This window comes from Psychrobacter sp. W2-37-MNA-CIBAN-0211, assembly GCF_040309405.1.
GTDB lineage: Bacteria > Pseudomonadota > Gammaproteobacteria > Pseudomonadales > Moraxellaceae > Psychrobacter > Psychrobacter glaciei.
In genome coordinates, this window is record NZ_JBEOOU010000001.1 from 1 (window position 1) to 57,671 (window position 57,671).

Sequence of the window (57,671 nt, forward strand, 5' to 3'; positions counted from 1 at the left end):
GCTTTCATTTTGCTCATGTTGGTCATCATGGCTTTCATAGCAGGATCGTTCATATCCATTTTGCTATGATCCATTTTGCCCATCATATCCATGTGTTTTTCCATCTTTTCGCAGTTCATCTGATCTTTCTGCGCATGCATTTTTGGGTCATGCGCCAAAGCTGACGTTGAAACGACCAAGGCTATAGCAGTGGCTACGATTGATTTAGATAGTGATATTGATTTGAATAATGACATGGTAAATCCTTATTTGATTTGGTATAAAGTCAAAAAATATTTGGGATGTTAAGTTATTTTAAAGCATACTTCATTGATTCTGACAGAGAGATGACAGCAAGATTACAATATTGTCATCTTGCTGTTTTTAGTTTTTAATGTTGTCATCAATCCTTTAGTATAACATCAGAGCTAATGTTACTTATCGCTACCATATTTGTTGATGAAGTATTTTTCAGACTGTAGATGTTGATCTTTGTGTTCGATCTCACAAGCCACTCTCGCATCGATATAACTTTTCATTTGTGAATTTGAGAGCTGAGCATCGTTGTGATCCAAGTTTTTTGCAAATTCAGTAACCGCATCACAGTTATTGATGATTGAAGTACTTAGCTCGGTAGTGTGCGCATTAGCCGCAGTAATACCAATAAGTACAGAAGCCGATAGCAGTACTGCTTTTTTGAATGAACCATATGTTTTCATGTAAAACCTCTTTTGTAAGTTGTTAGATATTTAAGTTGTTAGATATTTGAATTGATTACCTGAGAAAATAATTCATAGTCGCTAGGTATGAACAACTATGTTTCATTCATACAGATTAGCAAAAGAAGACTGACAATCTGATTACGAGCAGATGACATCTTTGTCAGCTACCAGTCAATTTTGTCATCTGTGTGGGTTAAAACGTTAAATAATTATAATCGTACTGAGGAATTACCATGAAAGTACTGCTGGTAGAAGACGAGTTGAAGCTTGGCGAGTACATAAAAAAAGGCTTAACGGAAGCTGGGTTTATTGTGGATCATCACATAACAGGTTTAGATGGCTATCATGCATTGATGACGGAAGAATTTAGCGTGATACTGATGGATGTCATGCTACCTGATGTTAGTGGCTTTGAGCTGGTGCGCAATTACCGAGCGGCAGGTAAGCGTACCCCCGTGCTGTTTTTGACGGCAAAAGATGACTTAAGTGACAAGATAAAAGGGATTGAAATTGGGGGCGATGATTATTTAACCAAGCCTTTTGCGTTTGCAGAATTGATCGTCAGAATAAAGAGTCTATTACGACGCGCCAATCAATCCGATTATCAAAGTACGATTATGCAAATAGCGGATCTCAAGATGGACATTGCCAAGCGCACTGTGCATAGAAAAGACAGGGCTATTAAGCTCACGGCAAAAGAGTTTTCTTTATTACAGTTTCTATTAGAGCGCCGAGGCGAAGTGCTACCACGCTCAGTCATTGCCTCTCAAGTATGGGATATGAATTTTGAAAATGATACCAATGTGATTGATGTGGCGATAAGGCGTCTTCGCATAAAAATAGATGATGAGCATGAGGCAAAGCTGATTCATACTGTGCGTGGTATGGGGTACCGATTGGAGGCTGTCGATACAGTGCTTGATAATAATCCGTCTCACGAAGCTGGCAATATCTAATATGAAACACAGGTTGGACAATCGACGCTTGCCACTATTGTGGCGTACTGTGTTGCTGCTCACGATATTTGTCGTTATGTCACAGATTATTATTTATATTTGGGTACAGCACTCTGTTAAGGGCCATTTTGAACAAATGGATGCTGAGATTATGACTCATGCCGCGTTTAACTTACGTAAGCAAGTGGCAGAACCTAACAGCCATACAACCTCTCAAATGCTAACAAATTCTCAAGGTCTATTAAATAACCAGCCACCGTTAAGCTTGTCATCTGACACAACGTCATTTTCTGCAGAAGCATCAGAGGAGGCTGGTCATCTACATTCTTCTTGGCTAGATTACGATCTAAAAACCGTCATTGCTAACAAAGAGGGACAGATACTGTCTAGTACCCCCAACAACTTTACTCAAGAGCTAGGGGAAGCATTTAATCTGCTGTCACTGCGACAAGATAACGATAAGCAACAGTTTGTGATGAGTATTAACAGCAGATATTATCGAGCGATGGTCGTTGAAGACGACAAAATGCTCGCGCTTATCGCGTTACCTATAGATGTACATCATCAGTATTTATTACAGTTCAATCGTCAGCTTAGTATGATTTTATTCGCTATTACACTATTACTCGTCTCAATCGCCGCATTGAGCGTGTATTGGGGTTTTGCGCCTTTGGCCACTATCGTACAAAAAATGAAAAGAATCAATCCTGAAAGGTTGGATGAAAGAGTAACTGTCAGTGACATGCCATTAGAACTGCGACCGCTAGCAGAATCTTACAACTCAATGATGGTCAAGCTTGAAAGAAATTTTGAATCTTTGTCACGATTTTCAGACAATATCGCCCACGAGCTCCGCACCCCAATAGCGACGCTTAGTACACAAACGCAGGTCATGTTAACTAAGCCAAGAGAAGGCGACGAATACATTGAGCAACTGCATCATCAGCATGATACGTTAGAGCAGTTATCGGTGTTGATTAATAATATGTTGCTGTTGGCAAAAACTCAGAAAGGATTAAGTGACTCGCAAATTAGTCACGTAGATACTGAAAACTTAATCACCAAGCTCGTTGATTACTATGAAATGATTGCAGAGGATCGAGGGATAACTTTTGAAAAAATGGGCGAATTTAAGACAGTATTAGGTGATGAAGGTTTACTGCAACGGTTATTTGCCAACCTGATGTCAAATGCCATTTACTATGCCGCTAGTGACAGTATTATCACAATATCAGCTACCATTATTACCTCAGGCAGCACCCTTGATACGGCAAAGGAAGAGGCTCTATCCTCAAAACAGTCGTTATTAATAACAGTGACCAATCGCTTAGACAAGATGCTCAATCAGAGTGAAGCTGATAAATTGTTTGAGCGATTCTATCGTCATGATAAGACTAGCCATCAGCATTCAGGCACAGGATTGGGGTTATCTATCGTTCAGGCTATCGCTAATGCTCATAAAGGCAAGGTTGGCATTACGATTAAGGATGACTATTATTTTCAAGTCAGTGTAGAATTATTGACTGAGAATTGATCTCAGCCTTCAATATTTAAAGATGTAAATTTGATCTGAATAGATATAGCTTTATCAGCCAATGACTTGAAAAGAAATTTACTATGACCAAGTAAATGCATATCTACCATTTTTCTTATATCTCATCATATTTTTTAAAACACAACTATAAAAAACAATTAAGGAGCGATTATGCATATCACAGCGAATTTTGACGCAGGAAATATTGACGTTATCAATGTAGAAAACAAAAACGACATTCAATTAGCCATTCGTCCAGACGTTGGCGAAGCGTTTTTTCAATGGTTTAACTTTCGCCTATCTGGCGAGGTTGGAGAGCAGTATATTCTCAATATTATGAATGCAGGGGAAGCGTCTTATCTGGAAGGGTGGGAGGATTACCAAGCGGTTGCTTCTTATGATCGTCAGCATTGGTTTCGTCTGCCAACGGCTTATAAAGATGGAAAATTAACCATCGTGGCAGAGTTAGAATGCGAAACCATGCAAATTGCTTATTTTGCGCCTTATAGCTATGGGCGTCACCAAGATTTATTGGCGGCCGTGCAGATGCACTCGTTAGTAACTTTGGAGCATCTAGGCGAAACGCTTGATAAGCGCGATTTAACTTTGGTTAAGATTGGCGATGGTGCTGCCCACAAGCGCAATATATGGATTACTGCCCGTCAGCATCCAGGTGAAACGATGGCTGAATGGCTCATCGAGGGCTTATTGTATAGCTTGCTAGATAGCGATAACGCGACCGCAAAACAGTTATTAGACAAAGCCAACTTTTATATTGTGCCCAATATGAATCCCGATGGTAGTGTACGTGGTCACTTGCGTACTAATGCTGTCGGAACCAACCTAAATCGTGAATGGCAAAGTCCAAGCTTAGACAAAAGCCCTGAAGTATTTCATGTGATTAATAAAATGGAAGCGACAGGCGTGGATCTATTTTATGATGTGCATGGCGATGAAGCATTGCCATACGTATTCCTTGCTGGCTCTCAAGGGACGCCAAGTTATAGTGACCGTCTCGCCCAGCTACGCGATAGATTTTCAGACGTATTAAAATTAGCCAGTGCCGATTTTCAGTCCGAAGTTGGCTATGAGATTGATGCACCGAATGCTGCCAATATGACCGTTGCAACCAACTGGGTGGCAGAACGTTTTGATTGCCTTGCTAATACGTTAGAGATGCCATTTAAAGATAATAATAATTTGCCTGACGAAGAGATGGGTTGGTCACCAGAGCGTTCTATCAAATTAGGAGAAGCATCACTAATTGCAATGCTAGCTGTCGTCGATGATTTACGGTAGTTAGTGATTCAATAGGAGAGAGAAAATAATAGATAACCCAATTACAGTAAATAGTGCTCTTGAACATACGCAACACAGAGATCATAAAAAGCTTGGGCTGGGGGAGAGATAGATTTATTAGCAAGTTTAAAAATTCCGATCTGCCGGTTTAAAGAAGGGTCAACTAAATCTATCCAAACCAGCTCGGGTTCATTAGCAGGGAAGGCAAGCTTAGGTAACGTGGTGATACCCAGATCATTACGCAATAATGAGAATAGCGATGTAATGTTTTCTACCGTATATCTTGCTCTGCGATTGAGCGCCTCGGCTGGTGTGTTTTCGAGCAATCTGCAAGTACCGTTATAAATAAATGGCTGTGACATAAGTTGCTGCCATGTTAGCCCTTGCGCCTGATTTAACTCATCGTTCAGCTCATTGCTTTTAAGACAGACCACGCCAATCGGGTCTGATATGAGTAGGGTGAAATTTATATTCGTTTGATCAATACTGGTGCAATTGCCTAGTGCCAAATCTATCTCACCTGCCAACAATCGATTGGCCACACCAACAGAATTGTCATCTATCAATACAATCTCGATATCAGGATATTTTTTTGAGTATTCGACTAACACGCTAGGTAATAATTTAGTCACTAGCGACGGCACGCTTGCAATCCTGATTTTACCTTTATCACCAGATGCGGATGCTTTTAAGTCATCTTCTAGCGCTTGATAAACGGTAAGAAACTGCTCCATTTTTGGTAAGCAGGTTTCACCAAAGGGCGTCAATATGGCTTTGTTGCCCACTTCAAATAAACGCTGACCTAAGGTTTTTTCTAATTCCTTTATCGAGGCTGATAACGCGGCTTGCGAACGGTTAGCGCGATCAGCCGCCGCACGAAAGCCTCCTTCTTCTACCACAAATAAAAAATGACGCAGTTGCTGTAGCTTCATATCCATACCGTCCAAGGCTATTTTTCAATGATTTATTTAAACGATAGATTAAATCTATCATATTTCAAATTTAATTAGTTAGATTTATCGTTAGTACTTGAGTAGGATACGTCTATAGCAATCGCTGCCCAATCATTGATCAAAGGATATGACGACATGACGACTCATTCAACCAAACAAGCCATCAAAACCTCACTTTATGCGTCTAAAGCCCCTTTAGAGTGGGCAATCACCAGCAATGGTACGTTGTACACTGCGCAGATTCCTATCGATGGAAATGGTGATGTGGTTGCAGGTGGTATCGAAGCGCAAACCCGCCAAACGCTAGACAATCTCAAGCACACACTAGAATGTGCCAATGTCGGCATGGATTCGGTACTACAGGTCATGATCTATGTGACTGATCGCGACTATCTAAAAACCGTCAATCAAGTCTATGCTGAATACTTTGAAGCACCCTATCCAAATCGTGCGGCGCTGGTGATAGCAGGACTGGCTCGTGAAGAAATGCTGGTTGAGCTGGTCGTATATGCCGCTGTGCCTTAAAACTAATTTTAATACTCCATCTTTTAATACTTTATCAAGGAAGCTCTTATGTCAGCTCACACCGCCCAACAGATATTGCAGCAAGACCCAACCAAATCACTTTACATCAATGGTGAATGGCAGGCAGGCGTAAATACCGTTGCCAATATTAACCCATCTGATATCACTGAAACTATCGGTGAGTTCGCACAAGCGAGTAGCGATCAAGTCAAAGATGCCATCGCTGCAGCGCGCCAAGCTCAACCAAAGTGGGAAGCGACTCCTTTAGAAAAAAAGCAGTCTATCCTACAAGCGATTGGCGATGAAATGATTGCTCGCTGTGATGAGCTAGGTACGCTGTTGTCTCTTGAAGAAGGTAAGCCGTTTGCGGAAGGTCGCGGTGAGATTTACCGCGCAGGCCAGTTCTTCCATTACTATGCGGCGGAAGTGTTGCGTCAAATGGGTGATACGGCTGATTCAGTGCGCCCTGGGGTTAAAGTCGAAGTGACTCGCGAAGCAGTCGGAGTGGTCGCCATTATCTCACCTTGGAACTTTCCAACTGCCACCGCTGTGTGGAAGATCGCGCCAGCGCTAGCATTTGGTAACACAGTCATTTGGAAGCCTGCGAACTTAACACCTGCCAGCGCAGTGGCATTGGCCGAAATCATCCATCGTCAAGGCATGCCAGAAGGGACGTTTAACCTGCTACTGGGTGGCGGCTCGTCAGTCGGTGATGCACTCATCAATTCTACAGATATCGATGCCGTTAGTTTTACGGGCTCTGTACCAACAGGTCGCAAAGTTGCTGCTGCGACGGCACCAAACTTTATCCGTTGCCAGCTTGAGATGGGCAGCAAAAATGCCTTGGTCATCGCTGACGATGCTGATCTACAAGTCGCTATCGATGCGGCAGTGGCTGGTGCGTTTGGTGGTTCGGGACAGAAATGTACCGCTTCTTCACGACTCATCGTAATGGACAGTATTCATGATGCCTTCGTCGAAGGTGTGGTCGCAAAAATGAAAACCTTAAAAGTCGGCCATGCGCTTGATGACGGTATCTTTATGGGACCTGTCGCCGATGACAAGCAGCTGGCATCAAACATGGACTGGATCGAAAAAGCCAAACAATCTGGTGCCAATTTAGCCTTTGGTGGTGAGCGTTTAGAGATGCCGCATGACGGCTACTATATGTCGCCTACGTTATTTACCGAGACGGACAACAGCTGGGATATCAACCAAGAAGAGGTGTTTGCTCCGCTGGCTTGTGTCATGCGTGTCAAGGATTTGGACGAAGCGATCGCCATGACCAATGACACGCGCTTTGGTCTGACGGGCGGCATCATCACCCAAAGCTTGCGTAGCAGTGCGATGTTCAAAGAGCAAGTACAAGCAGGTTGCGTCATGGTCAATCTAGCGACGGCAGGTACGGACTATCATGTACCGTTTGGTGGCCGTAAACAGTCAAGCTTTGGCCCGCGTGAGCAAGGTCAATATGCCAAAGAGTTCTATACCATCGTCAAGACCGCTTATCAAAAAGCGTACTAGAAATGTCTTAATAAGAATACTCGCCGCTATCGAAGCGACACGGTGTGAAAAAGCACTTAATAGCCAATGATAGCGGCTACTGATAAAAGTATTAAAGGGAATTGATATGTACCAAGATCATATCGTCATTGACGGATTACAGTATAGCCATTGGGATCGTGACTACTTTAAGATGCTACAAGCCAGTGGTATCAATGCGGTACATGCCACCTTGGTCTATCACGAAGATGCTCGCCAAACCATGACCCGCTTTAGCGAGTGGCACACACGCTTTGAGCAAAACTCAGATCTTATCTTGCCCGTGTACTCAGTGGCTGATGTCAAGATGGCAAAAGAGCAAGGCAAAGTTGGCATCTTCTTTGGCGCGCAAAACTGCTCACCAATCGATGATGAGATTGGCCTAATTAGTGTGATGCGCCGTTTGGGTCTATTGATTATGCAGCTGACTTACAATAACCAGAGCTTACTAGCCACTGGTTGTTATGAGCAGAATGACAGCGGCATCACCCGATTTGGTCAGCAGGCCATCAAAGAGATGAACCGTGTCGGTATGATTATCGATATGTCACACAGCGCAGAACGTTCAACGCTTGAGGCGATAGAAGCATCATCGCGCCCGATATGTATCAGTCATGCCAATCCAACCACAGCACACGATGCCCTGCGTAATAAGTCAGACACGGTTATCAGTGCCTTGACCCAAGCAGGCGGGTTGTTAGGTTTCAGCTTATATCCGTTTCATTTGCCAAATGGCAGCGACTGTACGCTTGATGACTTCTGTACGATGATTGCCACTTGTGCTGACAAATATGGTGTCGAGCATTTATCCATTGGTAGTGACTTGTGTCTCAATCAACCCCAAGCCGTGCTTGAATGGATGCGTAATGGGCGCTGGTCAAAAGCAATGGATTATGGTGAAGGCAATGCCAATAACTCAGGTTGGCCAGATACCTTGCCATGGTTCGCTGGTAAAGACGGTATGGAAAACATCTATAACGGTTTGCTCAAGCATGGTTTTAATGAAAGCGATGCTGGGAAAGTCATCGGTCAAAACTGGTTTGATTTTTTAGAGCAGGGCATAAAGCCTTTGGCTTGAACAGTCAATTCTAAATATTTGTTAACCAGTTATTATGCGAAACCGCTATAAGACGACAGACGTTTTATAGCGCATCCCCATTTGAAATAGACCGCTTTAATATGGTGAGGTTATCTGGTTATATCCTCATTGCGATACCTCTGATTTAGAACGCAACATTAGCCTTAGCATATGGAGCCACATCATGGCCGATTTAAAGGGATTTAACCAAGATGAGCAAGGACGCTCAGCGCCTGTTAATCAAGGAGCAAATGACACCAAAGCCGCCGCTATCTCTACCGATACATTAGGTCTCAAAAATCCCGCGTTTTGGTACAGTGGCGGGTTTATTGTGGCCTTTGTTTTGATGGCGATTTTTGCAGAAGCGCGCTTAGCAAAAATTGTCGAAGTGGGCTTCTCGTGGTCCGTCAAAATATTTGGGCCTTTTTGGCAAATTTTGCTTCTTGCCACTTTTGTTATCGCGTTAGCCGTCGGTGCTGGTCGTACAGGACGTGTGATTTTAGGCAATTTACCCGTACCTGAGATAGACAGTTTCAAATGGATGGCCATTCTTTTCTGCACACTACTGGCCGGTGGTGGTGTTTTTTGGGCTGCCGCTGAACCCATCGCTCATTTTGTCTCAGCGCCTCCTTTATATGGTGAGTCAGCCGATTTACAACAACGCGCTTTTAATGCTTTGTCTCAATCATTTATGCATTGGGGGTTTTTGGCGTGGGCGATTGTCGGTAGTTTGACCGCGATTGTGATCATGCATTTGCATTATGACAAAGGGCTGCCATTGAAGCCGCGCACCTTACTCTATCCTATGTTTGGTGAGCGTGTACTCACAGGTCAAACGGGCGCAATCATCGATGCTTGTTGTATCGTGGCAGTTGCTGCCGGCACGATCGGTCCTATTGGTTTCTTGGGTTTGCAAACCAGCTATGCACTGAATGAACTGTTCGGTATTCCCGATACGTTTACCACTCAGCTAATCATCATTGTCTTTGCTATCGTACTCTATACGTTGTCTGCGATTAGTGGACTGACTCGCGGCATGCAGCTGCTCAGTCGCTTCAACGTCATTTTGGCTTTTGGATTGATGGTCTTTATCTTAGTATTTGGTCCGACCAACTTTATTGTCAACGGCTACATTCAGGGCGTCGGCACCATGATTGACAATTTTGTCCCGATGGCGACGTATCGCGGTGATGAAGGTTGGCTGAGTTGGTGGACGGTATTCTTTTGGGGTTGGTTCTTAGGTTACGGCCCTATGATGGCCATCTTTATCGCTCGTATTTCACGCGGTCGTACGATTCGCCAGTTGATTACCACCGTATGTATTATTGCACCGCTCGTGACGTGCTTTTGGTTCACCGTCGTCGGTGGTTCTGGCCTAGCGTTTGAGATTGCCAATCCAGGGAGTGTCAGTAGTGCCTTTGAGGGCTTTAACTTACCAGGCGCGCTATTGGCCGTCACGCAGCAACTACCATTTCCTTTGATTACCTCGATACTATTCTTGATTCTGACCACCGTCTTTATCGTTACGACGGGCGATTCGATGACCTATACCATTAGTGTGGTCATCAGTGGCGAGCGTGAGCCAAACGCCATGATTCGTACCTTTTGGGGCATTATGATGGGGGTGACAGCGATTGTTTTAATCTCGCTTGGCTCAGGTGGCGTGACCGCATTACAGTCCTTTATTGTGATTACCGCCGTGCCCGTCTCTTTTGTGCTGTTACCATCGTTATGGAATGGCCCGCAAATCGCGCAACAAATGGCGAGAGAGCAAGACTTGTATCGTCCTAATCAGGTAGAAGTGAGACACAAAATCAGTGAAGCTGAAAACGCTCAAACGTCTAAAGAAAGCATGACGCAAAAAACTGATTGAAGTGTTAGATCACCAAACGGTAAGTAATGAACCAACCACCATCTATAGCGTTGGTTTGTTATTTACCGATAGAGATCCTCATTGAGATTATTAACGAAGCTGCTGGTTCAATATATTAGGTAAGGTAGTGACATTATGAATATGGTTTATGAAAATAATGCAAATAAGAAAGATATTGACGTAAAGCCGCCTTTACTTAGTAATGGTTTTCGTACTCGCGATGTGATTATGGACGCCCAAAGACTCGGTGCCATGCACCAAACCCGCGTTAGCTTTGTGCGTACGTTACTGCGTAAGATTGATAGAGAGAAATGGACGCTCAGCACTCATTTGTGGGACTTGGATGAGCAAGGCTATGGCAAGGTTATCTATCGTCTACATACCCCAGAACATCTATATCATCTGGTGGTGTTCTGCAATGAGCTGGCTGATGACGAGCGCAACGATAGGGTGATTGCCCAAAAATGGGATGTCACCTTTGGGCTGGTGTTTGGCGAGATAAGCGAAGAATTGCTGAGTAATCTACAAGCCAACGTACCGCTACAAGAAGCTGGTCGCAACTCCAATATGATGATGGTGCTGGCACGAGCAAACAAGAGCGTGCGGGTCTTTGATCATATCGTCAGCTCACTTGCGGCTGGCAAGCAGCCTGATATTGATGTACTCGCGCAAGTCGGCTATATCCTGCGTACCACGGCGGTCTATGGCAATGGTAAGTTTGGTATTTATGATTTTAAGCCGTTAGATCATAGCGAGGACTTTAATCAGTCGTTTCGAGCGCAGATGTGTGCGGTGTACTTGCTGCGTGAGTTCAGCCTCGATTGGGTCGATTATTTAGCAAAACAAAAAGGCGGTAGCAAAGCCGCGGTTCTGCATCCAGAAATCAAGCGTTATCTGGGGATTGGTAATGCCACCGGTCTGGGTATGGCGCCTTACCTAATCAATCATCCATGCGTCGTTGATCAATGGCTGACCACCCGTGAGGAAGCGCTGCAAACGACATTGGTTTGTCAGATTGAGCCCAAAGAATCGGCGCATTTTGCCAGTCTAATCAAACGTGCTATTCAGCATTTTAACGAGATTGTCACTATCAATGAGCAGCAAATTAAACGCAATGAAACGGTTGTTAGAGAATTAATTGTTTTACAAAATAACTTGATGACGACCATTAATAATAATGCAACATGGGCAGATTTTTTACAGGCGCATGACCATTTGAGCTTAGAGAGCCAAGAAGTCATCATTTCTTGCTTAATAGAGCTGTATCCTGAGCGTGTCGATGCACTGAGCGAAAGAGTTAATGCTGATGAAGCACTATCGTTGCCAAAAGGAAAAATCATTCAAGATTTGATCGATGTTCTAGAGCAGCATTATCGCTGGGCCATTGATATTGATTTTAGTCAGCCTGAGAATAGCCATTGGTTTTGGTATCGTTCGGTGGATAAAGAAGAGCCGCGTATGGGTGTACGTGGTCAGGAGCCGGGTGCGGATCGTGAGCTGTCCTTGGATATCGCTCGCCAAGCCAATCATTTATATTTGGCATTAACACAAGCCAACCCACAGCAACTGATATCTGAGTTTATCTTAAATAAGCCCAAATATCGCTCAATTGCGCGCCGCGTTTGGACAATGGGACATAAGCAGCTGGGTGATATCCAGATGAATGTCTTGCATAAAGAAGCCTTACCCATGCATCTATTACGGTGTAAATTATCGATGTTTGGTGCAACCAAGTTTGATCCCAGATCCGATCGCTGGGTAAGGATTACCTTGTTTCAAGGCGCGCCATTATTTGCAGAAGTGGATAGTGATGAATGGTTGTTTCCTTTATTGCCTGATGTATCAATAGAGCAAGGAGGCTCTGACTTATGATGGTATCGCACAATGAAATCGTCACGATGGTATACAAAGCTTTTACTGGGCTGCACCGAGAGGTGGGGGAAGCTGACGTGATAGCTACCATGGTCGCCGAGCTACAAATGGCAGGCTTGGATGGTATCAAACATTTTAATAATGCCACCCCATATATCTTGAGCGAGACTGACACGCCAATCGATATTATTCATCAAGAGGACAGTGCTATTCGTTTAGATCTGCATGGCAGTAGCTTGGCTTGTCATTTACCGACTATTATTGACTATGCGCTTGAAAAAATGGGCGACTCAGCGCATTTTTATATTTATTTGCAGAATTGTCACAATCGCTGGTTGGCTTATAGCGAGTTGGTAGGGCTAGCAGCCAAAGGCTTTGCTTGCTTGGCCAAATGGGACAATGGCTCTGTGCCCAAACATACATTGTTTACGTTAAATAAAGATTTTGTCTATCCTGACCTTTACTTTTTTGACAAACCGCAAGCCAATTACAATACCAATGACATGGTTATTGAAATTGCCACACAAAACTTTGATATTGAGTCAGACACACAGAATTTCGATCGTAAAATATCGACAGATGCATTGTTTGAAACGCATCAGCGCGCATGGAAAGAAGGTATCTATGTCGACGATGCACAATGGGCAATACTCAAAACAACAGCCGCCGCGATATTGGTCGAAAATAGTGAAGCATCAAGTCGCGGCGCAGGAGGCGTATAAAGAATAAAAACATTTATTTTAGGTTATATGAGTAGCAACTGTTAAACATATTCGACGCGAGCAGTCAGATATTATTTAATTGACATATACCACGGCTAAATTTTGCAAAATGGTACCAACACTTCTACCAACGTTTGAACCTCTTTTCGATCTGACTCATAGTTTTATTTATATATCGACCCCCTCCTTGTCTACTCTCATTTATGTATCACATGCGTTTATTTACAACGCTTACGTCTTGTCATTTTAAAAATGTTCTGCTAGGTTACATAACGATAATATAGTTATCTATATATAAAATACTGTTACAAAGCGCCAACTTCATACAGGTTTTATTAGATGATTTTTTATCTGCCAGAAATGTCAAAACGTAAGAGGTTGTAATCATGTTAGATTTAGCAAATATGACGCCACAAGAGGTCAGAGCACTAATTGGTAAGAACGAAATCAACAAGCCGACTTCTGGCATGTGCAAAGGTCACATACAAGCAAACCTAGTCATAGTACCCAAGAAATTGGCCTATGATTTTTTATTGTTTGCACAAAGAAACCCAAAATCTTGTCCTATTTTAGACGTAACAGATGTTGGTAGTTCGGAACCACGGCTGATGGCGAAAGGCGCAGACTTAAAGTCTGATGTCCCAAAGTATCGAATATACGAGTTTGGCGAGCTAGTAGCGGAGGTGTCAGACCTAACAGACTATTGGAGAGAGGACTTGGTCTGCTTTCTTTTAGGATGTAGCTTTTCCTTTGAGTCTGCCATGCTCAATGCGTCTATTCCTGTCAGACACATCGAAGACAATCACAATGTGCCGATGTATATCACGAATATAGAAACTGAGCCTGCAGGACAGTTTTATGGAAAAATGGTGGTCAGCATGCGACCGATACCTTATCCATTAATCACCAGAGCCGTACAAGCCACCTCTCGGTTTCCGCAAGTACATGGCGCGCCTATCCATATTGGAGACCCTAGTGTCATCGGTATAACAGACATCCATTCTCCCGATTTTGGTGATGCATCACTCATAAAGGAAGGTGAAGTGCCTGTATTTTGGGCTTGTGGTGTGACGCCTCAAAGCATCGCAATGACCAGCAAACCTGAACTGATGATAACGCACGCGCCGGGACATATGTTTATCTGCGACCCAAAAGATGAAGACTTGGCAGTTCTATAATGTTGGATGACAACGCTATTTTAAAACGCCATTTTAAAATGTAATGGCATCCAATCTTGTTTTTCCACAAAGCTCTTAGTAAATAAAAACGTGTCACATCGCATAAGTTTTTTATAAAAAACAATTATTCACTTTTACTCTAATGGAATAGCTAACAATATGAATATTAACTTTACAGATCTAGAAAAGCTGATCAAAATCGCAGAAAGCGCTGACATACAATCATTAGAAGTAACTGATGGTGATGCACGCATCTCTATCGTTTGTCAGGCTAATGGCAATGAAAGCAGCCATCATATTGGTAATACTCGCCATTCAAAAACTTCTCATTCAGAACCACACACAGTAACTTCCTACAATAACACTCCTAATAATACCAGTGCAGAAAACAACTCTATGGATGAAACGGTGACGACGGAGGTCACTAATTCATCTAGCTCTTCATCTGCCTCCCAAGTACTGGCGCCTATGCTCGGTACTTTTTACCTTCGCTCTGAGCCGACCGCTGAGGCGTTCTTTGAAGTGGGCGATCAGGTAGTAGCAGGGCAGACACTATGCATCATTGAAGCCATGAAAATGATGTACGAAGTCAAGGCAGAAGCTGACGGTACGATTCAAGAGATTCTGATTGATGAAGGTGACGTCGTAGAATATGCACAGCCCTTATTTATTATAGCGCCAGACAGTTAGAGCCACTCAATATTGTATAGACGCTGCACAAACACTGTATTTGACACTATATTTTTAAGGGAATAAATATGTTCACAAAAATCTTAATTGCCAATCGTGGCGAGATTGCTCTACGTATTATCCGAGCTTGTAAGCAGCTGGGTATTCAGTCAGTCATTGCCCATTCTGAATCAGACAAAGACTCGTTACCCGTACGCTTAGCCGATGAAAAAATCTGTATCGGGCCTGCCAATGCCACGCACAGCTACCTCAATCAAAGAGCGCTAGTTTCTGCAGCGAAAATCACCAACGCACAAGCCATCCATCCAGGCTATGGCTTTTTGTCTGAAAACGCAGACTTTGCGGCCTTGATTGAAGACTCAGGTCTCACGTTTATTGGCCCAACGGCTGACAATATCAGAAATATGGGCGACAAGGTTGAAGCCAAAAAACAAATGACAATGGCTGGCGTGCCCTGTGTGCCTGGTTCTGATGGCGCATTGCCTGCTGATTCAGAGCAAGTTATCAAGATTGCCAGTGACGTTGGTTATCCAGTCATCATTAAAGCAGCAAGCGGTGGCGGCGGTCGTGGTATGCGCGTGGTCGAAAAAGAAGCCGACTTACTCTCTGCGATTTCTATGACGCAAACAGAAGCCAAAGCCAATTTTGGTAGCGCTATCGTTTATCTCGAAAAATACCTACAAGCACCTCGTCATATCGAAATGCAAGTCATGTCCGATACCCACGGCAATGCGATTTATTTAGGCGAGCGTGATTGCTCTATGCAGCGTCGTCATCAAAAAGTCATTGAAGAAGCGCCAGCACCCGGGATCACCGAAGAGCAGCGCCAGAAAATAGGCCAAGCCTGTGTCACAGCTTGCGAGCAAATGCAGTATAGAGGCGCAGGCACGTTTGAGTTTTTATACGAAAACGGCGAGTTCTTCTTTATCGAGATGAACACCCGTGTGCAAGTTGAGCACACCATCACTGAGATGGTGACGGGCGTCGATATTGTACAGGAGCAAATAAGAGTAGCTGCAGGGCTTCCATTGGCATACAAACAGAATGATATCGCCATTACCGGACACGCTTTTGAGTGCCGTATCAATGCCGAAAACGCGCAGACATTTTTGCCAAATGCTGGGCGCATAGACTACTGCCACATGCCAGCAGGGTTTGGTATCAGAGTGGATAGCCATGCTGAGTCGAACTACACTGTGCCGCCATCTTATGACAGCTTAATTGCCAAGATATGTGTACAAGATCGTTCAAGAGAAAAAGCGATAGAAAAAATGCGTGCGGCTCTATCGGAGGCGCAAATTACGGGTATTGATACCAATATTAGTCTGCATCAGCGACTCTTTGAAGATAAGGTGTTTTGTGAGGGTCAAATGAGCATTCATTATCTAGAACAGTGGATACAAGACAATATATAAATCAGGTCTTGCCCGCAAAAATGAAAACCAAATCTGACATTAGCGTCAGAATGAAGATAACAGATAATGGAGCACGTGCTAATGGAACTACAATGGCAACTATGCAGTGAAACCAATCTAGCATTGTTTTTCCCCAAACCAACCACCTTAGAAAAACAACAAAAATGCTGGGCTTTATCAGACAGCATCCAAAAAATGCCAGAAGTCATCGAAGTGGTGATTGGTATGAATACGCTCAGTGTGTTCATCGTGCCATTAACGTGGGCTGAGCTTACTACCTTTAAAGATAAGCTGTCAGACCTACTCAATGATATCCCTTCAAAAACCATCCAAGGCAAACACGTCGAGATACCCGTACAGTACGGCGGTAAGTATGGCCCTGATTTGGCAGCCATGGCGAATGAGCTAAACCTCTCGGTTGAAGCCGTTGTTGAGCTACATACTAAAGCCACTTATACCGTTTACTTTATCGGTTTTCAGCCAGGGTTTCCTTATCTTGACGGGTTGTCTGAGTCGCTGTACTTCCCAAGACACGCCATCCCTAGAACTCAAGTGCCGGCAGGCTCAGTGGGTATCGGCGGCGAGCAGACAGGGGTGTACCCTTTTGAGTCTCCAGGCGGTTGGCAGTTACTCGGCCAGACGGATACTGCTTTATTTGATTTAACCAAGACCTCTCCGACGTTACTTAACGCAGGCGATACTTTGACATTTAAAGCGATTGATATTCATCAATAAGCGATAAATAAAAGATGCATGAATCAAAAAGACAAATAAACAGGTGGTATCAATGAAAGTTTTAACCGCAAGTGCCCTTGCCAGTATTCAAGATTCGGGACGACTGGGTTACCGAAGCATGGGCGTGGGTAGAAATGGCGTGATGGACAGCTGGGCGCTACAAGCTGGTAACGCTTTGATGAAAAATGAGGCAAACGAACCTGCTATTGAAATAGCGCTCGGTGAGCTAACCATACAGTTTGAAGAAAGTGTCAGTTTTTGCTTAACAGGTGCTTTATACGAGGCGTATTTAGACGACAAGCGTGTTCCTTGCTATTGGCGTATCAATGCGACGGCTGGGCAGACGCTCAAACTTTTGCGCCCGCTACAAGGTATGTATAGCTATTTATGTGTGCACGGTGGCTTCGATATTGAGCCAGTATTACAGTCGGTTAGCACCAATCTCAAAGCAGGATTTGGCGGATTTGAAGGCAGATACCTAAAAGCCGATGACAGCTTAACGGTAAAAACTGAATCCAGCCTACCTGTGATTGGGGTAGCTCGTCTTGCACCAACCGAGGTTATTCGAGTGATAAAAAGCAGCGAATATGACTGCTTCACTGAGTCTTCTAAACAAGCGTTTGAGACCCAGCCATGGAAACTACAAAGCAGTAGCAACCGTATGGGCTACCGTTTGGAGGGAGCTACAGCGCTTGAATTTAGTAAGCCTGTAGAAATGAGCTCACATGGTGTTGATATTGGTATGATTCAGGTACCACCGCAAGGGCAACCGATTATTTTGATGGCGGATGGGCAAACAACGGGTGGCTATCCGAAAATTGCAACCGTGATTCAAGCAGACATAGGTCTGATGGCACAGATTAGATTTGGCAAAGCCTGTCATTTCGCCGTTGTGTCATTAGAGCAAGCGTTAAAGGAACAGCAAAACAGACAACACTATATCGATCAAATTAAGGAGTATGCCAATGAAAATTGATTTAAATGCTGATGTGGCGGAAGGCTGCGGGCAAGACGATAAATTATTAACGATAGTCAGCTCAGCGAATGTCTGCTGCGGTCTTCATGCTGGTTCTTACAGCGAGATGCTAGCCACGTTGCAATTGGCAAAAGCAAACAACGTGAGCGTAGGCGCACATCCTGGTCTAAACGATAGAGAAAACTTTGGCCGTATTCATGAGCCGTTAAGCGAAGCCGATTATCGTGCTTTATTGGTGTATCAGTTGGGTGCAACCAAAGCGCTCTGTGACTTGGTTGGTGTGTCATTAGACTACGTAAAACCGCATGGTGCATTGTACAATCAAGCCGCTATTGATGAAGATTTATCAGACATCTTGGTAAGTGAAATAAAACGATTTGATCCAAGCCTAAAGGTCATGGGTTTGTCCGGCGGCTATTTGGTTAAATCAGCCAAAAAACATGGTTTAGAAGCCATATCAGAAGTGTTTGCCGATAGAAACTATGAAAAAGACGGCTCGCTGGTCTCTCGTAGCAAAGACAACGCCTTGATAACTGACACAGACGATGCGGTTAAGCATGTATTGCAGATGATTACTGAAGGGACGGTCACCAGTGTTTGTGGCCAAACCGTACCAGTAGAAGCGCAAAGCATCTGCCTACATGGGGATGGTGAACACGCTATTTTATTTGCACAAGAAATAAAGAAACAACTAGAGCTCAAAGGTATCACTATCTCTGCCTAATAAATATCCGCCCACTAATCATTTGATTGAACTACTTTATATAGAACAAGGATATTTATGAGTACCCTAAAAAAACACAATACCGCCATTTTAGGCGCGGCTTTTTTGATGGCCACATCAGCAGTAGGGCCAGGGTTTTTGACCCAAACCGCCACATTCACCGAAAGCCTCATGGCAAGTTTCGGTTTTGTTATCTTAATATCTATTATTATGGACATCGGCGTCCAGCTTAACGTTTGGCGCATCGTTGCTGTCTCTAAAAAACGTGCACAGGAAATCGCCAACTTGGTGTTTCCTGGTGTCGGTTACTTGCTCGCTTTCTTGATTATTGCGGGTGGTCTTGCTTTCAATATTGGTAATATTGGCGGGGCGGGGCTTGGTATGCAGTCCATGTTCAATATATCACCCATCACAGGTGCACTGATTAGTGGTGTGATTGCAGTCGCTATATTTTTGGGCCGAGAAACGGGGCCTATGATGGATAAATTTGCTCAGTTAATGGGCTTTATCCTGATTGTGTTGATTATTTATGTGGTCTTTAAGTCTGATCCGCCACTAGCCGAAGCTGTCAGCAAAACCATCATGCCGGACAAGATTGATGCCGTCGCTATCGTGACGCTAGTAGGTGGTACAGTTGGGGGTTATATTACTTTCTCAGGTGCGCATCGCTTATTAGAAGCTGGTGTCAGCGGAGAAGAGAACTTAAGCTCAGTAACTAGAAGCTCTGTCTCTGGTATTTTGATTGCCTCTGTGATTCGCGTATTTTTATTCCTTGCAGTATTAGGCGTGGTATCTCAAGGATTTTCACTAGACCCAGCCAACCCAGCCATGTCGCCTTTTGAGTATATTTTAGGAAACGCAGGTAAAGTTATTTTTGGTATGGTGATTTGGGCTGCTTCTGTGACCTCGGTGATTGGTGCTGCTTATACCTCTGTGTCTTTTATGACCAACTTCCATCCATTTATTGAAAAGCATAAACGTTACTTCATTATTGGTTTCATTGTGATCTCAACAATGGTGTTTGCGACTATCGGTAAGCCAGCCCAAATACTGGTATTGGTTGGCACACTAAATGGTTTGGTGTTGCCTATCGCCATGGTCATTATCCTGATTGCCGCCTACAGAAAAAATATCGTTGGTAATTATAAGCATCCTATTTGGATTGCGGTATTTGGTTGGTTAATCGCCATCGTTATGAGTATCCTAAGTGTCATGACCATTGCTGAATATCTTGGTCTCAGTTAAACATTAATTTAAGGAGTTTATGATGGATATAGAGCAAATAGCACGTGTGGTCAAACTGGTTGAAAGCAGTCAGTTGCATGAAGTCACGATTGCAGACAATGAGCAATCTATCAAGGTGGTTAACAGTCTAGGTGTGCAGAGTAATGTAAGCGCTAATCCTATAGACGCGATGACTACTAATGAGCCTGAACAGCAGGGTAGTGATGTCTTACAAGTATGTGCCACTTACGTAGGGCAGGTCTACTTAAGTGAAGACGATGCAACAGACAACTTGGTAAAAGAAGGTGACCACATTCAAAAAGGTCAAACCGTTTGTTTCATTGATGAATTGACCCGTTTGCAGCCAGTGATTAGTAATAAAGAAGGTGTTGTCACAGCAGTTTTGGTTGAAAATGGCCAGAACGTTGAATACGGACAGCCCATCTTAGACCTATCGGGCGCTCCTATTTAGACAGGTAGGTATTTAATATTCGTATAGGTGGGTATAGGTGGGTATAGGTGGTATTACCTAAGGCGGTTTCGATAGCTGACATTGATTTTTTATTGACCTATGACGTCATGCTGTCTCTTTTTTACATTGACCTGACTATAGCCTTTAAACTGGAGTTTTGACTCTGTTAGTTAGCCTACTGTTGCAAAGAGAATTTAAGCTATAACTATTTTGGTAGCAAAAACAGCCTTTGTTAAGCGAGCTTGGATCACCGAAAAACTAAGAAAGGCCACTCGAAGGTGGCCTTTCTGCTGCTGCAATGAATCAATTACTGAGCATTGCGTTTGATAAACGCGAGCAACGGATCAATCACATTGTTGTTGGCATCATCGTCAGCGGAAAGTATATCGTTATGTGCGTAGCCTTCACTCATATATACTTCAAAGCCGCCTTCTGACCCACCATAAGTTGGAAATGCGCTTAAATCTGCCGCGCCAGACAACATTCTTGGCGTCCCATTACACGTCATTGTGACACAAGGCGCGATTGCATTGGCAAAGCTACGCCAGATCCCAGATACAGGCGTCAGACCATTGGTGCCACCAAAACCAATCACCGGCACATCAATCTTACGGGCTTGAGTTTGATTGACAATATCTGATCGACCCCGTCCACCTTGGGCTATTGGTAATGATAATTCACTGGTATCCAGCCCCAAATTTGCACCACCTGCCGCCGCGTTGTTAGCAAGTAGCAAACCAGTGCTAGGATAATACCAATCACTGTAGTTAGTACCACCGACAAAGAACGATGGTGCAATGCGCTTCAGATTGGTTGGCTCTGCCTCAACACCCCAAATCAAAGACTGATTCGATAGCATGGTCGGCGCAGGCCCATTGTCAACAAAGACTGAACTTGGCAAGGGTTGATCATTATCTAACCATGTGAACACGCCATCAGCATTTGAATTGCCAATGCTACCCATTGATAGTTGAATGAATGCTGGTGTGAGGATATTATCATCATCCTGAAAAGTACCCACAGCAGCGCCAGCAGTCACTGGCACAGGACGATCGACAAGGCCTTCTACCTGCTGATAGACGCTATTTGTTTTGCCATTGCGATCTGCACCGAAACCTTGTTGTAGTATATTCTGGGTGCCATTAATCGTATCCTCAAATACCATTTGCATACCCAGTACTTCAGTCGATGCCACTAGCCGCGGACTTAGGCCTGGTAAAGCAATATATGAGCTTATTCGACCTGCTTGCGCTGCTGCGTAAAGTCCACCATCAGCGGCAGCTTCCACAGAATCTAACTGAGCATCAGAAGGAGGCTCACCTGCTAGCGCGCCACCTGAACCTTCCAGTAGTACCAGTCCTCGCAGCTTAGCGTAACCGGGCTCTTCAGCACCCATACCACTAACATTAAAATCAGTCGCCGCATAACGTGCTACAAATCCCGTACCAGCAGAATGACCTGCTAAAAAGACGTTGCCATTACGCGCCGCTGCTCGTGCCAATTTGACCACCACATTAATATCTTGTGAATGAACTTGAGGCGTCCAATTCACCATAAAAGGAACGTCACTCTGCTCATAAAATTCAGCACGACGATTCAACTCAGGACTCAGATCTAGATCCAGCTCACCACCAAAAAGAGAGTCTAAAGCGATCTTAACATCTCTATTTTTTTCAGCAATATCCAGACCAGCTGTGTCCTCAAGTAATGTAGAGCGACGATCAAAACCCCATACCTCGACTGTCATTCCAGCAGCCTTCGCCTTTATCATAAGGTTTTCAGCCAGTCGGAAATAATTGTGCGCTGAGCCTAGTGTGCCGGGTATGGCAACTAGAATAGCGTCGGGCTGTTGATTGTCTTGATCAGCGAGTGCGTAACGCGTATAACGTGCTTGGTTGAGATCAGCGTTTGCACCTAAATGAGTGATGAGTTTGGGATTAGTGACGACTACGCCTGCTGTACCAGGGGTTTGTGCTGCTTTAGCAGGACTCGATACAGTCGTGGTCGATACACACATATCATTTACTTGGATAGCATTAAGTACCGAGGAACAAGGCTCAATTACCGAAGGTGTGCTAGTAATATTATTGTCATCATCAGAAAAACATCCTGTCAACGCAATGCTAGCTGCAAAAATAGTAGCCGCATGAACGGCCATCGAAAGCTTATTCAGTCGCATTTAAATCTCCATTTCCGGACAAACCGGCAACATTTCCGTATGTAGGATTTTTTATATCACATAATTATTACATTGTGTTAAATTTAAGTAATAAATAAAAAATAACAGGTATAAAGCACGCTAAATCATAACTCACTGAATATTAAGTAATTTTACTCTTAAGACAATAAATCCATTCGCGCTAATTTTACAGCTGATGCTTGCTATCAAGTTTTATAAACAAACAATGACGTTTTAGTTATGCGCTCTGACGATGATAATCAAACTACATTTTTCTTTACGATTTATAGCTTAAACTTTTTTAAATTCTATTTCCATGGCGCGCACAGCCCTGCGGATGGTGATCGACCAAAGCAGTACTTTGCTTATTCTCACTTATATAGTCAGAGCACTTTTAAACCGCTACGGTGTTATCCGTGCTAGATGTACTCAGTGTACTATCCTATCTGCGGTCAGTCGCCTTGTAGCGATTCTAAAATTCCTTGACTATAGAATAATACGCCATAAAAAAGACAGCCTAGGCTGCCTTTTTTATGGCGAGTAATTTATTAGCGTAAGGCGAGGCGATATTGCTATCTCAAACTGAGTGGGATTAGCGAATATTTCAACAGTATTGAGCAAAAAACCATTTGCCACTTGACCTGCCGCATCCTCAGCCTATGTTTTGTCTGAAGTAATAGCAGCTAAATATAGCTCACGCATTCAGGTATCAAAGAGGCGTACATTTAAATCAAAGGTGTGCTGATTTATTTTCATAGATAACATCCATGTAGGTTCGAATGATATCCAACAAAAATCATCTTATAAAAACTGCTCGAATATACCATCAATATATCTGTCTACCGCTTCTGTATCATTACTTACCTGCGCATAAGTCCTCAAACCGATGAGTTGAATTTGGAAGTAGCGCGCCAGTTCGTTTGGATCTTTATCACTGCTTATTTCACAGTTATCGATGGCTTGCTCAAAGGCTTTAACAAAAGAGGTCTCCACACGTTCTAAAATGCTTGTCGCATAAGCCAGTAACTCTGGGCTGTCGTTTTGTGTGAGCTCCGCGATGGTTTTGACCACCATGCACATGCCGCTGGGTGCAGTGCCTTTGCTACAGACAGTCACACTTCGGACAAACCGCTTGAGGCCAGCTAGGACGGTTTTTTCTTGCGCAATGCCATTGGTAAGATTGACCGCCCCTTGCTCAGCATAACGGTTTAAGGCTTCTTTAAACAAATTGTCCTTGTTACCAAAAGCGGCATAAAGACTGCCAGGGCGCATGTCCATGACCTCCTGTAAGTTTCTCATGGAGGTGGCGTGGTAGCCTTTTTCCCAATAAAGATTTTTGGCTTTTTCGATTACGTCATCACGATTAAACTTCGCTTGTTCACTCATCATGTTCACCTTAAAAGCTATTGTTTTATAAAACTGCCATCTTAAATTCTGGAAAATTAAGTCACACTAGTCTTATTGGTAGAGTTAATCTCAAACTACAAAAGCATAACCATTATAACGTGTTACTAGGATAACTTTTGCTTGCTTGCTTGCTTGCTTGCTGTGCCTACGCCGACAGAGGCGACAAAAAATTATCCTAGCAGCACTGTATTGGTGCTAACCAGTTACTCCGGTTTTAGTGCCAACACTTTATCGATATCTGTCGCACTGTGACGGTTTTCCAGTTGTTCCCATGCTTCGCCCCACGTGCGGTTGACGATACGACCACGTTGTACTGCGGGACGCGCTAAGATAGCTTTTGCCCAACGCTGCACATGGGTGTAATCATCGACTTGCAAAAAGTCTTTTGCCTCATACTGATTGCCCAACACCAAGTTGCCATACCAAGGCCAAGTAGCAATATCGGCGATGCTATACTCATCACCGGCAATAAATTCATTTTTTGCCAATTGCTTATCAAGCACGTCCAACTGGCGCTTGGTTTCCATGGTAAAGCGATTGATGGCATATTCAAATTTTTCGGGTGCATAAGCATAAAAATGCCCGAAACCGCCGCCCAAATACGGGGCAGAACCATGTAACCAAAATAGCCAGTTAAAGACTTGGGTGCGTTTGCTGCCTGCTTTAGGTAGTAATGTATAAAACTTTTCCGCAAGGTAAAGCAAAATAGATGCCGATTCAAATACCATTTCAGTCTCTGAGACAGAGCGATCAACGAACGCTGGGATTTTTGAGTTGGGGTTGATATCGACAAAGCCTGATGAAAACTGATCGCCGTCGCCAATATTAATCATATGGGCGTCGTATTCTGCATCTTTGCCCAGTGCTAATAGCTCCTCTAGCATGATAGTGACTTTCTGACCGTTAGGCGTGCCCATCGAATACAGCTGCAAATCATGCTTGCCGACTGGTAATTCTTTCTCATGGGTAGCACCTGAAACGGGGCGATTCACACTGGCCCATTTACCGCCACTCTCTGCATCATGCGTCCAGATTTTGGGAGGTACGTATTGGTTTTCCATTTTTATTATTCCTGTTTTTATATTCGAGGTTATTTGATGTCTTTGGCAAAGTTTTGTGGATATAAGGCGCGTGCAGCTACGTCATCAAAATCTGATTTAAACTCAATGTCTTTGGCGATATTGCGAGCTTTATCAACCGCAGGACGAGTGTTTATACTAGCAAACCAACGTTTGAGATTCGGGTAATTGTCTAACCCTGCTTCGCCCAATACAAAGGCGGCCTTATCAACCCAGCCCCAAGCAGAGATATCCGCAATAGAGTAGGTGTCTCCAACCAAGTAGTCACGGCCTTCCATGTGCTTATCTAGCACTTCGTAATGACGCTCTGCTTCACGAAGGTAACGATTGATCGCATAAGGGTTTTTTTCAGGTGCTTTATGTCTGAAGTGCACTGATTGACCAGAAAATGGACCTAGGCCTGTCGCGACAAACATTAGCCATGACAGCATCTCGCCTCGGTCTTCTGGCTTTCCAGCAAGCTTGCCTGTTTTTTCAGCCAAGTACATCAAAATAGCTGTCGAATCAAAAACTCGGTGGCCATCGTTCTCGATAGCGGGCGCTTTACCGTTTGGGTTAATCGCGCGATACTCAGGCGTGTGTTGCTCACCTTTTAAAGTATCTACCGGCATCAGCTCGTAAGCGAGGCCTGTCTCCATAAGATACAAAGCCACTTTCATTGGATTAGGCGTTTGGTGAAAATAAAATTTAATCATAATACTATCCTTAAAGGGTGAAAAGAATTTAGATGTCCGTCGTGTAGCTACAATAAACATAAATGAACGACCGTTCAAGTGTATTTTGACCAATTATTTGTTTTATTAAGGTCAACTGTCGCGATAATTTTTATTAGACAGACTTTTGTGGTCGTAATAATAAGGCGAGTCCAATCGCGACAAAGGCGGCAATGCCAGACATCATATAACTGATACTAAAGTCGCCAGTAAGCTCTGCGAGATAACCTGCTGCCACTGGTCCGAGCGCCTGCCCACCCGAAAAAGCAAAAGTCAGCGCTGCAAGAGCACTTGCTGCCGCGGCAGGTCCGAAATAATCGCCAGCAGAAGCTGCCATAATGACAGGCACGCTCCAGACCACCAAGCCAAACAGAATGATGGACATATACAGTCCTAAAGTCCAATCGGTCAATCCGACCAGCAGATAAGCGATGGCCAGAAAGAAAAAAGCCAGAGCGAGCCCAAGACGTCTGCCAATGTGGTCAGAAATCCAGCCAAAGAGCATACCTGAAAAGACACTAAGCAGCCCAATCCATGCCCAGATACCACCTGCAGTCGCTTCGCTCAGTTGATATGAGCCAACCATGCTAGTCACGATAAAAGTCACGTAAACCATATAAGTGGCGCCATAAATAGCAAATATAATGCCCAAATGCACAAGCAGCTTGATATTGCTACGCTCTAGTTTTTTCTTATTCTTTACAGGCAAGGTTGGGGTGCGCCCAAAGGGACTTTGATTGACATCGTTTGGGTGATTGCGAATCAAAGTGAAAGTAAGGCAAGCCACCACAACATTGATAACCGCAAAAATTAACCAGCCTGTCTGCCAAGACAGTAGTGTGGAAACAGGCAGGAGTTTTGGGACAACAAAGCCAGACAAAATAATGCCAAACCCAGGACCAGCCATGACCAGTCCTAAAGCGAGACCACGGTGCGAAGGAAAAAACCAATGCGACATGACGCTCATCATCGGCAAAACCACGCCGCCGCTACCAATACCAGTGAGCACATACAGTGTGCATAGTAGAGGGAAGCTTGTGGTAAAAGCCATACCAAGCATGGAGGCAGCAATTAAGAGAAGGCTGGCCGTCCCAGTAGCTCGAGTACCAAATCGAGGTAGGATGAGCGGGCTTAAAATAACGGCGACGAGATAGCCTATCAGGTTAGTAAACCCCAATATGCCGCTTTGAGTGTAGTTTAATTCCAAAGAAGCCGACATAGATGGCAACAGCATTCCAAAGGCAAATCGTCCTAAGCCAAGTCCGCAAAACATTGCCACAGCGCCTGTGGCAGCTACTATCCAAGCATAGTGTAATCCACCTAGTCTAAGGGGAGGCGTGCGACCTTGGTCTTCTTGTTGAATGATCCCATCATGCATTGTGATTCTCCGATAAGTGGAGAAGAGCACGTTTTGCGATCACAGTGCTCATGTTAGATAGATCGAATAAAGCGGTTATCTGGCTTAAAGTATTACCCATTTTACACACATCCTTTTGTGTTTAGGTCTCGTAGAATTTTCAAGCAATTGCGGCATGATCTTGATATAAGCAGCTTTTGATGCTTCCTTAGCGACTGATATCAGTTAGATCTATCTGATCATCATCATGCACAATACAAACGAGTATAACTTTGCCTGAACGTTCGTTCAATAGGGTTTTACATAAGAAGCTAAATACTTCATGAATGACATAAAAAAATGCCAGAACACTTGAGGGATTGGCATTTTGATTACTGCTTCTACGGTACAGTCTTCATACGGATGTCTTTCTACTATTACAGTAGTATTTTTCTTTGATATATAGATCTCTCAGTTGCTTATTCGCGTTCAAATTTTCAAGGCAACCGTAAGTATTAATAGATCAATGGTTGAGCATTAAAGTTTTTAATCATTTCCTGCTTATACATTCATCCCAATATGGCGGTGTACCATAATAGTCTGCCATAAAATCAATAAAACACCTGATTTTGTGAGGTAGCAGTTTTCTATGGGCATAGATGGCATATAATCCGATAGGGGTCGGTTCATATTCAGGTAGCACTATGACTAGCTTGCCAGCATTTAATGCTTTGCTAGCAATAAAAGTCGGTTGTAATACCAATCCAGCGCCTTCAATGGCTGCCTCTACCAATACGTCGCCATTGTTACTCCGAAAAACACTACTTTCCTTGAGTTGTTTGGCTTTTAGGTATTTGAAAACGTGTCCCTTAGTGTCTATATTCATATAGCTATAATGCAAATAGCGATGCGCTTCTAAATCCTCAAGTTGTTTAGGTGTACCGTGAATATTAAGATAGTCGGGCGATGCGCATAAAACCACACGAATAGGTGCGATTTTTTTAGCAATAAGTGATGAGCTTTCAAGCTGTCCAATACGCAGTGCAACATCAAACCCTTCTTCAACAATATCGACTTTTCGGTCGCTTAGCTGTAGATCAACAGTGACTGAAGGGTAGCGTGATTGAAAGTCAGTGACCAATTTTGCCATATGCTTTAAGGCGAACGAGACGGGCGCACTGATTCGTAAGATCCCTTTAGGGAGCTGCTGTAAACCACCCAATTGCGCTTCCATTTCATCAATACTCAATAAAATCTGCTGCGCATGGATAAAATACTGGCTGCCAGCCTCAGTCACGCTTACTTTACGAGTCGTACGATTGAGCAGGCGAGTATGTAGCTGCTCCTCTAGTTTTGCAATATATTTGCTGACCAGTTGTGGTGAGAGCTGTGTCGTAGTTGCCGCCTTACTAAAGCTGCCCTCGTTCACCACCGCTACAAAGGTACGCATCGCATCGATTCTGTCCATATTACTTCCTACTACTAGTTAGTCGTCACAGCAATTATAAATATTTTGTTGTTAATCATTCAATATTATCTATCTTACTCTTTTGATTTATTGATAGTAAAGTGTGTTCATTCCAATAGATCGAATAACTTTAAATAATAAACATGATGGAGTAATCATTAGTGAAAACGTCAATAATACATAAAGCTTTACTATCAAATGCTGGTGCAGCTGCTCTAATACTACGTGTACCAATAGGTTTGATTTTGGCCGCCCATGGTGCGCAAAAGCTATTTGGTTGGTTCGGTGGCAATGGGCTAGCAGGCACTGCGCAATGGCTGAGTAGCATGGGTATGGAGCCTGGTTTGCTAATGGCAATATTGGCAGGCGGCGCTGAGTTCTTTGGTGGTCTTGCCTTAGTCTTGGGCTTACTGACACGACCTGCCGCACTGGTTGCTGCATTTACGATGTTAGTTGCGATCTTCTCTGTACATATCAGTAATGGTTTATTTGCCGCTGATGGGGGTTACGAATACGCCTTAGTCTTGATGGTCGCTTTGCTTGCTTTAGCCGTACAAGGCGGCGGTTCTCTTAGTATGGATAAAGCGTTATCAGAGAAAATAGGGTCGGTTAAATAACGATCGAAGATAAAACCTGCGAAAAATTGTGCTTTTTGAATCTCAATGTTGACACGTACCAGCGCTTTATTTGTCATTGAAATAAAGAGCAATGGGGTAATAGCTAATGGGTAATCAGTCACAGCCAATCAGCCCGTATTGTTTAATAGATAAAAAGGCTATCATAGGGCTCTTTAAATATTTGGGAATCAACGATGAAAAACATTTTTATTATTGGGTTAGCCACTATAGCCCTAGCAGGATGTAGTCTATTAAAGAGTGAGGCTATATCTGCTCCTCAAGTAAAAAATGAAGTGGCGACATCGGGACAGATAGAAACAGTTATCGCTTTGCCTATTCGGCCAGGGAATGTCATGGCTACTAGCGATGGTCGGGTGTTTTCTACCGTGCATCCGAACGACGGCGAACAGGGAGTGCAGCTGTTTGAAGTGACTGGCGCCAACAGTTATCAGCCTTGGCCTTCAAATAAGTTTCAATCACCTAAAGGTCAGTATGGTGAAGCGACCATTGATACGCCACTAGGTATCACCAAAGACAATCAAGGTGGGTTATGGATTGTTGATATGGGTCAGCACATCGGTAAAACTCGTGTTTGGGGCTTTGATATTAAAACCGGTGCATTAATTAGCAAAATCGATATACCTACAGACATCGCACCAAAAAATAGCTTTGTGCAAGATTTAGTGGTTGATAGAAAGAACGGATGGATTTATTTGGCTGATATTCCCAATCCAGCTATTATTGCGATTGATATGAATACCAATGAAATACGTCGTTTTGGCAATCACGTCGCTTTACAACCCGAAGCTGACGCAAAAATGGTAATCAATGGCGTGGATATCATGCTAGGTGGTCAGCCGACAAACAATGGTATCAACCCAATCACGATGTCCGCCGATAATAATACGATTTATTTTGGCGCGATGAATGGTAAGTCTTGGTATAGCTTAGACGCGACCTTATTTAGAGCGAAAGCCAGTGATGAACGAATCGGCAATAGCATTACCCGTGTTGGTGACAAGCCCGTATCTGATGGTGCCACTACAGACAGTCATGGAAACCACTACTTTACCAACTTAAACGATAATGGCTTAGATGTGCTTGATAATAAAGGACAGCTAACCTCGTTGGTACGAGACAGTCGATTTGATTGGCCTGACAATGTGTCTTTAGATGCAAATGGATGGTTATATGTTGCAGTAAATCAATTACACAAAACACCACAGTTCACTGGCACTGTCGATCAAGGTCAGCCACCTTACTATATTTATAGAGTGTGGGTAGGTAACCGCTAATGTAAATACAGGTTGCTTTGTTTAGGGAGTGTCCTCAATCTGAACGAAAGCGACTAAATGGGCTAAATATTGCCAAACTGCATCAAATAGTGCAGATAACATCCCAATATTATCTGCACTATTTTTCTTGCTTGGCTGCAATTTATCTCATTTTTATCACCATTTTCAAAATGAAGACACACCCTAGTAAACTAAATCATTTATTTTTGATGATATATCAAAAACTATGCTGCGGAGAGAAAAGAAAGCTATTGCTGATAAGCCAGCTTGCAGAGCAAGGCAAACTGGTGAGTAAAAGCCGACTTTATAATCTATTTGTTATTTCAAAAAATCAGGACTCATAAAGGCAGGGTTTGGATAAGTATAAAATCCTTCGCCAGTCGCAGCACCCAGTTTATTTTGATCGATCAACTGCTCTTTTAGATACTTAGCGGCCTTGAACCTGACTGGGTTTTGAGTCGTTTCAGCGGCTAGTTTAGTGATGTTGTAGGCCGTATTGATACCTATGGTATCCAATATGCCAAATGGCCCTACAGGCGCGCCAGTTACTATCATCCACGTCTTATCAATCGTATGCGGATCGGCAACTTCTTTGGCTAGTAATTGCAGGCCTGCATCTATGAAAGGCGCTAATAAACTGTTCATTATGTAGCCGGGTTGCTCTTTATCCAGCGGTAGTGCCACCATGCCAATGGCGGTAGCAAAAGCAACAACATCATCAAATACTTTAGGATCTGTGCCAGGATGTCCCATGATTTCAGCGACATTATGCATCCAAATTTTATTGGCAAAATGTAGGGCTAAAAACTGAGCAGGTCGTCCCGTTGATTCCGCAAACTGGCTAGGAAGTAAGGTTGAGGTATTGGTGGCAAATATCGTTTTCTCTGGCGCTAGTTTGGCAAGTTTTTCATAGAATTCGATTTTAATTTTAGGGATTTCGGGAATGGCTTCAATCATTAGATCGGCATCTTTGACCGCTTCCGCTAAGTTTGAGGTATAGCTAAGATTGTCAAAGGTCTTGTCCAATTGCTCTTGCGTTGCTCCCAAATCTTTTCGAAAAGCCTTGCTCATCAATGGAAACTTTGACTTTGCTTTTTCTAATATCTCGTCATTGATGTCATAGACACTGACATTAAAGCCATGGAATGCGGCTTGAAAAGCAATTTGATAGCCTAGGATGCCGCTTCCAGCGACCGTTACACTTTTATACGTCATTGTATTCATTTCCTAAAAGTAGTGGATATAAGTCGCTAGATAAATCTCTAAAACTTATAGACCTATTATTAAGTCAATTTACTTTATTATTCAACCTTCATTTCTATAAAAATATTAGGGTCGGTCCTCAATTAGTTGACCATTACATCTTGGTGATGGTTGAGTTTATTTATGATAAGTAATTCTTTCCGGTAATATTTGATAATAATCAAATTTAGCAGGTGCTACACTTAGATAGCTCTTTACTATGAACTGGAGAAACTCATTGCGCGCTATTCCTTATAAATCTATTGTTAGCGCACTATTACTCATAGCTGTCGCAGGTTTTTTAGTGTTTCGCTGGTGGCAAGGACCGCTGTTGCCAAGCTATCAAGTATCTTCTATGCCTCTGGTACAGACGGTAGTAGCGACTGGACGTATCGTTGCAGTCTCACGTACTGAGATTGGTAGTGAAGTGGCTGGTGTGGTATTAGAACGACTGGTACAGGAAGGTCAGCAAGTAGCAGCTGGTGATTTATTGCTAGTTCTTAGTGCCGATGAAATTACTGCTCAAGTGCGTCAAGCAGAAGCAGAACTGGCAGAGCTGGTCAGTAGTAATCGTCCACAGGCAGCAGTGGATTTGGCCAATGCCGAAGTTGCATTGGCGCAAGCTAGCCGTAATGTCGAGCGGAGGCGTGAGCTAGCAGCCATCTCGGCCATTTCTGATGAAGAAATGGAGCAGGCAATCCAAGTACAAAAACAAGCCCGTAATGACCTTGAAAACGCCCGCCTCAAAGCAAAGGCATTATCCACTGGTGGTGTAGAGGAGGACTTATTACGTGCCCGTATCGCAGCATTGCAGGCGCAGCTCAACAAGACGCAAGTACGTAGCAAAGTATCCGGCACTATCTTGACTCGTAATGTTGAAATAGGGGAGTTAGTACAGCCGGGTCAGAGCTTATTCACTATCGCTCTCGATGGTAATACTGAGATACGAGTACCGCTTGATGAGCGTAATTTATCTAGCCTAGAAGTTGAGCAACAAGCGGTCGCTATTGCTGATGCTTATCCTGATAAGCCATTCCCAGTGCATATCAGCTTTATTGCGCCAAGCATAGATCCACAGCGTGGTACGGTAGAAGTGAGATTGGCCGTCGATCCTATACCTGATTTTTTGCGTCAAGATATGACGGTATCAGTAAATATCGAAACGGATAGACGTGCAAAAGCGGTGGTGGTTCCTAATGATGCGTTAGCCAATGTTAAAAAAGACAATGCTGACGTTTTGCTATTACGCAATGGTCAAGTACAACGCCAGCAAGTGAGATTAGGATTGCGTGGGTTGTCAGCATCAGAGGTGCTCTCAGGTTTAAGCGCAGGCGATGAGATCTTGGTTGATGCCACTGCCTCACTAGCTGATGGCGCACGAGTTAGAACCATTCAGCAAGCAGCCCCTTTTGCTAATACTGATGCTGACAAGATAACGACGGCAAATGATAAGAGCCAATCAGTGGAGACAGTAAATTGACGGCTTTTTTCGGTAGATTTTGGATTGATGCAAACATTGCCATCAGTTTTTTGCGCGAGGGACGAATACAGTCACTGATGATTACGTTAGGAGTGGCAATAGGTGTTGCGGTTATTATATTTATTACCGCATTGATTCAAGGATTGCAGACCAACCTTATTGATAGCACCCTTGGTAGTCAGGCACATATTCGCTTAGTATCGCCAGATGAAGTCAACCTAATAGCGCCGCCTGTTGATGATACGCTACAACTGATACAAGAGGACAAGCGTCCGCAGCGCCTGCGTTCAATCAATAATTGGCAGCAAATCACTGATACTTTAGATCAGCTGCCTCTCTTAACAGCAGTGTCACCAAACGTATCTGGGCCTGGTTTCGTACGGCGTGGTGAGGCATTAGAGTCAGTGATACTAGTCGGTACTGATCTGGAGCGCTATCAAAAAATCATACCACTCAGTGAGTATTTAATCAGTGGCGAGCTACGAGTGAGCGCAGATAATGTATTGATTGGCAGTGAGTTGGCTAAAAACTTGGGTGTAGAAGTCGGTAGCAAACTGCGCTTAGATAGCGGTCAAGACGATGATGATAGTAGTTTCGATAATAATCTCAATAACAACAGCGCTGTAGTCAATATCGCTGGTATATTCGAGCTTGGCGTACGAGAGCTCGATGCACGCTACGTTTATCTAGACCTAAAACAAGCGCAGTCCTTACTAAACTTGCCGGGTGGTATCACCGTTATTGATCTGACCGTTGAAGACATTTTTGAAGCGGAGGAGATCGCTGCGCAAGTTGGACGTTTGACCTCGCTGCAAGCAGAAAGCTGGATAAAGACCAATGCCCAACTGCTGAGCGGTCTCACTGCTCAAAGCCTATCTAGCAATATGATCGTAGGTTTTGTAGCGATCTCAGTGGCTTTTGGCATTGCCAGTGTGTTGTCGGTCAGTGTGGTTCAGCGTACGCGAGAGATTGGTATCCTACGAGCAATGGGCGCGACCCGACAGCAAATTTTGCGAATATTCTTGATTCAAGGGGCTGTATTTGGTTTGTTAGGCTCGATTGTCGGTAGTGGCGTAAGCTATGTATTGGTATGGTCTTTTAATACTTTTGGACCCAATATATTTACGATTCCAATATCGATAAACTTGATCTTAGTGACTATGTCGTTAGCAACGCTAACCGGTGTGATAGCCGCTGCTATTCCAGCGCGGCGAGCAGCGGCACTTGATCCCGTGGTGGCTATTCGCTATGTCTAATACTGATTCCACAGACACTCTTAACAGCCGTTCTACTAATTTTTCTAATAAGACGTCAACCCTTATGTCCAGACAATCTCACGAAGTCTTGCGTTTAGAGGCGCTCAAAAAGTCTTATAACATCGGTCAACCTAATGAGATTGAGGTGCTTCACGGTATTGACTTAACTATTGGTACTGATGATTTTGCAGCCCTGATTGGTCCTTCAGGCTCAGGTAAAAGTACTTTGTTGAATGTGCTAGGGTTATTGGATCAGCCAACTAGCGGTGAGCTGTATCTGTTGGGTCAAGCAACCAGTGCTATGAATGATGCTGGTCGCACCGCTTTACGCGGCAGTAGTATTGGCTTCGTGTTTCAGTTTCATCATTTAATTCAAGCTTTCAGTGCCTTAGATAATATCTTGATGCCTCTAACGTTAACACAGGGTCGTCCAGATAAGTTCGCTATTCAAAAAGCGCGCGAGCTGCTAGCAGCGGTTGGTCTAGAGCGCTTTGCTGACAGCAAACCTAACGAGCTCTCAGGTGGACAGCAACAGCGTATCGCCATTGCTAGAGCACTTATAACTGAGCCTGCATTATTATTAGCCGATGAGCCTACGGGTAATCTGGATACCGTTACGGCCGGAGAAGTGTTCGAGCTATTCCGAAAAGTCCATCAGGAACGTGATTGTGCAGTATTGCTGGTTACTCATGATCCGCGCTTGTCAGCATCCTGTGATCGAACGATTAATTTGGTTGATGGTCGTATTGATAGTGATACGCTGAATAATTAAAAAATGTAGGGTCTGTTCCACATTTGAATGTTCAAGAGACCCTAATATTAGCGGCGTGCTTGATTAGATAAGTAACCGCTCATCATTACAATTATTAATAAGAAAATTCAACCAATTTTATCCTACCATCATAGAGGAAGTTTTTATGAAACTACAATACGCAAATCTCCCAAGTTAATGTCTATAGATTTGAAAGCATAGGTCAATGTTATCGAAGATTATTATGATAGATTATTAGCATTGATAAGCGATGATTAATAAAGCTGCTAATATTCTGCCAAAACTAACTCAACAGCACACCGCATAAACCGACAACAGCTATAACACGTTGAATAATCAAGCTGTCTTGCAGATGAGTGTTTAGATAGGTAGCAACACCTTTGCCGACAGTATATAGACTTAGCATGGCAACAATCATACCGATAAAGAAGCCAGCAGTACTACTGTTGGCAGGAACTTCAATGGCATGTGCCGCACCATGGAGCATAGCGAGTGCACCAAAGCCAACGATGGCTAAATTATGCCATGTGTTTACTGATGCCTCGTCGCTTTGATTCGGTGCATGGTTAAAGTAGCGGCTCATAAGTGCTAGGGTTAATAATACGATAGACAGTAGGATACCGAATTCAATAAACGTGCTGTTAAGGCTCACACTTAAACTCAACGCAAACCCTGCTACCAAACCAATGCCTAATGAGGCAAAGCCTTTTTTGAAGCTGTGCATTTGGGTAAATAGCAAGCCCATGCCCAGCGCTAGCATCAGATGGTCGAACCCAGTCAAAGGGTGCAATATACCAGACAATATTGAAAGGCTAAATGAGCCATCTGCTGCCATCAAGCCATGCCCAGGGTGAGCAAATGCGAGTGTTGGTAGTAATGATAGCAATACTAAGCCACTCATTATGTTCGTTTTTTGGAAGATATTTTTGCGTGTCATCGTTTTGGCTGTGTCTGTTGTCATGATAAATCCTTAATAAATAAACAAATCAATATAAAAGCTGACTGATAATCCGCTGATCCTTTAGCGGTTTGTAGAGCACTTATTGATGCCATCACCTAATGCATTCTACGCCACACTTAACATGCCTTTATCCAAGATAAAAGCAACAATGTCATCAAGACCTTCGCCTGTTTTCATGTTGCTGAATACCACAGGCTTATCACCGCGCATTTTTTTGGCATCATGTGCCATCACCTCAAGTGAGGCGCCTACGTAAGGGGCAAGGTCGGTTTTATTGATAATGAGCAAGTCCGATTTCATGATACCAGGCCCGCCTTTACGAGGGATTTTATCGCCTGCTGATACGTCAATGACATATAGCGTCAAGTCGGACAATTCAGGGCTAAAAGTTGCTGCCAAATTATCACCACCAGATTCAATAATAATAAGCTCAAGACCTGCAAACTGCTGCTGTAATTCGGCGATGGCAGATAGGTTAATCGAGGCATCTTCACGGATGGCAGTATGCGGGCAGCCACCCGTTTCGACACCACGAATGCGCTCGGCTGGCATGGCCTCATGACGCGTTAAAAATTCAGAATCTTCTTTGGTATAAATATCATTGGTCACTACTGCCATGTTGACGTCATCGCGCAGGCGTTGACACAATCTCAGCGTCAATGCCGTTTTTCCTGAGCCTACAGGGCCACCAATACCTAAGCGTAATGGCGATAATGTCGTGTCTGAATGTTTGTTTTCGACTTTGGGTGTCAGTGCCATAAATAAATGTCCTCAATAAGTGTTTGGGTTATCAGCGATTAAGAGCGAAATAAGCGGCTATATTGCCTTTCATGCTGGCAAGACAGGAGCGCTAAATTTGGTAAGTTAGCTGATATTTGTAGCTGTTGATAAAGTAGATTTAGCTTTGATATCGCTATGTCAGAGCTATCTGCCATTAACGGCAGCCTTTGAGCGTACAAAAAGCTTTGCTTGACGCGAGCAGCCAGTGGCTGTACTTGTTGGCTTAATAGCTGTTGCAGCTGCCAAATGATTCGCTGTCCTGCCATTTGTCCAAGTGGTACGGTTTTGACCGCAGCCAGCACCATATTTTCGATTTGACCAAAGGCGTAGGTGGTCATGGCTTGTACAGGGTTAAATTGCCAGTGCGAGCTGATATGGGCAAACAGTGGCAAAAACCCATGAGCGAGTAAGCTATCAGGCACATTGAGCTCAAGGACATTATCAAGCCATGCGGATAAAGACAATGCCAATTGACTTGACTCATAGACGAATTCTTTGGTTTCGCGGCTAGCGTGGTAATCTGCACCTAAAGCATCAGCAAGTGCGACGTCCTCAATCATAAGGGCTTCAATCATGAGCGCTAGTAGCGGTAGCTCATAACGACATAATGCCAGCTCCAGATAATCACTCATAAATGCTAAGCAACTGCTTTCATCATGAATAAGCCCTGACTCAATAGCAGGTTCTATGCCTTGCGAGTAGGTATAACTGCCAATAGGTAAGTTGCTTGACGCCAGCATGAGCAAACGTCCGGTCACATCTGCATGATTCAGATCATTCATACCTTGTGCGGTACTGGCGGGATGCTGGGAGTGCGTGGCATGATTAGTCATGAGAGTTGCCGTGGGTGTGTGAATGGTCGTGATCGTGATGACTATGACCATGAGAGTGAGAATGTCTGCCTTGATTGCCTTTATAAGCACCTGTTTCTGGCTCAAACGGCGCTTGTACGGCTTGGGTATGTAGGCCAAGTTGATGTAACATCGCTTCTAAAACATGGTCAGGCTCAAAGTAGAGGGCAGTAGGGGTCAGCATTAAAGGCACATGGCGGTTGCCTAAATGGTAAGCGCCTTTCATAAGGTCAAAATCATTATCGGCAGTCACTTCGATTAAAGCTTGCTTGGCAGCCATAATCTGTATCAAATTGCCTTGATGGTCTGCTAGCACACTGCCATTCTTAATGGTTTCCGTACGTGGCAAATCAACACCAATGGATTCTTGGTGCTGAGTTTCTGCTTTAAAACGGCTACGCTGACGGGTGTCGAAATCTAAATATAAAAAGTTTTCTGCCTGTTTTTGCCTATCAATAATCGTTTGTTGTTCAGCGTTAAGCGCTGATTTGTCGAGACGTTGCGTATAAATGTTCATAATTATGTTTATAGTCCGTTAAAGTAGATGATTCACAGCTGATGGGGGATTATCAGCACGGCAATAAAAAGCAGCTAGAATAAAAAGCAGCTAGAATAAAAAGTAGCGCTGTGCCATCGGTAGATAGTCGGCAGGCTCACAGGTCAGCAGCTCACCATCGGCATACACTTCATAGGTCTCTGGGTTGACCTCCATCTGAGGACAGTAGCTGTTAAACTTCATGTCTTGTTTGCGTACCTGACGAATGTTGTGTACCGCTTTAATGACCTTCTCTAACCCTAATTGCCTATCAACACCCTTATCAATAGACGCACTTGACATAAAGGTGATGCAAGTCTGCGCTACTGTTTTGGGAAAGCTGCCAAACATGCTGCGATAGTGCACAGGCTGCGGGGTAGAGATAGAAGCATTGGGGTCACCCATAGGTGCCGCTGCAATCAAACCGCCTTTTATAATTAAATCAGGCTTAACACCAAAAAATGCAGGCGACCACAACACTAAATCTGCCCATTTTCCCAACTCAAGTGATCCCACTTCATCACTAATGCCATGGGTAATAGCGGGATTGATAGTGTACTTTGCGAGGTAGCGTTTGATACGAAAGTTGTCATTGCCGCTATCAGAATCAATAGGACTTAGCATGATATTGTCTAAGGACTGCTCGGTTTTAGCTGATTGATCAGGAGCAAGGTGACCACGCTGGGCTTTCATTTTATCAGCCGTTTGCCATGTGCGAATAATGACTTCTCCCACGCGTCCCATCGCTTGCGAATCACTACTCATCATGGAGATGGCACCCATATCTTGTAAAATATCTTCGGCGGCAATGGTTTCTTTACGAATACGGCTTTCTGCAAAAGCAACATCTTCAGCAATGGCTGGGCTTAAGTGGTGACAAACCATGAGCATGTCGAGATGCTCGTCAATGGTATTAATGGTGAAAGGGCGCGTCGGGTTGGTTGATGAGGGTAAGACGTTGGTTTCGCCAATAGCTTTTAAGATATCTGGAGCATGACCACCGCCAGCGCCTTCGGTATGGAAGGTGTGAATACAACGGTCTTTAAACGCGCCTAGAGTGCTATCTAAATAGCCGCTTTCATTTAACGTATCAGTATGAATAGCCACTTGCACATCATATTCTTCAGCCACGCTAAGGCAGTTATCAATGGCTTTGGGCGTGGAGCCCCAGTCTTCATGAAGTTTAAGCCCGATAGCACCCGCTTCAATCTGCTCTACAATGGGGGCATGTAAACTAACATTGCCTTTACCTAAGAATCCGATATTCATCGGAATAGCATCAGTGGCTTTTAGCATGCTGTGAATATGATAGGCACCAGGCGTACAAGTAGTGGCAAGAGTACCTTCAGCAGGTCCCGTACCACCGCCTAACATCGTGGTTACACCAGACATCAATGCCGTCTCACACTGCTGCGGTGCAATGAAGTGAATATGACTATCGATGCCGCCAGCAGTCAAGATTTTACCTTCTCCTGCGATGATTTCGGTAGCCGCGCCAATAGGTAACGTCACGTTAGGCTGAATATCAGGATTGCCAGCTTTACCGATGCCACTAATGCGGCCCTCTTTGATAGCGATATCGGCCTTATAGATACCGCTATAGTCCACAATCAGAGCATTGGTAATAATAGTATCGGCAACTTGCTCACCTATTAGCTGTGACTGACCCATGCCATCGCGGATAACCTTACCGCCGCCAAATTTAACCTCTTCACCAATGCTAACACTATCAATATCAGGCTGGTGATCAATATGACTGGTCAAATCATACTCAACCTCAAGCCATAAATTTGTATCGGCCAAGCGTACTTTATCCCCTGTGGTAGGGCCAAAATGTTCGGCATAAATACGTCGGTCAATGCGTTTTTTCGAGGTGTCTTGAGAGGTTTTAGGGTCTACAACGCCCATGACTTTGCCGGAAAAACCATAGATATGCTGTCTACCTGAGATGGCAACCAGCTCCACTTCGCGCGCTTGTCCCGGCTCAAAACGTACAGCAGTGCCAGATAGGATATTGAGTCGATAGCCAAGCGTAGACTCTCGATCAAAGCTCAGTGCTGCATTGACTTCATAGAAGTGATAATGAGAACCGATCTGAATAGGGCGGTCGCCGGTATTGATTACTGCTATGGTTTGAACGCAGCGACCAGCATTCAATGCCATATCGCCTGCTTTAATCTTATATTCGCCTACTTTCATCGTCATTTTTATTATCCTTAATCGTCTTACGGCAATGGCTCTAGTTCAATATCGTTGTATACGACTTTATAGCAAGCAAGCTATACGATGGGGTTATGTACCGTCACCAGCTTAGTGCCATCGGGGAAAGTGGCTTCAACTTGGACATCATGTATCATCTCTGCAATGCCTTCCATGACGTCATCGGCAGAGAGATAAGTGGCTCCTTCACTCATCAGTTGCGCCACGGTTTTGCCATCACGCGCGCCTTCCATTAGTAACATGCTAATGTAAGCGATAGACTCAGGATAATTGAGCTTTACACCGCGGTTTTTACGACGTTCCGCTACCATACCGGCTGTAAATAGTAAAAGTTTATCTTTTTCGGTAGGATTTAATTGCATAAAGCTTCCTTAATAATTATTGTGCTTTAAAGGCTATGATTCGTCTTTAATCTTTATAAAGTAAATGTGCCAAGTTAAATGTACTAAGTAGAGTCATTCTGGTTTCATTCAGCATTGTTTAAGGATGCGATTAAGTGGGAGCACATGATACTAAGTGTCCCAAATCCTTGGTCGATGAGGCTCAAGCGTGTACCATTTAGACCTGATAAGCTCGCGAATTTGGTAAAAAGCGTCAAAGCAGGCACGCACATCTGCCCCTAAATAACGACAATTGATACCTTGAAAATTGTGAGTACAGTGAATGGGTAGTGACTGCGTATCAATGAGATTGCGTATCTCGGTAATAGTGGCATCTAAATATTGACCAAGCTTGAGCGGATTATTCTGTAGTTCTGGCGCAATGACCTCTGTGCTAGGTATTGCCCAAAAAGAGCCATGCACATGTTGATTATTCAGTCCTAATCGTGAGGTAAACCAGCGCGTATTAGCTTGTTGGGAGGTGCACTCACTGACCAATAAATCACTCTCACGCCATATCTCTAAGCGGTTGGCATAATGACCATTAGCAAAAGTCTCTTGATACGCTTGACGTCCGAACACAGCAATATCCCAAGTCAATAAACTTGCCGTCTTAGCCAAATAAAAGCGATTATTGGCAGTAGAGACAGAATGATCGTAATAAATGCTTTCTTGTGGTAGCCATTCAAGGACAGCGTGGTCATCGAGGCGGGCGTTGATATGCTGTTCTGCGCTGACAACATCATTAAAACAGTCGTTAGAAGTGTTGCTATGTACCGATTGAGTACCGTTGGGAAATTTTGATGAGTCGCTGGGTCTAGAGGATCGTAATGATTTGCGTTGCCCGTACCATTTGCCGGCTCCAGGGGTGGTAATCACCGCATGGCTATTAGATTTTAGGTTAAATTCCAACGTTAAGTGGTCATCATCGGCGATACCAGCAGGAGGATACAATACATAAATATGGCAAATCCCTGCTTGGCTGTTATCAGTACTATCAGGCTCAGGATACAGCGCGCGCTGCACCATGAGTGCGCCAGTATGGGCACGATGATACAGTCGAGTTTTTGCAGTATTAGAGGCGCAGTCGAAATGGAGCTGTAGTGAGGATTGCCAAGTCAAAATTGTATTCCCTTTTATAAAGTGTCTTTTTATAAAGTGTCCTTTTAGATTGCCACCAACTCTTGAATGTTGTTTTTTGCCATGTCAACTCCAGCCCCTTGAGCTACCACTTGTCCTCTAGAGAGCACGGTATAGTTATCGGCAAGCTCTTCTGCAAACTCATAAAACTGCTCGACTAAAACAATTGCCATATCGCCTTTATTAGCAAGACTACGAATGACTCTACCAATGTCTTTAATAATTGATGGTTGGATACCTTCAGTCGGCTCATCGAGTACCAGCACAGATGGCTCGGAGGCAAGCGCCCGAGCAATAGCGAGCTGCTGCTGCTGACCGCCAGATAGATCGCCACCGCGCCGATGCTTCATCTCGTCCAGCACTGGAAATATATCATACAAGTGTTTGGGTACTTTACTTGCTTTTCGTTGAGAAAATTTCGCCATGCCAATCAGAATGTTTTCTTCAACGGTCAAAGTGGCAAAGATATCACGTCCTTGCGGTACATAAGCGAGTCCTGCGCGTACACGCTGCTCAGGCGTCATCTGACTAATGTCCTTACCGTCTAATAAAATTTCACCTGATTTTATTGGTAGGATGCCCATCAAGCATTTAAGTAAGGTGGTTTTACCGACGCCATTACGACCCAGTACCACGCTACATTCTCCTACAGGGGCGGCGAGGGTGACATCACGTAAAATGTGACTGCCACCATAATATTGATTTATGGCATTAATTTCTAACATATAAGCACCTCTATTTTTTAGGTCTATTTCTAAGCACTACTATCAATTATCGACCCAAGTAAGTCTCAATAACGGCCTCATTATTCTGTACTTCATTTAACGTGCCTTCAGCCAAAATAGCGCCATTTGCTAAGACCGTTACTTTCTCACTTATGGCATCAATAAAGGTCATATCATGCTCAACCACGATTAAAGTATGATTCTTTTTGAGGCGCAGACATAACTCAGCGGTATGTTCGGTTTCGGCATCTGTCATGCCTGCCACTGGTTCATCAAGCAAAATAAGCTTTGGTCTTTGCATCAACAACATCCCAATCTCTAGCCACTGTTTTTGACCATGAGATAACAGTCCTGCTGGCTTGTTAATCAGCTCTTTTAGGCGTATTTGATCAAGCGTTGAGTCAAGGGTATCTTGGATTTCTGCATCAATACGAGTAAGCCAGCTTTTTGACACTCGCTTATCTTTTGGCGCGGCCAGCATTAAGTTATCGAGTACGGTAAATTTCTCAAACACGGTAGGTTTTTGAAACTTACGGCCAATGCCTGCTTCCGCGATTTCTTCGGTAGATAGTTTGGCTAAATTATGTACTTGACCGAAAAATGCACTGCCTTTAGTGGGACGCGTTTTTCCAGTGATGACATCCATTAACGTGGTTTTACCTGCACCATTAGGACCAATGATGCAGCGCAGCTCTCCTGCCTCAATGTATAAAGATAAGTCATTGAGTGCGCGGAACGAGTCAAACCACACGCTAACGTCTTCTAAATACAGCGCAATACCATGTCTCATATCTGGCCCTGATTTGGGAACAGGATGCGCCAAGCCACCGCTATCTCCGTAATCTTCAGCCAAAGTAGTGACTGGTCGGGTAGGCGTGTTTTCTGCGACCGTTATGTGTGGTGTGTTTTTAGAGTTTTTCATTGGATTATCAATACTAGGATTGTTTTTAACAAGCGCATCGTTAGTAACTTTTTGGGAAGTAGCAGCATTAGTTATTAACATTATTCTTTTTCCTTTTTAAAACGATCAAGTACGCCAATGATGCCGTTAGGGAGAAATAAAGTAACCACCACAAATAATCCACCTAGGATAAGCAACCAAAACTCAGGGTAGGCAACGGTAAAATAAGTCTTAATTGCATTGATTGCACCTGCGCCTACGATAGCACCAATGAGTGAACCTCTGCCTCCCGCAGCTACCCATACTGCCATCTCGATAGAGTTGACGGGGTTCATCTCGCCCGGATTAATAATGCCAACTTGCGGTACATATAGAGCACCAGCGATACCAGCAATTACTGCAGACAATACCCAAGCAGAAAGCTTGTACCAAAGCGTGCGATAGCCTAAATACTGCAATCGATTTTCACTATCACGAATGGCACCGAGCACGCGCCCATAAGGCTGGCTCATCAGGTAGCGTAGTCCAAGATAGGACAGTAGCAGCGCCAAAGCGGTCGTAAAACACAGCACAGCCCTTGTTGAAGAGGCAGTGATGTCATAACCTAATAGCGTGGTAAAACCTGTGAAGCCATTGTTACCACCAAAGCCTGTTTCATTACGGAAGAATAATAAGGCTGCCGCATAGGTCATGGCTTGAGTAATAATCGAAAAATAAACCCCTTTGATCTTGGAGCGAAAAGCAAAATAGCCAAAGATGAAAGCGACCAGACCGGGAACTAATACCACTAGAGCCATCGCCCACCAAAAGTGCTGAGTGCCTGCCCAATACCACGGCAGCTCGGTCCAACTTAAAAAACGCATAAAGTCTGGTAAGCCCGTGCCAGCAGTTTCACGCGTCAAATACATACCAAAGGCATAACCTCCTAGCGCAAAATAAAGACCATGACCTAAGCTTAGGATGCCGGCATAGCCCCAGACCAAGTCTAAAGCCAGTGCTACCATGGCGAGCGCCATTATTTTACCAATCAAAGTTATCCAGTAAGCAGACAGGTGAAAACTAGAGGTTTCAGGTAGTAGATGGAGCCAAGGCAATATCAGTAGCACTAAAAAACACAAACCAATCAAAATGGCATTACGTGGGGAATCAGATAATAATTGAGTCAAACGCATGAGGTTCTCCTTAATCCACAAAACGGCCTTTGAGGGCAAATAAACCTTGTGGACGTTTTTGAATAAACAAAATCACAAGAACCAGTAATACAATCTTAGCCATCACAGCACCAATGCCAATCTCTAGCACCGTACCACTGACACCAAGACCTAAAGATGCCAATACCGCGCCCCATACTTGCCCAACACCGCCAACCACGACGACTAAGAACGCATCAATAATATAAGTTTGACCTAAGTCGGGTCCGACGTTGCCCACTTGTGCTAGAGCGCAGCCAGCGAGACCGGCCAACCCTGAACCAAGGCCGAATGCCAACATGTCGATGCGAGCAGAGGAGATACCAACTGCACGTGCCATTTGCCGGTTTTGAGTCACAGCGCGCACAAATAGCCCGAAACGAGTCTTGTTAAGTAAGTACACCAGTAGCATAAGAATAATGATGGTAAAGCCAATAATAGCGATACGATTGAAGGGGAGTACAAGGCTCGAGGACACTTGATAGGCACCGCTCAACCAGTCGACATTGCTGACTTCGACGTTTTGCGCGCCAAATATCATCCGAACCAACTGCATAAGAATCAAACTGACACCGAAAGTTGCCAGTAAGGTTTCAAGCTCACGACCATAAAGCGGGCGAATAATGATTCGTTCGATAATCATGCCGATAATGGCACTGACTAAGAAAGCGACGGGTATAGCAGCAACCAGATACCATCCAGTCATACTAGGAAAATACGCTTGAAAGAGATTTTGCACCATATAAGTGGCGTAAGCACCAATCATAATGAGCTCACCGTGGGCCATATTGATGACACCCAGTAGCCCAAAAGTAATGGCCAGCCCTAATGCCGCGAGTAGTAAAATACTTGCCGTACTAAGTCCCGTGAACAGATGACCTATCCAAGTACTGATGGTAATGCGCTGCTCAATACTATCCTCAGCGTCTAACAGCGCAGATTTGAGTACAGGATCGATATTATCTGCCGCCAATGCTTTTTTGACATCAACTAAGACTTGTGGACTATCGCTATCAGCAAGCACGGTAAGCGCGGCAATTTGCTTGGTGACGTCGCCATCTCTAAAATCAATCCTCGCTTGTAAAGTACTCAACGCCGTTTTGACATCGTCGTCTTCCTCATTAGTGGCAGCAGTACTTATGAGTGCTGGATCTAGCTGTTCGATATTGTCCGCTAAGATGGCGACTGCCTGCACACGTTGCGTAGGATCGTTTGACTCAAGCTTAACCTTGGCTTGTCCAAAGACTAAGGCTGAGCGTAGCGCATTGGTCAAAGTCACTTGCGCCAAGTCGCTAGGCCACTCGGTGGTCAGCTGCTTAGCAGGATAAGTAAATAGCTCATCTTCGCTGTTAAGTAGATAGGTTTGCCCGCCATTGCCTTGGTATAGCTCATCGTTTTTTATCAGCTCAACTAAAGTATCCAAACTCTCAACTGACCCCGGCCACTGGTTGAGCATGGTTTGGCGCTTGGTGAAGTCAGCAGCAACGAACTGTTCGATAGCGTCCCCTTTACTTACCGCAAGATCAGCAGGCGTAGTAATAGACTGCTTGTTTTGAGCAAGTAAGGTGTCGTCTTGAGCAAGTAAGGTCTCTTCACTTACAGCATTGGATGTCGCTGCCACAGTATTAGTAGATAGTTTCTCGCCATGGCTGTGGGCTATTGGCGTCTCGTGAGCACGAGCAGCTGATGTGATAGCAATGAGAAGGAGTAAAAATAGTAAGGCGATGACAAAAGTCTTGTTAAAATAATTGGCTTGCGCGTCACTTTTATAATAGGAAGGAGAATGTGACATGATGGTTCCTTTTTTGCAGTCAACACTCCTCTAACCTCTACTGAAAACTGTTTTATCAGTAGAGGAGCTAAAGGGTTGCTGGTATTGATACCATTAAGGGGCTAAGGATTAGGGACTAAGGCTTGGGTGACCATAACCTTATTTAGGAATGTACTGACTCCATGGCTCAGCACGAATGACTTTTGGCGTTTTGCTGATCACATCGAACTGACCATCGGCACGGATTTGACCGATCATGACAGGCTTCCATAAGTGATGGTTTTCCTCATCCATTTTTAATGTATACCCTGATGGCGCGTCAAAAGTCTGACCTCCCATACTGATACGCACTTTATCGACATTAGTGGTACCTGCTTTTTCGACTGCTTGTTTCCACATATTGATACCCACGTAGGTGGCTTCCATAGGATCATTGGTCACGACCTTTTCAGCATTCGGTAGCTTATGATCTAGCGCATATTTCTTATACTTTTTGGTGAAGCCGCTGTTGACAGGATTTTTAACCGACATAAAGTAGTTCCATGACGCCAAATGCCCTTGCAATAAGCTGGTATCGATACCGCGAAGCTCTTCTTCTCCTACTGAGAATGCCATGACTGGGATGTCAGAGGCTTTAATACCTTGGTTGGCAAGCTCACGATAAAAGGGTACGTTTGAATCCCCATTAATGGTAGAGATAACTGCCGTCTTTTTACCGGTCGAGAAGCTTTTAATGTTGCCCACGATGGTCTGATAGTTGCTAAAACCGAAAGGGGTATACTCTTCCATGATATCTGTTTCAGCGACGCCTTTAGATTTTAAGAACGCACGCAGTATCTGGTTAGTAGTCCGAGGATAGACATAATCTGTCCCAAGTAAGACAAAGCGTTCTGCACTACCACCCTCTGGACTCATTAAGTATTCAACGGCAGGAATAGCTTGCTGATTGGGAGCCGCACCAGTGTAGAAAATATTTTCTGACTGCTCTTGACCCTCGTACTGCACAGGGTAGAACATAAGGCCATTTAACTCTTCAACGACAGGCAGCACAGACTTACGTGATACCGACGTCCAACCACCAAATATGACATCCACTTTGTCTTGAGTTAATAGCTGACGTGCTTTTTCAGCGAATAACGGCCAATCAGAAGCGGGATCTACGACGATCGGCTCTAGCTGCTTACCCAACACACCGCCATTGGCATTAATTTCATCAATGGTCATGAGAGCCGTATCTTTTAATGAGGTTTCAGAGATGGCCATCGTTCCAGATAAAGAATGCAAGATGCCTACTTTGATGGTGTCACCATCTGCCGCAGGTGTAGTAGCGGTCTCGGCTGTTTCGGTTTTTGTGGCTGTAGAATTGGTTTCAGCACTAGTTTCTGCAGGTTTTTGACAACCTATAAGGCTTAAGCTACCTACGACGGCTACTGCTAGTAGAGACAAACGTGATGTGAGTTTTGAGTCGATACGATAATTTGTACTTATAGGAGTAGCAGTGATAAGCGTTGGCAATAAAGACATGTATTTCTCCAAAAAGATAAAGTAGCAGCTTGGCAGGCCGAGTTAACAAACCATTCCTAACTGCTATTAATACTTCAATATTTATGCCATTCCAAAATACAAAATAAACGCACCAATATCGGTCTTTTTAGGAGATATTGCACTTTTTTCGCACCATGATGGTTTTTATGATTTTCTATGCACCATCTGTGTCTGGTTAAAAAGTGACTTATACTGTCAATGTCAAATCCGTACAAACAAGCTTGGGAGATATCAATTACGCAGCTACAAGTTTTGTCAGCATAGATCAAATAACGATTAACTCCTTTTATTATCAAAAGATTAAATAGGTTGTTGTTGATATTATTGGCTTCATGCCTACTTATTATATTGTGCTTAAAGGCTGGTCTAATATCAAAATGGCATCTTTGCCGACTATTAGATGTCAAAATATTATCGAGGAGGTTATAAAAGAGGGAAAGATAGAGGTATGGGCGGTAACCTATGTGTTAGTGATTTTCTATCAAGTCCATGGTTAGATAAAAGTGAATAGCAGTGCTTGGCGATTCATAAGTGGTTATCTACAAGCTATATTTATAGTTGCAGCTTGGCAAGATAAGCATTCTCCTAAAGTTAATGTTTGCGGGATTAACAGCATAGGTCAGTTATCAATAATTCACTTGAATACTTACAATGTCAGAGTATTTATCAGGCCGAAAGTCGGCACTGAGAACAGTAATGTAGACAGTCTTTAGTTGAGAGGTTCCATCGCCAGTACCTATTACGCCATTCCCGACGTTATTCGAGGTGGCGGTGTTTCCCCATATATCTCCACTTTCACCATCAGTTGAACGTAATTGATAAGGTATCTTATCAGTATTGTTACCAGTACCACTCATCATGCCAGCACCATCTATATTATTATTGGATGGCATTAAGCCAATATTATAGGGTGCACCATTTGTGCAAGTGACGCCAATCGCACTAGAATTATTGCCTATGATATTGTTTCTATTTGCAGAATGAGAACCTAAATTGACATCAGTGGTAGAGGTAACTAAACAGCTTGGAATTACGGTCGCTTGAACGGTAAATGGGAATTGATCTACTCCTAAATTACCCGTTGAGCAATCAAGGCCAGATGAGATTTCGTTAGCCTTAAACGTTAATGCGGTATGACTGCCATTGAAATCGTCGGTATAGGTTCCGGATGTTGCGAGGGTGTTGTTATAGTTTGAGAGCAAAGAAATGTTAATAGCTACACTGCCTGAGATAAATGAGTTTTCTGCAATAGCGAGTGAGCCTGAGTTGAATTCAGAACCACTAGAATTGCGGGTACCCCAATCAATATTTCCTGGTAATGTCATGGTAAAAGCCAAGTTTGAATCGACAGACCCATTCTTCATGTAACGCGGAGGGTAAGTGCTGTTATTGTTGCCACCATCTACTGCAAGGCAAACCGATACATATCCTGCGGAGCCGCTATTAGTGCATCTATAGTTTAATGTAGCACCAATCCTTGCGTCATCAGCGTTGGCGGGGGTGACAGAGTCGCTAATGTTCACGTTACCAGTACTTCCCACTGCTGTATTCATACCTGCTTCACACGTAACATTGGGTACAGCATAAGCATTCCCTGATGGTAACCACCATGCACCTACTATCAAAAATATACTATATTTCCATCTTAAAAACTTCATTATTCTTTTACCTTTTGGCAGATGAGAGGACCGATTAGTGGAATATCATCGCCCTGTTTATGATAATCAAAGCTGACCGTACAACTATCACTAGAGGGCATGATTACTTTTAGTACATTGTGCTCATCTAAGGTATCCAAATAGACTTCGCCATCAAATCCAATAACTGCTGAAGATGCATCTTTGTTCGTAAGTAACTGTACTTGACTGCCAAGCGGTAATGGCTGGTTAACGTTGTCGGTAAGGAGGACAGAGGCAGAGCGCACAGGTGTGATGCCAAATCTTACTAATACTCCAGCACGGTCAGTCGGCGTTGCTTCAATATCCACCTTGTCAATGCGCAGGTCAGCGGGCAAGTCCATAGGGTTAATAGTAATTTTATTGTCTTGATAAGCGTTCAATGGTGTTACTAATAATAGCCCCTGCTTATTCGTTGTACCTATGGGACTGTTTTGCAGCAGCACTGGTACATCGGCGATACCATCAGTGGAGACCACGGCAAAACCATTATTGATTTGGCGGGCAGCAAATAAGCCTCCACCCATCATGACCAGCGCGCCTGTACCGCTAGCATAAGTAGAATAATTATCGTTGTTGCTACTGATACCAGCTTGTAATCGACCGTATGGACCAAGATAATTCAATTCGGCTAAGCCATCGGTGCTGCTGTTGTTACTCGTACTATTATTACCTGTACTGTATCTTGCTTGTGCGCGCCAGCCTATGCCACCCGCACCTGGCGTTGACTGCGACACATCTGTTACCAAGGAATGACGCTCGTTAGTGCTCTGCACACTACTATTCAGCGAGATATTATGGTCTAAGGATAGCGAGGCCCCAAAAGAGACGCTGTTATTGGCAGAATTATGGATATCATGATTGTAATTGGCGTTCAGACTCAGTCGTCGCCCAAAAGACTTTCGCCAAGAGGCGCTGGCAAATTGTGAGGTCTCTTGCTGCGCAAAAGCGACCTGATTATAACTGAGACCAAAACTGCCCATAGATTGGGTGTTATAACCTGTTGAGAGTTGTTCACTTCGGCGGTTGGGAGCATTTCCGTAGCGTGTGGCGACGTCACGGTAGTCACCTTGAGTACCGGTGGCATTGAGACCAATATGGAAGCGACTGTTATTCCAAGAGTAATTTGCACTGTATTGCGATCCACTTTTACTTTGGCTGTCGCTACCCGCTATTGAGGCAAATAAGACGCCGCCTTTACTGCCCAATAACCAAGTGCCACCGACACCAGCATTGCTAAGGCCTTCAGTCACTTCAGCATGGGTCTCTGCGGTAAAGCGATCACTGACCCCATAACGCCAAGTGCCAAAGCCGGCGATATCGCTGCCGTAATCAAAAGATTTGAGCCCATAGTTTTCGCGCACGGCACCGAGCTCCACTGACCAATCAGACAGCCCTGACTGCAGCAAACGATGGGCATCATAAAGCGAAAAATTAAGCGTAGTATTTTGTCCTAGGGCATCGGTCAACACGAGCTGTGCATTGCCCGCACCGCTAAAGCTGGGCGCTGTATTAAGCTCAAAAGGACCGGCGGGTACGTCACCGCTATATTGTTTGAGACCATTCACATACAGCTCTACCGCTGAAGGCAGGGTGGCAGAACCAAAAAATGATGGCAAAGGCGTGGTAGTCATATAGGGCTGCAGGTCAAAATTAGTACCAAATTGCAGTCCGCCCAAACGCGTCGACCTTGTCCATGATAGTGTGCCTGTGAGTAAGTCGCCAGCGCTGACGGTAACTAGTTTATCAGGGAAAGACTTGCTCCAACTGCTATCCAATCGCACCGTGCGACTGTCCCAATCATTACTATTAGTATTGCTACCAGCAAAGCGATTGCCAGTCGTGAGGGCAGTGGAGCTTAATACACCGAGGTTATTAAACGCACGCAGTTCTGTATAAACACTTAGGCTGGTCGCGTTATTTTCGGTTTGGGTACCATAAAGGTTGTAATTTAACAGAAAACCAGGCGAGGCAGTCGGTTGCGTGCGTCTGCTATTGCGAGTATTAACGACGGTCGTGGCAAGGTTGAGCATGTTTAGCGGTGCAATAATATCGACCGTTTGCTTGCGTGCGTCATAATCAATCTTAATATCAGGTAGAGTGTTTAGCGGTATTGGTTCGATAATATCGGGCGACAATATAAAGCCGAGTTGCTGCAATACATTGGTACTTGCCCATAATTGGTCATTGTAGTATTCGAAGGAGGCTAAACTCCTATCTGCGCCGTTAAGCCTAACCTCTAAATAGAGATCAAGCTTGTCTGGATGGTCATTTTCATTACGATTGTCACGGTTTAAATCAAGCTGTGCAAGACTGTCGTTGGGAAGGTCTGTAGAGGTAGCTATGATATCGTTTGGTTCGATAGCATGGCTGATAGGTATCATTAAGGTTTGCAATAAGGCTATTTTAGCGATCGGAAGTGTCCAGCGTAACGTCTTGTATCGTCTCAGTTCCATTGATCATTGCCTTGAATTTACCACCTGTCGTTAGTGCCGAGGGTGGTGTTTTCAGTGTCCAGTACATGGTAGCGCCTGGTAACACATAACCCAGCAAACCTTTATGGACATTAATGCTAGTGCCAACCGTATCTACAAAACTTAAGCTTGCCAATTGAGCATGACCATTACCGCTATTGTGGACACGTAACTTTACCTGCTTGCCATCTGGCTGCACATGCGTGCTCCATTGCAGCTTTGGGCTGGTTTTTATAACACCAACGGGCTGTACAAATACGGGTAGGGAATAGCTCAACGCAAACTGCAAGCCACTCTTTTGGTCAGGAGATTTAATCGGCAACTCATTAACCAAAACTCTATAGCTGTCTTCTACAGCGCCACTGCCTTGCGGCGGTGCTGTGGCACGTATAATTCGAATTAATTGCTTTTCGCTTGGGTTGAGCTCAATCATTGGCGGACTGGCCAATAATCCTCGTGATAGTGTGAGCTGATCGCCTGTTTCATCCTGCGACCAGTGGTACACACGCACTTGCGCATGCACCACATTGTCACCGGTATTACTTAGGGTCAGCCCACTGGCATTTTCTCGAGCTTGTATGCTTAAGGAGATGGGAGAGACCTGTAGGCCACTCGCCATCGCCCAATTGCTACACAGTAGCAAGCTTGAGATCACACTATATTTTGCAACACGGTGTAACCAGAGAGTTAACATAGCTGGCTAGTAAACGACAGAAACGCTAACCAGATCAGTGTAGTTACCAACGGTAACGTCGGTGCTGCCGGTTACTGAGGCATAAACTGGATGTTCAATAGCAGCTGTCATGCCTTCTCCGACGCTACTAACACTATTGCCGGCTTCGCCGTTTAATATTCCAGTACTACCCCAAACTGTACCCTCTAAATCGGAGTGTAACTGATAAGTAATAAGGTCTGTTGGCGCTGGTCCTGTCATAACACCAGCACCATTAGCATCACTGTTCGACGGCGTTAGCTTAACTACATAAGGCGCACCGGTAGAGCACATCACGGAGAGGGCGGTAGCGTTTGTTTGGTTAGCTGTCGCTGTGCCGCCAGCAGCAACTTCACCGAAAGTAATATTTTGAGTGAGAGGAGCGGCTGACAAGGTGCAAGCAGACACTACGGTCATATTGACGTTAAAACTACCTGACTCTGTACCAGCAGCATTGGCACTAGACATAGCAGCGAAACCACCAAGAGTAACTAATGTAGCGGTCATTAAGGATTTTTTAAATTGCATGGTAAATCTCCAAAGGTTTAGATCGGTTGGTATTTCAGTGATGGAATGCAGCATAATCCGTTGAATACGCTGCGCTTGCCGAGCTAGATAGCAGCAATCACGTCTTTTTGGCAATCTAGAACCCACTGGTATAAGATAATCACCTGAGGTAAGCTGATTGTTTAAGTAACAATAACTACGACTATCGTCAATATTTGTTACTAAATCATGACAGGTTTACTACAGAAGTTTGTGACTAACATGTATCCACGATAATATCCAATTTTCCATATATATTATTGACCCATGAGTCACTATGAACAACCTCACAATAGACTACTCAAAATAGACCGCTAAGCCGGTTATTTCAGGAACGACTCAAAAAATATTTTATATCTTAAAACGACAGATTAAATCGAGGAGTTATGCTGTGTTTTTCGGAGATACAGCGGCATATGTGAGGCCTTCATACTCCGTTGAAACACGAGTACCTCCACCTCCTTCAAGTGTCTGACCAATATTGGTCAGTGAGCCGATGATGGCGGTGTTTCCAGTCGCACGCGCAAACTCGCAAGCCGCTGCAACTTTTGGTCCCATAGAGCCCGCAGGAAGATCAAGCTCACTTAAAACGTCTGGATGCGCCTGCAAGATGCTTCGTTGTTTGTCAGTCCCAAAGTCTGTATAAACATACGCCACATCAGTGGCAATCACCAATAACTCACATTCAAGGCTACGGGCAAGTAAGGATGCGCACAAGTCTTTATCGATTACTGCCTCGACCCCTTGCAAACAGCCATCTTCATCAAATGCCGTTGGGATACCACCTCCGCCTGCACAGATCACAATCGCGCCTTTTTCAAGCAGCCACTGTATGGGTTTTAGCTCAAATATCTTTTTGGGCTTAGGGCTTGCAACCACTCGCCTAAAGTATGTACCATCGGCTTTAATAACCCAGCCTTTTTGCGCACTTAGCTTTTCTGCTTCCTCTTTTGAGTATACAGGGCCAATAGGCTTGGTTGGATTGTTAAAAGCAGGGTCTTTACGGTCGACTTCTACTTGAGTGAGTAGGGTGGCAATGGATGATTCTCTCGGCAGGACATTCCCAAGCTCTTGCTCGATGATGTAGCCAATCATACCTTCTGTTTCTGCGCCCAAAACGTCTAATGGATAAGTATCGACTTCAGTGTAAGCCGCGCCTTGCAACGCAAGCAAACCGACTTGCGGGCCATTACCGTGGGCAATGACTAACTCGTTACCCTCCGTGACCTTGCTGATTTGTTCAACGGCCGTCTTGATATTTTGGCGTTGGTTGTGAGCAGACAGCGGCTCTCCACGTTTTAATAAAGCATTACCACCTAAGGCAATTAGTAACCTCATGATATTTCCCTACGCATTATCTTCAGTTAACGTCATATCAGGGCGTGTCTTCATTTCAAAAATAGTGATAAAAATGAGATAAATGGCAGTCAAACAAGAAAATAGCGCAGATAATATTGAGATATTAGTCAGCTATTTGACGCCGTTTGGCAAGATTTAGCCACTTTTAACCTATTTAGATGACTATCGATTGAATTGAGGGCACGCCCCGGTAGCACGCGTTGCTAATGTTATACATTAGATATTACCAAGCGCAGAGACTAGAACGGCTTTAATCGTATGCATACGGTTTTCTGCTTGCTCAAATGCGATGTTGTAAGGTGATTCAAATACCTCTTCGGTCACTTCGATACCATCTGCGAGCTGTGGGTATTTTTCAGTGATTTTTTTACCAACCTCGGTATCTGAGTTATGAAAAGCGGGCAAACAGTGCATAAATTTTACTTTTGGATTACCAGTGGCTTTTATCAAATCCATATTGACTTGGTAGGCCATTAGCGCATCGATTCGCTCAGCCCAGCTCTCAATAGGCTCACCCATTGATACCCATACGTCGGTATGAACGAAATCAACGTCTTTTGCCGCCGTTTTTACATCATCAGTGATAGTAAGACGGGCACCTGATTCTTTGGCAAAGTCTGCACAAGTGGCTAAAAAGTCTGCTGCAGGCCACAAATCTTTAGGGGCGCAAAGGCGTACGTCCATACCCATCTTAGCACCCATTAAATATAATGAGCGGCCCATGTTATTACGTGCATCACCAAAATAAGCATACTTAATCTGATGGATTGATTTGTCGGTATGCTCACGCATGGTCATTACATCTGCTAGCATTTGTGTTGGATGAAACTCATTCGTTAGGCCATTAAAGACAGGAATATCCGCATATTCTGCCAACTCATTGACAATCTCTTGACCGAACCCGCGATACTCGATGGCATCATACATACGACTCAACACACGGGCAGTGTCTTTCATGCTCTCTTTGTAGCCGATCTGTGATGAGTTCGGGCCAATAAACGTCACATTGGCACCTTGGTCATATGCCGCTACTTCAAAAGCACAACGAGTGCGGGTTGAGGTTTTCTCAAAGATTAGCGCAATGTTTTTGCCCAAAAGATGCTTTTGTTCTGTGCCTGAGTATTTTGCTCTTTTTAGGTCACGAGCCATATCCAAAAGATAGGTAAGCTCGCGTTCACTATGATGCATAAGGCTTAGCAGATCACGGTTGTGAAGATTAAAACTCATGATAATTCCTTAATTTTTAGTATGTGTTTATTTTGGATGGACTATCACTGTATTTGGCACCGCTATGAGCAGGTAGGGTTCAATATGCCCTAATCCGTTGGATCGCGAATGATAGGACAAGTCATGCAGTGACCACCGCCACGGCCACGGCCCAGCTCGGAGCTTGGAATCGTAATCACTTCAATGCCTTGTTTGCGCAGTAACGTGTTGGTATAAGTATTGCGGTCATAAGAGATGACAACGCCTGGCTCAAGGGCAAGGACATTGTTACCATCATCCCATTGCTCACGCTCAACTTCGTAGCTATTGCCGCCTGTTTCGACCACTCTTAATTTGTCGACCCTTGCGGCTTCTTCTATCACTTTCAAAAAATGTCTCTCATCTTCGCGTACATCTATACCGTGTGGCTTGCTTTCATCAGGACGAATATGAAAAGTTGTAATATGATCTGTCACTGCCGGAAACACGTTGACCAAATCAATGTCGCAAAACGTAAATACAGTGTCCAAATGCATTGCAGAACGTTGCTTAGGTAAGGCCGCTACGATGATATGGTCAACTGAACCATCGATGAATAAAGTCTTGGCCAGTCTGGTAATCGCTTGTTGTGACGTTCGCTCACCCATACCAATCAGCACGGTTTTGTTGCCGATAGGCATGACATCACCACCTTCTAAACTACAGCCACTGAGATCTTCTTCAGTATCATCCATCCAAATTTTGAAATCAGCGCCTTTAAAGTCTGGATGAAATTTATAAATAGCAGAAATAAGGAGCGTTTCTTGCTGGCGGGCGGGCCAGTACATGGGGTTAAGGGTAACGCCGCCGTATATCCAGTTTGAGGAATCGCGAGGAAACTGAGTATTGGGCAGTGGTGGCAATACAAACTCAGTCGTACCTGACAGTGCGGATAATTTTTTGAGTGATGCCCCAATATCATTTGGTAACTCTTCAGTGGTGACGCCGCCAATTAAAAATGAAGACAGTTTCTTGTGTTCAAGTTTGGTCAACCAATCTCTCACTTCGCCAGCCAATAAAGTACCGACATGATTATCAGTGATTTTATGATCCATAATCCATTTCATGGCATCATTATCATCAAGGGTTTGTGCCAGCAGCTGATGCATCTCCACCACGTCAATATCGCGATCGCGCATTTTTGTGACCATATCATAATGGTCGCTTTTGGCTTTACTTACCCACATGACATCATCAAACAACAAATCATCACAGTTTTGCGGTGTCAGTCTTTGATGGGCAAGACCTGGAGAACACACCATAACTTTGTGTAATTTACCGACTTCTGAATGAACACCTAAAGACTTGTCAGACATTTTTGTATCCTTATGCGGTTTGGGTGCAAGT

At 44.1% G+C, this 57,671-nt stretch carries 51 protein-coding genes; 22 read left to right on the forward strand and 29 right to left on the reverse strand.

The features are described from left to right. Together AAEY72_RS00005 and AAEY72_RS00010 are read right to left on the reverse strand one after the other, a co-directional pair. Positions 1–236, reverse strand: a 236-nt coding sequence (locus AAEY72_RS00005; RefSeq protein WP_352308922.1) for a hypothetical protein, incomplete at its 3' end; no start/stop codon positions are given. Positions 237–413: 177 nt separating this feature from the next. After that, positions 414–698 carry a hypothetical protein gene (locus tag AAEY72_RS00010; RefSeq protein WP_010200946.1) on the reverse strand — a complete coding sequence of 95 codons (285 nt, stop codon included), beginning with the start codon at positions 696–698 and terminating at the stop codon, positions 414–416. 236 nt (positions 699–934) lie between these two features. On the opposite strand from AAEY72_RS00010, the gene AAEY72_RS00015 reads away from it, so the two are divergent. From AAEY72_RS00015 to AAEY72_RS00025, 3 genes are all read left to right on the forward strand, one after another. After that, on the forward strand, positions 935–1,657 hold the full coding sequence (locus tag AAEY72_RS00015; RefSeq protein ID WP_352308923.1) for a heavy metal response regulator transcription factor: 723 nt from the start codon (positions 935–937) through the stop codon (positions 1,655–1,657). A gap of 1 nt (position 1,658) precedes the next feature. Continuing rightward, positions 1,659–3,191: an ATP-binding protein gene (locus AAEY72_RS00020; protein WP_352308924.1), complete on the forward strand. Its 1,533-nt coding sequence runs from the start codon at positions 1,659–1,661 to the stop codon at positions 3,189–3,191. Positions 3,192–3,362: 171 nt separating this feature from the next. Next, positions 3,363–4,490: a M14 family metallopeptidase gene (locus tag AAEY72_RS00025; RefSeq protein WP_352308925.1), complete on the forward strand. Its 1,128-nt coding sequence runs from the start codon at positions 3,363–3,365 to the stop codon at positions 4,488–4,490. 41 nt (positions 4,491–4,531) lie between these two features. Here AAEY72_RS00025 and AAEY72_RS00030 read toward each other — a convergent pair whose 3' ends face one another. Then, entirely contained in the window at positions 4,532–5,422 is an 891-nt protein-coding gene (locus AAEY72_RS00030; RefSeq protein WP_352308926.1) for a LysR family transcriptional regulator, read from the reverse strand. Positions 5,423–5,578: 156 nt separating this feature from the next. Between AAEY72_RS00030 and AAEY72_RS00035 the strand changes: the two genes are divergently transcribed. The 14 genes from AAEY72_RS00035 to AAEY72_RS00100 all read left to right on the forward strand — a co-directional run bounded on the left by AAEY72_RS00035 (position 5,579) and on the right by AAEY72_RS00100 (position 20,469). After that, positions 5,579–5,968: a RidA family protein gene (locus tag AAEY72_RS00035; protein ID WP_352308927.1), complete on the forward strand. Its 390-nt coding sequence runs from the start codon at positions 5,579–5,581 to the stop codon at positions 5,966–5,968. Between the two features lie 48 nt (positions 5,969–6,016). Next, the gene (locus AAEY72_RS00040; protein WP_352308928.1) at positions 6,017–7,492 is read left to right on the forward strand and encodes an aldehyde dehydrogenase family protein; all 1,476 of its coding nucleotides are present in this window, start codon (positions 6,017–6,019) and stop codon (positions 7,490–7,492) included. Between the two features lie 106 nt (positions 7,493–7,598). Next, positions 7,599–8,588 (forward strand): membrane dipeptidase, encoded by a 990-nt coding sequence (locus tag AAEY72_RS00045; RefSeq protein ID WP_352308929.1) that lies wholly within the window; start codon positions 7,599–7,601, stop codon positions 8,586–8,588. A 184-nt stretch (positions 8,589–8,772) separates the two neighbouring features. After that, positions 8,773–10,461: a BCCT family transporter gene (locus tag AAEY72_RS00050; protein WP_352308930.1), complete on the forward strand. Its 1,689-nt coding sequence runs from the start codon at positions 8,773–8,775 to the stop codon at positions 10,459–10,461. Positions 10,462–10,596: 135 nt separating this feature from the next. Beyond that, on the forward strand, positions 10,597–12,333 hold the full coding sequence (locus AAEY72_RS00055) for a hypothetical protein (protein WP_352308931.1): 1,737 nt from the start codon (positions 10,597–10,599) through the stop codon (positions 12,331–12,333). Next, positions 12,330–13,055 carry a DUF3726 domain-containing protein gene (locus AAEY72_RS00060; RefSeq protein ID WP_352308932.1) on the forward strand — a complete coding sequence of 242 codons (726 nt, stop codon included), beginning with the start codon at positions 12,330–12,332 and terminating at the stop codon, positions 13,053–13,055. Before AAEY72_RS00055 ends, AAEY72_RS00060 begins: the two co-directional genes overlap by 4 nt. Positions 13,056–13,441: 386 nt before the next feature. Continuing rightward, a complete protein-coding gene (locus tag AAEY72_RS00065; RefSeq protein WP_194365333.1) occupies positions 13,442–14,233 on the forward strand; it encodes a putative hydro-lyase in 792 nt (263 codons plus the stop codon). A 159-nt stretch (positions 14,234–14,392) separates the two neighbouring features. After that, positions 14,393–14,923 carry an acetyl-CoA carboxylase biotin carboxyl carrier protein gene (locus tag AAEY72_RS00070; RefSeq protein WP_352308933.1) on the forward strand — a complete coding sequence of 177 codons (531 nt, stop codon included), beginning with the start codon at positions 14,393–14,395 and terminating at the stop codon, positions 14,921–14,923. Between the two features lie 68 nt (positions 14,924–14,991). After that, on the forward strand, positions 14,992–16,338 hold the full coding sequence (gene accC, locus AAEY72_RS00075) for an acetyl-CoA carboxylase biotin carboxylase subunit (RefSeq protein WP_352308934.1): 1,347 nt from the start codon (positions 14,992–14,994) through the stop codon (positions 16,336–16,338). Positions 16,339–16,419: 81 nt separating this feature from the next. Beyond that, positions 16,420–17,073: a 5-oxoprolinase subunit PxpB gene (gene pxpB / locus AAEY72_RS00080; protein WP_352308935.1), complete on the forward strand. Its 654-nt coding sequence runs from the start codon at positions 16,420–16,422 to the stop codon at positions 17,071–17,073. Between the two features lie 52 nt (positions 17,074–17,125). Continuing rightward, complete coding sequence (locus AAEY72_RS00085) at positions 17,126–18,049, forward strand: 5-oxoprolinase subunit C family protein (RefSeq protein ID WP_352308936.1); 924 nt, start codon at positions 17,126–17,128, stop codon at positions 18,047–18,049. Further along, positions 18,039–18,773 carry a 5-oxoprolinase subunit PxpA gene (gene pxpA / locus AAEY72_RS00090; RefSeq protein ID WP_352308937.1) on the forward strand — a complete coding sequence of 245 codons (735 nt, stop codon included), beginning with the start codon at positions 18,039–18,041 and terminating at the stop codon, positions 18,771–18,773. Before AAEY72_RS00085 ends, pxpA begins: the two co-directional genes overlap by 11 nt. A 57-nt stretch (positions 18,774–18,830) precedes the next feature. Next, a complete protein-coding gene (locus AAEY72_RS00095; protein ID WP_352308938.1) occupies positions 18,831–20,018 on the forward strand; it encodes an NRAMP family divalent metal transporter in 1,188 nt (395 codons plus the stop codon). A gap of 19 nt (positions 20,019–20,037) precedes the next feature. Continuing rightward, positions 20,038–20,469, forward strand: coding sequence for an acetyl-CoA carboxylase biotin carboxyl carrier protein (locus AAEY72_RS00100; RefSeq protein WP_352308939.1), 432 nt, complete (start codon positions 20,038–20,040; stop codon positions 20,467–20,469). Between the two features lie 307 nt (positions 20,470–20,776). On the opposite strand, the gene AAEY72_RS00105 is transcribed toward AAEY72_RS00100, so the two are convergent. The 6 genes from AAEY72_RS00105 to AAEY72_RS00130 form a co-directional block, all read right to left on the reverse strand. After that, on the reverse strand, positions 20,777–22,648 hold the full coding sequence (locus AAEY72_RS00105) for a hypothetical protein (RefSeq protein ID WP_352308941.1): 1,872 nt from the start codon (positions 22,646–22,648) through the stop codon (positions 20,777–20,779). Positions 22,649–23,449: 801 nt separating this feature from the next. Continuing rightward, positions 23,450–24,034, reverse strand: coding sequence for a TetR/AcrR family transcriptional regulator (locus AAEY72_RS00110; RefSeq protein WP_352308942.1), 585 nt, complete (start codon positions 24,032–24,034; stop codon positions 23,450–23,452). Positions 24,035–24,258: 224 nt separating this feature from the next. Continuing rightward, positions 24,259–25,116 carry a glutathione-dependent disulfide-bond oxidoreductase gene (gene yghU, locus AAEY72_RS00115; RefSeq protein ID WP_352308943.1) on the reverse strand — a complete coding sequence of 286 codons (858 nt, stop codon included), beginning with the start codon at positions 25,114–25,116 and terminating at the stop codon, positions 24,259–24,261. A gap of 29 nt (positions 25,117–25,145) precedes the next feature. Then, positions 25,146–25,829 carry a glutathione S-transferase family protein gene (locus AAEY72_RS00120; RefSeq protein ID WP_352308944.1) on the reverse strand — a complete coding sequence of 228 codons (684 nt, stop codon included), beginning with the start codon at positions 25,827–25,829 and terminating at the stop codon, positions 25,146–25,148. A gap of 133 nt (positions 25,830–25,962) precedes the next feature. Continuing rightward, positions 25,963–27,225, reverse strand: coding sequence for an MFS transporter (locus AAEY72_RS00125; protein ID WP_189582302.1), 1,263 nt, complete (start codon positions 27,223–27,225; stop codon positions 25,963–25,965). A gap of 508 nt (positions 27,226–27,733) precedes the next feature. Further along, positions 27,734–28,651 (reverse strand): LysR family transcriptional regulator, encoded by a 918-nt coding sequence (locus tag AAEY72_RS00130; protein WP_352308945.1) that lies wholly within the window; start codon positions 28,649–28,651, stop codon positions 27,734–27,736. Positions 28,652–28,812: 161 nt separating this feature from the next. Between AAEY72_RS00130 and AAEY72_RS00135 the strand changes: the two genes are divergently transcribed. Both AAEY72_RS00135 and AAEY72_RS00140 read left to right on the forward strand, forming a co-directional pair. Further along, the gene (locus AAEY72_RS00135) at positions 28,813–29,268 is read left to right on the forward strand and encodes a DoxX family protein (protein WP_352308946.1); all 456 of its coding nucleotides are present in this window, start codon (positions 28,813–28,815) and stop codon (positions 29,266–29,268) included. A 194-nt stretch (positions 29,269–29,462) separates the two neighbouring features. After that, a complete protein-coding gene (locus tag AAEY72_RS00140) occupies positions 29,463–30,563 on the forward strand; it encodes an L-dopachrome tautomerase-related protein (protein ID WP_352308947.1) in 1,101 nt (366 codons plus the stop codon). Between the two features lie 318 nt (positions 30,564–30,881). Here AAEY72_RS00140 and AAEY72_RS00145 read toward each other — a convergent pair whose 3' ends face one another. Further along, complete coding sequence (locus AAEY72_RS00145) at positions 30,882–31,778, reverse strand: 3-hydroxyacyl-CoA dehydrogenase (RefSeq protein ID WP_352308948.1); 897 nt, start codon at positions 31,776–31,778, stop codon at positions 30,882–30,884. A gap of 265 nt (positions 31,779–32,043) precedes the next feature. On the opposite strand from AAEY72_RS00145, the gene AAEY72_RS00150 reads away from it, so the two are divergent. The 3 genes from AAEY72_RS00150 to AAEY72_RS00160 all read left to right on the forward strand — a co-directional run bounded on the left by AAEY72_RS00150 (position 32,044) and on the right by AAEY72_RS00160 (position 35,313). Next, entirely contained in the window at positions 32,044–33,285 is a 1,242-nt protein-coding gene (locus AAEY72_RS00150) for an efflux RND transporter periplasmic adaptor subunit (protein ID WP_352309371.1), read from the forward strand. Next, positions 33,282–34,541 carry an ABC transporter permease gene (locus AAEY72_RS00155; RefSeq protein ID WP_352308949.1) on the forward strand — a complete coding sequence of 420 codons (1,260 nt, stop codon included), beginning with the start codon at positions 33,282–33,284 and terminating at the stop codon, positions 34,539–34,541. Before AAEY72_RS00150 ends, AAEY72_RS00155 begins: the two co-directional genes overlap by 4 nt. Positions 34,542–34,605: 64 nt before the next feature. Next, positions 34,606–35,313 (forward strand): ABC transporter ATP-binding protein, encoded by a 708-nt coding sequence (locus AAEY72_RS00160; protein WP_189582290.1) that lies wholly within the window; start codon positions 34,606–34,608, stop codon positions 35,311–35,313. A gap of 283 nt (positions 35,314–35,596) precedes the next feature. Here AAEY72_RS00160 and AAEY72_RS00165 read toward each other — a convergent pair whose 3' ends face one another. The 19 genes from AAEY72_RS00165 to arcA form a co-directional block, all read right to left on the reverse strand. After that, positions 35,597–36,274, reverse strand: coding sequence for a HupE/UreJ family protein (locus AAEY72_RS00165; RefSeq protein ID WP_352308950.1), 678 nt, complete (start codon positions 36,272–36,274; stop codon positions 35,597–35,599). A 105-nt stretch (positions 36,275–36,379) separates the two neighbouring features. Further along, the gene (gene ureG, locus AAEY72_RS00170) at positions 36,380–37,033 is read right to left on the reverse strand and encodes an urease accessory protein UreG (RefSeq protein ID WP_352308951.1); all 654 of its coding nucleotides are present in this window, start codon (positions 37,031–37,033) and stop codon (positions 36,380–36,382) included. A gap of 38 nt (positions 37,034–37,071) precedes the next feature. Next, positions 37,072–37,887, reverse strand: coding sequence for an urease accessory protein UreF (locus tag AAEY72_RS00175; RefSeq protein ID WP_352308952.1), 816 nt, complete (start codon positions 37,885–37,887; stop codon positions 37,072–37,074). Beyond that, the gene (gene ureE, locus AAEY72_RS00180; RefSeq protein ID WP_352308953.1) at positions 37,880–38,422 is read right to left on the reverse strand and encodes an urease accessory protein UreE; all 543 of its coding nucleotides are present in this window, start codon (positions 38,420–38,422) and stop codon (positions 37,880–37,882) included. The genes AAEY72_RS00175 and ureE overlap by 8 nt, the downstream gene beginning before the upstream one ends. A gap of 90 nt (positions 38,423–38,512) precedes the next feature. Further along, positions 38,513–40,645, reverse strand: a complete 2,133-nt coding sequence (gene ureC, locus AAEY72_RS00185) for an urease subunit alpha (RefSeq protein WP_352308954.1) — start codon at positions 40,643–40,645, stop codon at positions 38,513–38,515. Between the two features lie 74 nt (positions 40,646–40,719). Beyond that, entirely contained in the window at positions 40,720–41,022 is a 303-nt protein-coding gene (gene ureA, locus AAEY72_RS00190) for an urease subunit gamma (RefSeq protein WP_010200554.1), read from the reverse strand. Positions 41,023–41,172: 150 nt separating this feature from the next. Then, entirely contained in the window at positions 41,173–42,162 is a 990-nt protein-coding gene (locus AAEY72_RS00195; protein WP_352308955.1) for an urease accessory protein UreD, read from the reverse strand. A gap of 44 nt (positions 42,163–42,206) precedes the next feature. Then, on the reverse strand, positions 42,207–42,905 hold the full coding sequence (gene urtE / locus AAEY72_RS00200; RefSeq protein WP_352308956.1) for an urea ABC transporter ATP-binding subunit UrtE: 699 nt from the start codon (positions 42,903–42,905) through the stop codon (positions 42,207–42,209). Between the two features lie 46 nt (positions 42,906–42,951). Next, on the reverse strand, positions 42,952–43,908 hold the full coding sequence (gene urtD / locus AAEY72_RS00205) for an urea ABC transporter ATP-binding protein UrtD (RefSeq protein WP_352308957.1): 957 nt from the start codon (positions 43,906–43,908) through the stop codon (positions 42,952–42,954). Beyond that, the gene (urtC, locus tag AAEY72_RS00210) at positions 43,908–44,978 is read right to left on the reverse strand and encodes an urea ABC transporter permease subunit UrtC (RefSeq protein ID WP_010200558.1); all 1,071 of its coding nucleotides are present in this window, start codon (positions 44,976–44,978) and stop codon (positions 43,908–43,910) included. Before urtC ends, urtD begins: the two co-directional genes overlap by 1 nt. Positions 44,979–44,988: 10 nt before the next feature. Continuing rightward, complete coding sequence (gene urtB / locus AAEY72_RS00215; protein ID WP_352308958.1) at positions 44,989–46,788, reverse strand: urea ABC transporter permease subunit UrtB; 1,800 nt, start codon at positions 46,786–46,788, stop codon at positions 44,989–44,991. A gap of 138 nt (positions 46,789–46,926) precedes the next feature. Continuing rightward, positions 46,927–48,237, reverse strand: a complete 1,311-nt coding sequence (urtA, locus tag AAEY72_RS00220; protein WP_026037277.1) for an urea ABC transporter substrate-binding protein — start codon at positions 48,235–48,237, stop codon at positions 46,927–46,929. A 701-nt stretch (positions 48,238–48,938) separates the two neighbouring features. Next, on the reverse strand, positions 48,939–49,676 hold the full coding sequence (locus tag AAEY72_RS00225) for a Csu type fimbrial protein (RefSeq protein ID WP_352308959.1): 738 nt from the start codon (positions 49,674–49,676) through the stop codon (positions 48,939–48,941). Between the two features lie 293 nt (positions 49,677–49,969). Next, positions 49,970–52,444: a fimbria/pilus outer membrane usher protein gene (locus tag AAEY72_RS00230; protein WP_352308960.1), complete on the reverse strand. Its 2,475-nt coding sequence runs from the start codon at positions 52,442–52,444 to the stop codon at positions 49,970–49,972. Continuing rightward, positions 52,395–53,156 carry a fimbrial biogenesis chaperone gene (locus AAEY72_RS00235; RefSeq protein WP_352308961.1) on the reverse strand — a complete coding sequence of 254 codons (762 nt, stop codon included), beginning with the start codon at positions 53,154–53,156 and terminating at the stop codon, positions 52,395–52,397. Before AAEY72_RS00235 ends, AAEY72_RS00230 begins: the two co-directional genes overlap by 50 nt. A gap of 6 nt (positions 53,157–53,162) precedes the next feature. Next, the gene (locus AAEY72_RS00240) at positions 53,163–53,702 is read right to left on the reverse strand and encodes a Csu type fimbrial protein (RefSeq protein ID WP_352308962.1); all 540 of its coding nucleotides are present in this window, start codon (positions 53,700–53,702) and stop codon (positions 53,163–53,165) included. A gap of 402 nt (positions 53,703–54,104) precedes the next feature. Beyond that, complete coding sequence (gene arcC / locus AAEY72_RS00245; RefSeq protein WP_352308963.1) at positions 54,105–55,058, reverse strand: carbamate kinase; 954 nt, start codon at positions 55,056–55,058, stop codon at positions 54,105–54,107. Between the two features lie 237 nt (positions 55,059–55,295). Then, the gene (locus AAEY72_RS00250) at positions 55,296–56,306 is read right to left on the reverse strand and encodes an ornithine carbamoyltransferase (RefSeq protein ID WP_352308964.1); all 1,011 of its coding nucleotides are present in this window, start codon (positions 56,304–56,306) and stop codon (positions 55,296–55,298) included. 89 nt (positions 56,307–56,395) lie between these two features. Further along, a complete protein-coding gene (arcA, locus tag AAEY72_RS00255) occupies positions 56,396–57,640 on the reverse strand; it encodes an arginine deiminase (protein ID WP_352308965.1) in 1,245 nt (414 codons plus the stop codon). Between the last annotated feature and the right edge of the window lie 31 nt (positions 57,641–57,671).

Bases quoted from the DNA above. Each gene is read 5' to 3' on its own strand.
- AAEY72_RS00010 (WP_010200946.1), bottom strand. From the start codon at position 698: ATGAAAACATATGGTTCATTCAAAAAAGCAGTACTGCTATCGGCTTCT.
- AAEY72_RS00015 (WP_352308923.1), top strand. From the start codon at position 935: ATGAAAGTACTGCTGGTAGAAGACGAGTTGAAGCTTGGCGAGTACATA.
- AAEY72_RS00020 (WP_352308924.1), top strand. From the start codon at position 1,659: ATGAAACACAGGTTGGACAATCGACGCTTGCCACTATTGTGGCGTACT.
- AAEY72_RS00025 (WP_352308925.1), top strand. From the start codon at position 3,363: ATGCATATCACAGCGAATTTTGACGCAGGAAATATTGACGTTATCAAT.
- AAEY72_RS00030 (WP_352308926.1), bottom strand. From the start codon at position 5,422: ATGAAGCTACAGCAACTGCGTCATTTTTTATTTGTGGTAGAAGAAGGA.
- AAEY72_RS00035 (WP_352308927.1), top strand. From the start codon at position 5,579: ATGACGACTCATTCAACCAAACAAGCCATCAAAACCTCACTTTATGCG.
- AAEY72_RS00040 (WP_352308928.1), top strand. From the start codon at position 6,017: ATGTCAGCTCACACCGCCCAACAGATATTGCAGCAAGACCCAACCAAA.
- AAEY72_RS00045 (WP_352308929.1), top strand. From the start codon at position 7,599: ATGTACCAAGATCATATCGTCATTGACGGATTACAGTATAGCCATTGG.
- AAEY72_RS00050 (WP_352308930.1), top strand. From the start codon at position 8,773: ATGGCCGATTTAAAGGGATTTAACCAAGATGAGCAAGGACGCTCAGCG.
- AAEY72_RS00055 (WP_352308931.1), top strand. From the start codon at position 10,597: ATGAATATGGTTTATGAAAATAATGCAAATAAGAAAGATATTGACGTA.
- AAEY72_RS00060 (WP_352308932.1), top strand. From the start codon at position 12,330: ATGATGGTATCGCACAATGAAATCGTCACGATGGTATACAAAGCTTTT.
- AAEY72_RS00065 (WP_194365333.1), top strand. From the start codon at position 13,442: ATGTTAGATTTAGCAAATATGACGCCACAAGAGGTCAGAGCACTAATT.
- AAEY72_RS00070 (WP_352308933.1), top strand. From the start codon at position 14,393: ATGAATATTAACTTTACAGATCTAGAAAAGCTGATCAAAATCGCAGAA.
- accC (WP_352308934.1), top strand. From the start codon at position 14,992: ATGTTCACAAAAATCTTAATTGCCAATCGTGGCGAGATTGCTCTACGT.
- pxpB (WP_352308935.1), top strand. From the start codon at position 16,420: ATGGAACTACAATGGCAACTATGCAGTGAAACCAATCTAGCATTGTTT.
- AAEY72_RS00085 (WP_352308936.1), top strand. From the start codon at position 17,126: ATGAAAGTTTTAACCGCAAGTGCCCTTGCCAGTATTCAAGATTCGGGA.
- pxpA (WP_352308937.1), top strand. From the start codon at position 18,039: ATGAAAATTGATTTAAATGCTGATGTGGCGGAAGGCTGCGGGCAAGAC.
- AAEY72_RS00095 (WP_352308938.1), top strand. From the start codon at position 18,831: ATGAGTACCCTAAAAAAACACAATACCGCCATTTTAGGCGCGGCTTTT.
- AAEY72_RS00100 (WP_352308939.1), top strand. From the start codon at position 20,038: ATGATGGATATAGAGCAAATAGCACGTGTGGTCAAACTGGTTGAAAGC.
- AAEY72_RS00105 (WP_352308941.1), bottom strand. From the start codon at position 22,648: ATGCGACTGAATAAGCTTTCGATGGCCGTTCATGCGGCTACTATTTTT.
- AAEY72_RS00110 (WP_352308942.1), bottom strand. From the start codon at position 24,034: ATGAGTGAACAAGCGAAGTTTAATCGTGATGACGTAATCGAAAAAGCC.
- yghU (WP_352308943.1), bottom strand. From the start codon at position 25,116: ATGGAAAACCAATACGTACCTCCCAAAATCTGGACGCATGATGCAGAG.
- AAEY72_RS00120 (WP_352308944.1), bottom strand. From the start codon at position 25,829: ATGATTAAATTTTATTTTCACCAAACGCCTAATCCAATGAAAGTGGCT.
- AAEY72_RS00125 (WP_189582302.1), bottom strand. From the start codon at position 27,225: ATGCATGATGGGATCATTCAACAAGAAGACCAAGGTCGCACGCCTCCC.
- AAEY72_RS00130 (WP_352308945.1), bottom strand. From the start codon at position 28,651: ATGGACAGAATCGATGCGATGCGTACCTTTGTAGCGGTGGTGAACGAG.
- AAEY72_RS00140 (WP_352308947.1), top strand. From the start codon at position 29,463: ATGAAAAACATTTTTATTATTGGGTTAGCCACTATAGCCCTAGCAGGA.
- AAEY72_RS00145 (WP_352308948.1), bottom strand. From the start codon at position 31,778: ATGACGTATAAAAGTGTAACGGTCGCTGGAAGCGGCATCCTAGGCTAT.
- AAEY72_RS00160 (WP_189582290.1), top strand. From the start codon at position 34,606: ATGTCCAGACAATCTCACGAAGTCTTGCGTTTAGAGGCGCTCAAAAAG.
- AAEY72_RS00165 (WP_352308950.1), bottom strand. From the start codon at position 36,274: ATGACAACAGACACAGCCAAAACGATGACACGCAAAAATATCTTCCAA.
- ureG (WP_352308951.1), bottom strand. From the start codon at position 37,033: ATGGCACTGACACCCAAAGTCGAAAACAAACATTCAGACACGACATTA.
- AAEY72_RS00175 (WP_352308952.1), bottom strand. From the start codon at position 37,887: ATGACTAATCATGCCACGCACTCCCAGCATCCCGCCAGTACCGCACAA.
- ureE (WP_352308953.1), bottom strand. From the start codon at position 38,422: ATGAACATTTATACGCAACGTCTCGACAAATCAGCGCTTAACGCTGAA.
- ureC (WP_352308954.1), bottom strand. From the start codon at position 40,645: ATGACGATGAAAGTAGGCGAATATAAGATTAAAGCAGGCGATATGGCA.
- ureA (WP_010200554.1), bottom strand. From the start codon at position 41,022: ATGCAATTAAATCCTACCGAAAAAGATAAACTTTTACTATTTACAGCC.
- urtE (WP_352308956.1), bottom strand. From the start codon at position 42,905: ATGTTAGAAATTAATGCCATAAATCAATATTATGGTGGCAGTCACATT.
- urtD (WP_352308957.1), bottom strand. From the start codon at position 43,908: ATGTTAATAACTAATGCTGCTACTTCCCAAAAAGTTACTAACGATGCG.
- urtC (WP_010200558.1), bottom strand. From the start codon at position 44,978: ATGCGTTTGACTCAATTATTATCTGATTCCCCACGTAATGCCATTTTG.
- urtB (WP_352308958.1), bottom strand. From the start codon at position 46,788: ATGTCACATTCTCCTTCCTATTATAAAAGTGACGCGCAAGCCAATTAT.
- AAEY72_RS00225 (WP_352308959.1), bottom strand. From the start codon at position 49,676: ATGAAGAATGGGTCTGTCGATTCAAACTTGGCTTTTACCATGACATTA.
- AAEY72_RS00230 (WP_352308960.1), bottom strand. From the start codon at position 52,444: ATGGAACTGAGACGATACAAGACGTTACGCTGGACACTTCCGATCGCT.
- AAEY72_RS00235 (WP_352308961.1), bottom strand. From the start codon at position 53,156: ATGTTAACTCTCTGGTTACACCGTGTTGCAAAATATAGTGTGATCTCA.
- AAEY72_RS00240 (WP_352308962.1), bottom strand. From the start codon at position 53,702: ATGCAATTTAAAAAATCCTTAATGACCGCTACATTAGTTACTCTTGGT.
- arcC (WP_352308963.1), bottom strand. From the start codon at position 55,058: ATGAGGTTACTAATTGCCTTAGGTGGTAATGCTTTATTAAAACGTGGA.
- AAEY72_RS00250 (WP_352308964.1), bottom strand. From the start codon at position 56,306: ATGAGTTTTAATCTTCACAACCGTGATCTGCTAAGCCTTATGCATCAT.
- arcA (WP_352308965.1), bottom strand. From the start codon at position 57,640: ATGTCTGACAAGTCTTTAGGTGTTCATTCAGAAGTCGGTAAATTACAC.